58 protein-coding genes and 1 riboswitch (2 of these 59 running past the window's edge) are annotated in these 57,671 nt (G+C 41.9%); of the genes, 33 read left to right on the top strand and 25 right to left on the bottom strand.

Annotated elements, in window-relative coordinates; all coding sequences use genetic code 11:
- Window positions 1-686, top strand: the 3' portion of a protein-coding gene (locus B9N78_RS06215) for an amino acid kinase family protein (RefSeq protein ID WP_085099967.1). The gene continues 163 nt to the left of window position 1, outside the view; the window shows 686 of its 849 coding nt (coding positions 164-849); its start codon lies beyond the left edge, outside the window; its stop codon occupies window positions 684-686.
- Window positions 687-779: 93 nt separating this feature from the next.
- Here the strand turns inward: B9N78_RS06215 and B9N78_RS06220 are convergent, their stop codons facing one another.
- On the bottom strand, window positions 780-992 hold the full coding sequence (locus tag B9N78_RS06220; RefSeq protein ID WP_085099970.1) for a hypothetical protein: 213 nt from the start codon (window positions 990-992) through the stop codon (window positions 780-782).
- Window positions 993-1,089: 97 nt separating this feature from the next.
- Here B9N78_RS06220 and B9N78_RS06225 point away from each other — a divergent pair, with 97 nt between their 5' ends.
- Entirely contained in the window at window positions 1,090-1,434 is a 345-nt protein-coding gene (locus B9N78_RS06225) for a helix-turn-helix transcriptional regulator (RefSeq protein WP_085099973.1), read from the top strand.
- Here B9N78_RS06225 and B9N78_RS06230 read toward each other — a convergent pair.
- A complete protein-coding gene (locus tag B9N78_RS06230; RefSeq protein WP_085099976.1) occupies window positions 1,409-2,182 on the bottom strand; it encodes a hypothetical protein in 774 nt (257 codons plus the stop codon). The genes B9N78_RS06225 and B9N78_RS06230 overlap by 26 nt on opposite strands.
- Window positions 2,183-3,062: 880 nt before the next feature.
- On the opposite strand from B9N78_RS06230, the gene dgcN reads away from it, so the two are divergent.
- The 10 genes from dgcN to B9N78_RS06280 all read left to right on the top strand — a co-directional run bounded on the left by dgcN (window position 3,063) and on the right by B9N78_RS06280 (window position 13,895).
- On the top strand, window positions 3,063-4,058 hold the full coding sequence (gene dgcN, locus B9N78_RS06235) for an N-acetyltransferase DgcN (RefSeq protein ID WP_085099979.1): 996 nt from the start codon (window positions 3,063-3,065) through the stop codon (window positions 4,056-4,058).
- On the top strand, window positions 4,055-5,020 hold the full coding sequence (dgcA, locus tag B9N78_RS06240; RefSeq protein WP_085099982.1) for an N-acetyl-D-Glu racemase DgcA: 966 nt from the start codon (window positions 4,055-4,057) through the stop codon (window positions 5,018-5,020). Before dgcN ends, dgcA begins: the two co-directional genes overlap by 4 nt.
- A gap of 54 nt (window positions 5,021-5,074) precedes the next feature.
- Window positions 5,075-5,920, top strand: coding sequence for a D-amino-acid transaminase (locus B9N78_RS06245; protein WP_085099985.1), 846 nt, complete (start codon window positions 5,075-5,077; stop codon window positions 5,918-5,920).
- Window positions 5,921-6,270: 350 nt separating this feature from the next.
- Complete coding sequence (locus B9N78_RS06250; RefSeq protein WP_245805483.1) at window positions 6,271-6,840, top strand: TetR/AcrR family transcriptional regulator; 570 nt, start codon at window positions 6,271-6,273, stop codon at window positions 6,838-6,840.
- A 70-nt stretch (window positions 6,841-6,910) separates the two neighbouring features.
- Window positions 6,911-8,128 (top strand): HlyD family secretion protein, encoded by a 1,218-nt coding sequence (locus B9N78_RS06255; RefSeq protein WP_085099988.1) that lies wholly within the window; start codon window positions 6,911-6,913, stop codon window positions 8,126-8,128.
- 1 nt (window position 8,129) lies between these two features.
- Window positions 8,130-9,719 carry a DHA2 family efflux MFS transporter permease subunit gene (locus tag B9N78_RS06260; RefSeq protein WP_245805484.1) on the top strand — a complete coding sequence of 530 codons (1,590 nt, stop codon included), beginning with the start codon at window positions 8,130-8,132 and terminating at the stop codon, window positions 9,717-9,719.
- A 246-nt stretch (window positions 9,720-9,965) separates the two neighbouring features.
- Entirely contained in the window at window positions 9,966-11,024 is a 1,059-nt protein-coding gene (locus tag B9N78_RS06265; RefSeq protein ID WP_085099991.1) for an extracellular solute-binding protein, read from the top strand.
- Between the two features lie 81 nt (window positions 11,025-11,105).
- Complete coding sequence (locus tag B9N78_RS06270; RefSeq protein WP_085099994.1) at window positions 11,106-12,188, top strand: ABC transporter ATP-binding protein; 1,083 nt, start codon at window positions 11,106-11,108, stop codon at window positions 12,186-12,188.
- Window position 12,189: 1 nt separating this feature from the next.
- The gene (locus B9N78_RS06275) at window positions 12,190-13,044 is read left to right on the top strand and encodes an ABC transporter permease (RefSeq protein WP_085099997.1); all 855 of its coding nucleotides are present in this window, start codon (window positions 12,190-12,192) and stop codon (window positions 13,042-13,044) included.
- Window positions 13,041-13,895, top strand: coding sequence for an ABC transporter permease (locus B9N78_RS06280; protein ID WP_085100000.1), 855 nt, complete (start codon window positions 13,041-13,043; stop codon window positions 13,893-13,895). The genes B9N78_RS06275 and B9N78_RS06280 overlap by 4 nt, the downstream gene beginning before the upstream one ends.
- 85 nt (window positions 13,896-13,980) lie before the next feature.
- Here B9N78_RS06280 and B9N78_RS06285 read toward each other — a convergent pair whose 3' ends face one another.
- Both B9N78_RS06285 and B9N78_RS06290 read right to left on the bottom strand, forming a co-directional pair.
- Entirely contained in the window at window positions 13,981-14,976 is a 996-nt protein-coding gene (locus B9N78_RS06285) for a DUF6976 family protein (RefSeq protein ID WP_085100003.1), read from the bottom strand.
- 8 nt (window positions 14,977-14,984) lie between these two features.
- Complete coding sequence (locus B9N78_RS06290; RefSeq protein WP_085100006.1) at window positions 14,985-15,212, bottom strand: hypothetical protein; 228 nt, start codon at window positions 15,210-15,212, stop codon at window positions 14,985-14,987.
- Between the two features lie 359 nt (window positions 15,213-15,571).
- Between B9N78_RS06290 and B9N78_RS06295 the strand changes: the two genes are divergently transcribed.
- Window positions 15,572-15,763 carry a hypothetical protein gene (locus tag B9N78_RS06295; protein ID WP_085100009.1) on the top strand — a complete coding sequence of 64 codons (192 nt, stop codon included), beginning with the start codon at window positions 15,572-15,574 and terminating at the stop codon, window positions 15,761-15,763.
- Between the two features lie 119 nt (window positions 15,764-15,882).
- Here the strand turns inward: B9N78_RS06295 and B9N78_RS06300 are convergent, their stop codons facing one another.
- Complete coding sequence (locus B9N78_RS06300; protein ID WP_085100012.1) at window positions 15,883-16,383, bottom strand: DinB family protein; 501 nt, start codon at window positions 16,381-16,383, stop codon at window positions 15,883-15,885.
- Between the two features lie 190 nt (window positions 16,384-16,573).
- Between B9N78_RS06300 and B9N78_RS06305 the strand changes: the two genes are divergently transcribed.
- Window positions 16,574-17,230, top strand: coding sequence for a nitrite/sulfite reductase domain-containing protein (locus B9N78_RS06305; protein WP_085100015.1), 657 nt, complete (start codon window positions 16,574-16,576; stop codon window positions 17,228-17,230).
- Window positions 17,231-17,346: 116 nt separating this feature from the next.
- Here B9N78_RS06305 and B9N78_RS06310 read toward each other — a convergent pair whose 3' ends face one another.
- From B9N78_RS06310 to B9N78_RS06325, 4 genes are all read right to left on the bottom strand, one after another.
- On the bottom strand, window positions 17,347-18,729 hold the full coding sequence (locus B9N78_RS06310) for a diguanylate cyclase (protein WP_085100017.1): 1,383 nt from the start codon (window positions 18,727-18,729) through the stop codon (window positions 17,347-17,349).
- Window positions 18,730-18,740: 11 nt separating this feature from the next.
- Window positions 18,741-19,805 carry a magnesium/cobalt transporter CorA gene (gene corA / locus B9N78_RS06315; protein ID WP_085100020.1) on the bottom strand — a complete coding sequence of 355 codons (1,065 nt, stop codon included), beginning with the start codon at window positions 19,803-19,805 and terminating at the stop codon, window positions 18,741-18,743.
- A gap of 31 nt (window positions 19,806-19,836) precedes the next feature.
- Window positions 19,837-20,865 carry a TIGR00341 family protein gene (locus B9N78_RS06320; protein ID WP_085100023.1) on the bottom strand — a complete coding sequence of 343 codons (1,029 nt, stop codon included), beginning with the start codon at window positions 20,863-20,865 and terminating at the stop codon, window positions 19,837-19,839.
- A gap of 92 nt (window positions 20,866-20,957) precedes the next feature.
- A complete protein-coding gene (locus tag B9N78_RS06325) occupies window positions 20,958-23,288 on the bottom strand; it encodes a mechanosensitive ion channel domain-containing protein (RefSeq protein WP_085100026.1) in 2,331 nt (776 codons plus the stop codon).
- 302 nt (window positions 23,289-23,590) lie between these two features.
- Between B9N78_RS06325 and B9N78_RS06330 the strand changes: the two genes are divergently transcribed.
- The 8 genes from B9N78_RS06330 (at window position 23,591) to B9N78_RS06365 (ending at window position 30,029) form a co-directional block, all read left to right on the top strand.
- Window positions 23,591-25,015 (top strand): sigma-54 interaction domain-containing protein, encoded by a 1,425-nt coding sequence (locus tag B9N78_RS06330; protein ID WP_085100028.1) that lies wholly within the window; start codon window positions 23,591-23,593, stop codon window positions 25,013-25,015.
- 237 nt (window positions 25,016-25,252) lie between these two features.
- On the top strand, window positions 25,253-25,531 hold the full coding sequence (locus B9N78_RS06335; RefSeq protein WP_085100031.1) for a hypothetical protein: 279 nt from the start codon (window positions 25,253-25,255) through the stop codon (window positions 25,529-25,531).
- 19 nt (window positions 25,532-25,550) lie between these two features.
- The gene (locus B9N78_RS06340) at window positions 25,551-25,907 is read left to right on the top strand and encodes a hypothetical protein (protein WP_085100034.1); all 357 of its coding nucleotides are present in this window, start codon (window positions 25,551-25,553) and stop codon (window positions 25,905-25,907) included.
- 30 nt (window positions 25,908-25,937) lie between these two features.
- Window positions 25,938-27,179 (top strand): KamA family radical SAM protein, encoded by a 1,242-nt coding sequence (locus B9N78_RS06345; protein WP_085100037.1) that lies wholly within the window; start codon window positions 25,938-25,940, stop codon window positions 27,177-27,179.
- A 1-nt stretch (window position 27,180) separates the two neighbouring features.
- Window positions 27,181-28,182 (top strand): D-alanine--D-alanine ligase family protein, encoded by a 1,002-nt coding sequence (locus B9N78_RS06350; RefSeq protein ID WP_085100040.1) that lies wholly within the window; start codon window positions 27,181-27,183, stop codon window positions 28,180-28,182.
- The gene (locus B9N78_RS06355; protein ID WP_085100043.1) at window positions 28,182-29,180 is read left to right on the top strand and encodes a D-alanine--D-alanine ligase family protein; all 999 of its coding nucleotides are present in this window, start codon (window positions 28,182-28,184) and stop codon (window positions 29,178-29,180) included. The genes B9N78_RS06350 and B9N78_RS06355 overlap by 1 nt, the downstream gene beginning before the upstream one ends.
- Window positions 29,170-29,715 carry a GNAT family N-acetyltransferase gene (locus B9N78_RS06360; protein WP_085100045.1) on the top strand — a complete coding sequence of 182 codons (546 nt, stop codon included), beginning with the start codon at window positions 29,170-29,172 and terminating at the stop codon, window positions 29,713-29,715. The genes B9N78_RS06355 and B9N78_RS06360 overlap by 11 nt, the downstream gene beginning before the upstream one ends.
- Before the next feature lie 38 nt (window positions 29,716-29,753).
- Entirely contained in the window at window positions 29,754-30,029 is a 276-nt protein-coding gene (locus B9N78_RS06365) for a hypothetical protein (RefSeq protein ID WP_085100048.1), read from the top strand.
- A 90-nt stretch (window positions 30,030-30,119) separates the two neighbouring features.
- Here B9N78_RS06365 and B9N78_RS06370 read toward each other — a convergent pair whose 3' ends face one another.
- Window positions 30,120-30,503, bottom strand: coding sequence for a hypothetical protein (locus tag B9N78_RS06370; RefSeq protein WP_085100051.1), 384 nt, complete (start codon window positions 30,501-30,503; stop codon window positions 30,120-30,122).
- 295 nt (window positions 30,504-30,798) lie between these two features.
- Here B9N78_RS06370 and B9N78_RS06375 point away from each other — a divergent pair, with 295 nt between their 5' ends.
- On the top strand, window positions 30,799-31,164 hold the full coding sequence (locus tag B9N78_RS06375) for a cupin domain-containing protein (RefSeq protein ID WP_085100054.1): 366 nt from the start codon (window positions 30,799-30,801) through the stop codon (window positions 31,162-31,164).
- Here B9N78_RS06375 and B9N78_RS06380 read toward each other — a convergent pair.
- Both B9N78_RS06380 and B9N78_RS06385 read right to left on the bottom strand, forming a co-directional pair.
- Window positions 31,161-31,823 (bottom strand): Fic family protein, encoded by a 663-nt coding sequence (locus B9N78_RS06380; RefSeq protein ID WP_085100057.1) that lies wholly within the window; start codon window positions 31,821-31,823, stop codon window positions 31,161-31,163. The two genes, B9N78_RS06375 and B9N78_RS06380, sit on opposite strands and share 4 nt — an antisense overlap.
- A gap of 85 nt (window positions 31,824-31,908) precedes the next feature.
- Complete coding sequence (locus tag B9N78_RS06385; RefSeq protein WP_085100060.1) at window positions 31,909-32,409, bottom strand: hypothetical protein; 501 nt, start codon at window positions 32,407-32,409, stop codon at window positions 31,909-31,911.
- Between the two features lie 242 nt (window positions 32,410-32,651).
- On the opposite strand from B9N78_RS06385, the gene B9N78_RS06390 reads away from it, so the two are divergent.
- Complete coding sequence (locus B9N78_RS06390; RefSeq protein ID WP_085100063.1) at window positions 32,652-33,398, top strand: HEPN domain-containing protein; 747 nt, start codon at window positions 32,652-32,654, stop codon at window positions 33,396-33,398.
- A gap of 114 nt (window positions 33,399-33,512) precedes the next feature.
- On the opposite strand, the gene thiC is transcribed toward B9N78_RS06390, so the two are convergent.
- The 8 genes from thiC to B9N78_RS06430 all read right to left on the bottom strand — a co-directional run bounded on the left by thiC (window position 33,513) and on the right by B9N78_RS06430 (window position 41,141).
- Window positions 33,513-34,817 carry a phosphomethylpyrimidine synthase ThiC gene (thiC, locus tag B9N78_RS06395; RefSeq protein WP_085100066.1) on the bottom strand — a complete coding sequence of 435 codons (1,305 nt, stop codon included), beginning with the start codon at window positions 34,815-34,817 and terminating at the stop codon, window positions 33,513-33,515.
- A gap of 22 nt (window positions 34,818-34,839) precedes the next feature.
- Complete coding sequence (gene thiE, locus B9N78_RS06400) at window positions 34,840-35,502, bottom strand: thiamine phosphate synthase (protein ID WP_085100069.1); 663 nt, start codon at window positions 35,500-35,502, stop codon at window positions 34,840-34,842.
- Window positions 35,499-36,131 carry a sulfur carrier protein ThiS adenylyltransferase ThiF gene (thiF, locus tag B9N78_RS06405; protein WP_085100072.1) on the bottom strand — a complete coding sequence of 211 codons (633 nt, stop codon included), beginning with the start codon at window positions 36,129-36,131 and terminating at the stop codon, window positions 35,499-35,501. The genes thiE and thiF overlap by 4 nt, the downstream gene beginning before the upstream one ends.
- Window positions 36,128-37,255 carry a 2-iminoacetate synthase ThiH gene (gene thiH / locus B9N78_RS06410; protein ID WP_085100075.1) on the bottom strand — a complete coding sequence of 376 codons (1,128 nt, stop codon included), beginning with the start codon at window positions 37,253-37,255 and terminating at the stop codon, window positions 36,128-36,130. The genes thiF and thiH overlap by 4 nt, the downstream gene beginning before the upstream one ends.
- A gap of 3 nt (window positions 37,256-37,258) precedes the next feature.
- Entirely contained in the window at window positions 37,259-38,035 is a 777-nt protein-coding gene (locus tag B9N78_RS06415; RefSeq protein ID WP_085100078.1) for a thiazole synthase, read from the bottom strand.
- A gap of 4 nt (window positions 38,036-38,039) precedes the next feature.
- Entirely contained in the window at window positions 38,040-38,240 is a 201-nt protein-coding gene (thiS, locus tag B9N78_RS06420; RefSeq protein ID WP_085100081.1) for a sulfur carrier protein ThiS, read from the bottom strand.
- A 63-nt stretch (window positions 38,241-38,303) separates the two neighbouring features.
- Window positions 38,304-38,406: riboswitch (TPP riboswitch) on the bottom strand.
- A gap of 250 nt (window positions 38,407-38,656) precedes the next feature.
- Complete coding sequence (locus B9N78_RS06425) at window positions 38,657-39,979, bottom strand: M48 family metalloprotease (RefSeq protein WP_085100084.1); 1,323 nt, start codon at window positions 39,977-39,979, stop codon at window positions 38,657-38,659.
- Window positions 39,980-40,079: 100 nt separating this feature from the next.
- Entirely contained in the window at window positions 40,080-41,141 is a 1,062-nt protein-coding gene (locus B9N78_RS06430) for an HDOD domain-containing protein (RefSeq protein ID WP_085100087.1), read from the bottom strand.
- 250 nt (window positions 41,142-41,391) lie between these two features.
- Between B9N78_RS06430 and B9N78_RS06435 the strand changes: the two genes are divergently transcribed.
- From B9N78_RS06435 to B9N78_RS06455, 5 genes are all read left to right on the top strand, one after another.
- A complete protein-coding gene (locus B9N78_RS06435) occupies window positions 41,392-42,111 on the top strand; it encodes a class I SAM-dependent methyltransferase (protein WP_085100090.1) in 720 nt (239 codons plus the stop codon).
- A 34-nt stretch (window positions 42,112-42,145) separates the two neighbouring features.
- The gene (locus tag B9N78_RS06440) at window positions 42,146-43,201 is read left to right on the top strand and encodes a succinylglutamate desuccinylase/aspartoacylase family protein (protein ID WP_085100093.1); all 1,056 of its coding nucleotides are present in this window, start codon (window positions 42,146-42,148) and stop codon (window positions 43,199-43,201) included.
- A gap of 60 nt (window positions 43,202-43,261) precedes the next feature.
- Window positions 43,262-45,328 (top strand): AsmA family protein, encoded by a 2,067-nt coding sequence (locus B9N78_RS06445; RefSeq protein WP_085100096.1) that lies wholly within the window; start codon window positions 43,262-43,264, stop codon window positions 45,326-45,328.
- Window positions 45,329-45,416: 88 nt separating this feature from the next.
- Window positions 45,417-46,049: an ABC transporter ATP-binding protein gene (locus tag B9N78_RS06450; protein ID WP_245805485.1), complete on the top strand. Its 633-nt coding sequence runs from the start codon at window positions 45,417-45,419 to the stop codon at window positions 46,047-46,049.
- Window positions 46,046-46,858 carry an ABC transporter permease gene (locus tag B9N78_RS06455; RefSeq protein WP_085100101.1) on the top strand — a complete coding sequence of 271 codons (813 nt, stop codon included), beginning with the start codon at window positions 46,046-46,048 and terminating at the stop codon, window positions 46,856-46,858. Before B9N78_RS06450 ends, B9N78_RS06455 begins: the two co-directional genes overlap by 4 nt.
- Before the next feature lie 87 nt (window positions 46,859-46,945).
- On the opposite strand, the gene B9N78_RS06460 is transcribed toward B9N78_RS06455, so the two are convergent.
- Complete coding sequence (locus B9N78_RS06460) at window positions 46,946-48,628, bottom strand: hypothetical protein (RefSeq protein WP_085100104.1); 1,683 nt, start codon at window positions 48,626-48,628, stop codon at window positions 46,946-46,948.
- 333 nt (window positions 48,629-48,961) lie between these two features.
- Between B9N78_RS06460 and B9N78_RS06465 the strand changes: the two genes are divergently transcribed.
- On the top strand, window positions 48,962-49,633 hold the full coding sequence (locus B9N78_RS06465; RefSeq protein ID WP_085100107.1) for a carbonic anhydrase: 672 nt from the start codon (window positions 48,962-48,964) through the stop codon (window positions 49,631-49,633).
- Window positions 49,634-49,660: 27 nt separating this feature from the next.
- Here B9N78_RS06465 and B9N78_RS06470 read toward each other — a convergent pair whose 3' ends face one another.
- On the bottom strand, window positions 49,661-50,134 hold the full coding sequence (locus B9N78_RS06470; protein WP_085100110.1) for a transporter suffix domain-containing protein: 474 nt from the start codon (window positions 50,132-50,134) through the stop codon (window positions 49,661-49,663).
- 189 nt (window positions 50,135-50,323) lie between these two features.
- Here B9N78_RS06470 and B9N78_RS06475 point away from each other — a divergent pair, with 189 nt between their 5' ends.
- Window positions 50,324-53,368: a PAS domain S-box protein gene (locus tag B9N78_RS06475; protein WP_170921382.1), complete on the top strand. Its 3,045-nt coding sequence runs from the start codon at window positions 50,324-50,326 to the stop codon at window positions 53,366-53,368.
- Window positions 53,369-53,396: 28 nt separating this feature from the next.
- On the opposite strand, the gene B9N78_RS06480 is transcribed toward B9N78_RS06475, so the two are convergent.
- The 3 genes from B9N78_RS06480 to B9N78_RS06490 form a co-directional block, all read right to left on the bottom strand.
- Window positions 53,397-53,870: a NanQ anomerase/TabA/YiaL family protein gene (locus B9N78_RS06480; RefSeq protein ID WP_085100116.1), complete on the bottom strand. Its 474-nt coding sequence runs from the start codon at window positions 53,868-53,870 to the stop codon at window positions 53,397-53,399.
- 93 nt (window positions 53,871-53,963) lie between these two features.
- On the bottom strand, window positions 53,964-54,566 hold the full coding sequence (locus B9N78_RS06485; RefSeq protein ID WP_085100119.1) for a peroxiredoxin: 603 nt from the start codon (window positions 54,564-54,566) through the stop codon (window positions 53,964-53,966).
- Window positions 54,567-54,595: 29 nt separating this feature from the next.
- Entirely contained in the window at window positions 54,596-55,150 is a 555-nt protein-coding gene (locus tag B9N78_RS06490; RefSeq protein ID WP_085100122.1) for a peroxiredoxin family protein, read from the bottom strand.
- Window positions 55,151-55,635: 485 nt separating this feature from the next.
- On the opposite strand from B9N78_RS06490, the gene B9N78_RS06495 reads away from it, so the two are divergent.
- Both B9N78_RS06495 and B9N78_RS06500 read left to right on the top strand, forming a co-directional pair.
- Entirely contained in the window at window positions 55,636-57,231 is a 1,596-nt protein-coding gene (locus tag B9N78_RS06495; protein ID WP_085100125.1) for a SulP family inorganic anion transporter, read from the top strand.
- Between the two features lie 184 nt (window positions 57,232-57,415).
- Window positions 57,416-57,671: the 5' end (the start) of a diguanylate cyclase gene (locus B9N78_RS06500; RefSeq protein WP_085100128.1), read on the top strand. The gene runs 1,907 nt beyond the window's last position; 256 of the gene's 2,163 nt are visible here — the first part of the coding sequence; it begins with the start codon at window positions 57,416-57,418; its stop codon lies beyond the right edge, outside the window.

A 57,671-nucleotide genomic window follows, 5' to 3' on the forward strand; every position in this document is an offset into this window, starting at 1 on the left:
CCATTATGGACCGCGGTGCAAAAGCTTTGCTGCCTATTCTTGATGAATTAGTTAAGGCAAAGGAAGAGCATAAGATTTTGCTTATGACCGGAGGCGGAACCAGGGCCAGACATGTATATAATATAGGTATTGATTTGGGGATGCCTACAGGTGTGCTCTCAAAACTCGGTGATAAAGTCTCTTGGCAGAATGCAGAGATGCTTTCTGTTTTGCTTGCTAAACATGGCGGGGTTAAAATCGGTCACGGCGATCACCTTGAGCAGCTGAACATGTTTTGCCAGCTTGGATATTTACCGATTACCACAGGTATTCCTCCATATGGTTTCTTTGAACATCCTGCAGAAGTAGGGTCTATTCCGCCGCATCGGACTGATTCCGGAGCCTTTTTGCTCGGTGAAAATATCGGTGCTAAGTCTGTAATTTATCTGAAAGATGAAAAGGGGTTATATGAGGATGATCCTAAGAAGGCGAAAGACCGCGAAACCCTCAAGTTTTATGATAGAATTCATGTAGATGAATTGATCGCAATGGATCTTGATGATTTGATTGTCGAGAGGGCGGTTCTGACGTTTCTTAAAAATGCTAAAACTTTGAAACAATTTCAGGTCATTGATGTGCTCCGTCATCCAGAAGATATTCACGCAGCTCTTCGCGGTGAGCATGTGGGAACAATTGTTTACAAATAAACAGTTATAAAGATATTTTTCCCAATAAAAAAGTGCCGGAAGATGAAACTTCCGGCACTTCTATGGTCTTTTAGTAGATCGATTCAGAATCTGTTATGCAGCTTCGCGCTTGCCTTCGTTTCCCTCACCATCGCGGGTCAGGTAAACAATTTCTGCGCCGGTGTGTTCAGCCAGTTGTTTTAGTTCACACTTACGAATCCTCTTAACCTTTATGGTAAGTTCTCCGCCTGTGACTCCTACAACACGAAATCTCGGACTCTTGTCGCCGTCGGTTGCCTTTACGCGTTCTCTTACGAAAATTTTCATGAAGCCCTCCTTTTGATGTGGTTGTATCTTTATGTGTCTTGGTCTATAATAGATATATATCCTTTAAGGACATATAGTCAAGGAGGACATTGTAAAAATGTCAAAAAAAGTTGGCGGGGAAAAACCCCAGCGTTATGTGCAGCCGTCGTTACTTATGGCTCTAAAGTCAGGATCTTCGTACGGATATCAGTTAATTCAGACTATTGGCGAGTACGGGTTTATGCGTGAAGACGTGCCGCCCGGAATGATTTATCGGCATTTGCGGCAAATGGATGAGGAAGGCGTTGTTGAATCTAAATGGGATTCACAAGGTGATGGCCCGGCCAAAAGAATTTATTCCATAACCGCAGAAGGTCTGGAGATACTAGAAGCCTGGATTCTTCATATGGAACGTCAGCGCAATGCGCTGGACAGTTTTATCCAGCGCTATAAGGGGCAGTAGTTGAAGGGGATACCGGCTGTGGCTTGTAATTATGTGTTTTTTTACGTTTGCCGTGTGCTGGTTCCCATATTCCCTGATCGATGTGTGTTACTTGCAGTACCGGTTTACCCGCCCATAGCGAAGGGCGGATCCAGATTGCATTTTGAATTAAATCATGTGGAAGTGGTACAAGCGGGTCTCGGTCGGTAGACACAACCTCAATTCCTACATTGTTCAGGTCCTGTACGTGGAGAGGGGTAGAAAGATCGCGCAGTTTTCCATATTCAATGAAACGTCCACACCAGCCGAATTTGGTAAGACCTATTGCGGCTGTTGCTCCGATTATTCCGTCATTTGTTCCGCCAAGTCCGAACAGTTCTACTGAATGAGCCGCTTTCATGGCATCTTTTTGGGAGACCTGTTTACCTGTAACAAGCTTGGCGAATTCAACTATCTCATCTCCGACTTCGCTTTCACGTGCAATGCACAGCCCCGGGTCACTGCCGGGAGCGCTGTAATTTTCTATATGTTTAATAGCTAGCTTTTGGATATGCTCAAGCGACATGTCAGGATTGACATCGATAATAGCGCATGCTGAACTGTTGTTTGATGTAAATGGAATTTCGCTCAGTTTAGGCAATTGATGGCGAATAACTCCGATAAGTTGATAGTCGCTGTCCAGTCCGTAGACAAAATCACGAACCAGTCGTCCTGTGCCTATCGGGGCATCTTTGTCGTCTGTATCATCAAATCCAAGGTAAATGCGCATTAGGAGTCTCCTTGTATGAGTCAGCGATGACATTTCATCCTAATTCGTTTCAAGTCAACTCTAAAGATTGTGCTGCCAAGTTAAGCGTATTTTACTTATTCTTGTTAATATCATTTGTAGTAGGTTTGTTTAAAATATTTTTCTTTATATCTAAATTTTTACAGGTGTATCTTTAAAAATAACAAAATTGTTTATTCTGTTTAAATTAATATCAACCATGGAAACTGTACTGTTTCTGGATGAATTAATAAAAAATTGATCGAGCGGACCTTAATTGACTGGTAATGAAGTTTGATACCGTGAATCAAATGTTCTGAGTATCGTGGGTTTGTTAATGATAATATGTTGATAAACAGGTAGATGCAGCAAAATTTTTTCGGGATACATGAAATCATATTTTGCTTTTAGATAATTGGCCTTTTACATTTTGCTAAATGTCTTACACCGCTTTAGGCTTTTTGATTTTTTGATCGTATTCTTGTTATTTGTAATCTATCTTCAAAATCGACCTGAATTATACTTTCCGTATTCACATTAATGTAGATTAATATTTCGGAAAATATGTATTTTTGAAAATTTTATACAAAAAATGTGGATAAAAAGAATAGTTTTTTCGGCTACTAAATTTGCGCATACGTGTAACTATTTGAAATCAAAGTTTTTTACTCCCTTAATAGAATGGCAAACCACGTTGGCGGGGGGCTGGACAATAGTGGCATGTAAATGGATAAATCACATCCTACCTACAGGTTATCAGAAATCTCCATACAAGCTGAAAGTTGTTAGGGATAACATGACCCGGGAGATACTCTGAAATTTTTGTAGAATTAAGTGAGAATATTTCACAGCCACAACATAATTATCATGGGAGTAATTAACAATGTTTGAAGCACCTTATTTACTTTTTCTCGGAGAGGCTCCTGACGGACTGACTGCAAAAATGGCGCAGGGGATTTATGACTGGAGACCTGAATCTGTTGCCGGACAGTTTCGCATGGAAGGCTGCAAAGCAGATCTTGGAATTAAAGATTTAACAATTAAAGATGCTGTTGCCGCCGGAGTAAAAACTCTTGTTGTCGGAGTTGTAAATCGCGGCGGAATTATTTCCGAAAGCTGGAAATCTGTTCTCATAGAAGCTCTTGAAGCGGGAATGGATATTGCCTGTGGTTTGCACAATCTGCTTCGTGATGAACCTGATCTTGCCAAGGCCGCTGCCGATAACGGCAGAACATTATATGATGTACGTATTCCTACAGTTAAATACCCTGTAGCAAACGGAAAAAAACGTACCGGTAAAAGATGCCTTGCTGTCGGAACTGACTGTTCTGTCGGTAAAATGTACACAGCTCTTGCTATGGACCGCGAAATGAAAAAACGCGGCCTTAGGTCAACTTTTCGCGCTACAGGCCAGACCGGTATTCTTATTGAAGGCAGCGGCGTTCCTCTTGATGCAGTTGTTGCCGACTTTATGGCAGGCGCAGTTGAATGGCTCACTCCTGACAACGATGCCGACCACTGGGATATGATTGAAGGACAGGGCAGCTTGTTCCACGCTTCTTATTCCGGAGTAACCATGGCTCTTGTTCATGGCGGACAGCCTGATGCTTTGATTCTTTGTCATGAACCTACCCGTAAACATATGCGCGGCCTGCCTGATTATCAGCAGCCTTCACTTGAAGATCTTCGCGATGTTGCACTTAGACTTGCTCAGGTTGTTAACCCAGCATGTAAAGTTGCTGCTATTTCAATAAATACTCAGCATATGGATGAAGCTTCCGCTCTCAAATATTTGGAAGAAGTCGAAAAGAGAATGGGAATCCCTACTGTTGATCCTTTCCGTCAGGGTGCAGCTCGTCTTGTCGAGGCTCTTGTATGATAATCTCGGCTAAGAGAGAAGTCTTTCCACTGGCGAAGGTGTTTACCATTTCCCGTGGTTCGCGCACTGAGGCTGTGGTCGTCCGTGTTGAGATTGAGCAGGACGGCTATAAAGGGCAGGGGGAATGCGTTCCTTATGCCCGTTATGACGAAACTGTTGAAAGTGTGATCGGACAGATTGAAAGTCTGGAACTGCCTGTCACCCGTGAAGCTCTGCAACATGCTCTGCCTGCCGGTGCTGCACGCAATGCGGTTGACTGTGCCCTTTGGGATCTCGAAGCCAAGATGAAAAATACAGCTGTCTGGCAACTTGCCGGACTTGATGTTCCCGGTCCCGAAATCACAGCTTACACTTTGTCTCTTGATACACCGGATAATATGCAGGATCAGGCCGCTGAGAACGCACATCGCCCGCTTTTGAAAGTGAAGCTCGGCGGTAAAGGCGATATCGCACGCATTGAAGCCGTGCGTAGAGGTGCTCCTGATTCCCGTATCATTATTGATGCAAATGAAGGCTGGACTCCTGAAATCTACGCTGAAATGGCCCCTGTTCTTGTCCGTCTCGGGGTCGAGATGGTCGAGCAGCCTTTGCCTGCCGGTGATGATGATGCTTTGCTTCATATGGACCGTGTACTCCCGGTCTGCGCTGACGAATCGTGCCATGAACGCAGTTCTTTGTCCGGCCTTAAGGGCAAGTATGACATGATCAATATTAAGCTGGACAAAACCGGCGGACTTACCGAAGCTCTCGCCCTGAGAAAACAGGCCGCAGACGAAGGGTATCAAGTTATGGTCGGTTGCATGGTCGGATCATCGCTTGCGATGGCTCCTGCAATGCTGGTCGCTCAAGGTGCGGCTGTAGTTGATCTTGACGGTCCATTGCTGCTTGCTGAAGATCGTGAGTATGGATTGCTTTATGATGAAAAAGGTGCACATCCCCCAGTCAGTGATTTGTGGGGATAGTCCTGAAAGAATTTTATTACCTCCCTATCTAAGGGACTTATATAAGGTGTTGATATGAGTCGTATTGTTTATGTTAATGGTGCTTATGTTCCTGAAGAAGAAGCAACCGTTTCTATTTTTGACCGTGGATTTCTTTTTGCAGATGCTGTTTACGAAGTGTGTGCAATTCTTGATGGTAAAATTTGTGAATTTGAAGGTCATGTTGAAAGATTGATTCGCTCTCTCGGGGAATTAGATATGGGAATGCCTGTAAGCAAAGAAGAATTGCTTGAGATTCACCGTGAACTTATCAAGAGAAACAACGTTGAACAGGGCGCGATCTATCTTCAGATTACTCGCGGTACTGCCGACCGTGATTTTGTCTACAAGAAAGATATGAAGCAGACTTTGGTAATGTTTACTCAGGCAAAAGGCCTGACTGAAGAGAAAGCCGGAATCCGTGTAGTTTCCGCTCCTGATATCCGCTGGGGTAGAAGGGACATTAAAACTGTACAGCTTCTAGCTTCATCCATGTGTAAAACCATGGCAAAGGCTGCCGGCAAAGATGACGCTTGGTTGGTTCAGGACGGTTTCGTTACTGAAGGATCTTCAAGTAATGCTTACATTGTCACCAAAGACGGTAAAATCGTTACTCGTAATCTCTCCACCTCTATTCTGCACGGAATTACCCGCAAGGCCATTCTCAGACTTGCGGCTGAACTTGATATGGAAATTGAAGAACGTCCGTTCACTATTGCTGAAGCTCAGGACGCAGCAGAAGCTTTCTTCACTGCGGCAACAGCTTTTGTTTACCCCGTCATCGAAATTGACGGTGTTGAACTTAACGGTGGTAAACCTGGTCCTGTCGCAAAACGTTTAAATGAAGTTTATATCGAAGAAAGCAGAAAATCTTATATCTAATAGTTTGAATGAGTATTGACCGCGTTTAGCGGAAAACTGCAGATTCAATCTGACGAATAAATGAAAGGCCGGTTAATAATTAACCGGCCTTTTTGCTTTTTTGCTTTTTTGTTTTTATTATTTTTTATTACGAAAGGCTCAGTTCTCTACTTTAAAACAGCGTTGTTGGTATTATTTAGAATAGATACAGTTATTTTTGGTAGCAAAATAAAATTCTCAGAACTCAGAGTCAATGTTTGACATATGCTTTTGAGAGTATTATTTATTCACTCTCAGTACTGACCAGTCAGTTCTGAGCTGTGCAAAAATTAGTAAAAAATAAAATTTCATTTTTATACATGGAGCGGATCGTGAAGGAATATTCCGAAAAAGAAACGCGAATTCTTAATGCAGCAGCAGAAATGTTTACGTCCCACCCTTTTCACAAAGTGTTGTTAAGTGATGTTGCCGGAGCTGCGTCAGTAGGCAAAGGAACTCTATATTTATATTTCAAAAATAAGGAAGAGCTTTATTTTGCTGTTATATTCAGAGAATTTTCAATTCTTGTTGAAAAACTTACTAAAAAAATTAAACAGGGAAATTTAAGTCCTGTTGAACAGTTAACTACGATTATTAAATGCTTGACGAAACGCTTGTTTGCCAAGGCCACCAATGTTGAACTTTTGGGGACTTTTGTTTCATGTCCTAAGAACGAGGAGTGGCAGGAAAAGAGAGTTGAACTTTGGACACTAATTGAATCGGTTATTGTACAGGGAGTTGAGCAGGGCGAGTTCGAAGATTCAAATCCAAGACTTACGGCTCAATATATTCCGGGTTTCATTCGTTCAGTAAGTCTTTTCCGTCCTGAAAATATAGATTGCGAAACAATTCAAAAACATGCGTGTGAGTTTGTTCTTAAAGGTATCAAAAAAGGAAAGTAACATCAGTATTATTAATACTTTTCTGCTCTTTTTGGACCGACAGTTTAAATTAAAATAGGCGTAAGTAAAAATGAATAAAGATATAATAGAATCACCAGATGAAAAAAAGACCCGTAAAAAAGGGTTTAAAGGAAATATTCGCAAAACCGCTCTGATCAGTATCGTGATGCTCATTCTTTCAGGGGTAGTAATCTATCCGTTTTATAAGCATGCAATGACTCATGAATCCACTGATGATGCGTTTGTTGAAACTCATGTTGTCGCTATCAGTCCTAGAGTTTCAGGACATGTTGCCAAGGTACTTGTTTCTGACAATCAGCAGATAAAAAAAGGTGCTGTTATCGCGGAGATTGATCCCAGAGATTATCAGGTCGCATTGGATATTGCCACTGCCCGTTTGGAATCAGCCAAAGCTTCACTGAATGAGTCCGATGCTCTTGTTATTTCGGCTCAGCAGGAACTGGCACAGAAAAAAGCTGAGTTGATTTCACAGACCGCAGGGCTTTCAAAAACTAAATCCGAAGTTGCCGAGGCTAAAGCCGGATATTCCCGTGATGAGAGTGATTTAGGAAGGATGCAGACAATAGCTAAAGCCGGAGCTGTCAGTCTTCAGGAATTCGATCATGCAAAAGCTCAGGAAAGAATGTCCCGCGCAAATCTTAACTCGGCCAAGTTCAGTATCGCTACTCAGTCGGCTAAAGTTTTACAGGCCAAAGCTGTTATAGAAGCCGCTCAGGGAAAATTGCAGCAGGCTTACGCACAGATAGATATGCGCAAAGCTAAACTTCGCGAGGCTCAGGCCGCTGTTGAGCAGGCTAAACTTAATTTGTCATATACAAACGTAGTCGCTCCTTGTTCCGGTTACATAACCAAGAAAGCTATTGAGGCAGGAAACTATGTTATGGCAGGTCAAAATATACTCAGCATAGTCAGTCCTGAAGTTTGGATCATAGCAAACTTTAAAGAAACACAAATTATGAATATGCGCGCGGGGCAGGATGTTGATATTGAAGTTGATTCATACCCCGGGATTGAATTTAAAGGCCATGTTGATTCAATTCAGCGCGGAACAGGATCTCGCTTCACGCTTCTGCCGGCTGAGAATGCAGTAGGTAACTTTATTAAAGTTGTTCAGCGTGTCCCTGTAAAAATCACACTTGATTCTTCCGCTTTTGAAGCAGGGTATAACCTCGCGCCGGGTATGTCTGTAGTTCCAAGTGTTAATGTTTCTTCTGACGGTTCTGATAAAAAAGTATCTGTTGCCTTATCAGATAAGCTGGAGCAGTAAATTGGCCGCTTTTAAAGAACCTGAGGATATGTCTCCGGCAGAACGGTGGACGATTGCTGTTACGGTAATGTTCGGTGCTTTTATCGCTGTAATGGATACAAGCGTTGTTAACGTGTCTTTATCCCATATGATGGGTAGTTTCGGTACAAGTCTTTCGTCAATTACATGGGTGGCAACAAGTTACAGTATTGCCGAGATCATAATGGTTACCATGTCCGGATGGTGGAGTGCTGTTCTCGGTCGCAAAACTCTTTATCTCGGTTCATTTGTTCTGTTCACTGTAGGATCTATTCTTTGCGGTACAGCTACAAGTTTTACTCAGATTATTATTTATCGTGTCATACAGGGAATCGGCGGCGGAGCCTTGATTCCTGTCTCTCAGGCGATACTTCGTGAAACTTTTCCGCCTTCCCAGCAGGGAATGGCTATGGCCGTTTACGGCATGGGTGTTGTGCTTGCCCCTGCTCTAGGGCCTATCTGCGGAGGGTGGCTGACGGATATGTGGGGCTGGCCGTGGATTTTTTACGTGAATATCCCAATTTGTATTATCGGTATATTCATGACCTTTAAATTTGTTCATGATCCGCCGTATCTGCGCCGTGGAGTCAAATCGGTTGACTGGCTAGGAATCGGACTGCTCACCGTCTTTTTAACAGGAATGCAGGTAGTGCTTGAGCGCGGACAGGAAGATCAATGGTTCGATTCAGATTTTATTACTATATTGACCATACTGACTCTAGTTTCACTTTTGGTAATGATTTTCTGGGAACTTCGCACTAAAGAGCCGATTATAAACTTCCGTGTGCTGAAAGATCTGAATTTAACTCTTGGCTCAATTATGGGGCTTATTTTCGGCATAGCACTTTTCGGAACAACGTTTGTCCTTCCTCAGTTCACGCAGCAGTTACTGGGTTATCCAGCGTTCGAAGCCGGTCTGGCTCTTGCTCCGAGGGCAGTCACCTTGCTGTTGTTTATGCCCGTGGCAGGCTGGTTGTATCAAAAAATAGGACCGCGAGCCTTAATGCTGATGGGGGTCGCAGTTATTGTCTGGTCTTACTATGATCTTATGCAACTTAATACTCAGGCCGGGATGGCTGATATGATAATGCCTTTGCTTGTTATGGGAATAGGTATGCCGTTTATGTTTATCCCGCAAAGCGCAGTTGCATTATGCACTACAGCCAAAGCTGATATGACTGACGCTTCGAGTATTTTTACGCTTGCACGCAGAATCGGCGGTAACCTAGGGTATGCTGTTGTCGCTGTTCTGCTGGACAGAGGGACCAGAATTCATCTTGCGTACCTTTCCGAAAACGTAAGTGAACTCAGGCCGTTTTCCCATAATTATCTTCTTCAGATAGGGCAGAAACTTCATGAACTCGGAGTCAGTTCTGTTGCTTCCTCCAAGATTGCAATCGGGATGCTTGAGCAGACTCTTGTCCGGCAGGCAAAAATGCTTGCATACAATGAAATATCGTTTATTTTCGGCTGTCTTTTCTTTTTACTTATTCCATTGATATTTTTATGCCCCAGCAAGGCCAAAATACTTTCGCTGAATAAAGTCCCTAAGAAAAAGGCTGCTCAGGAATAATTTGTTTTATACAATAAAGACCATCTTTTCGTTAGAAGAGGTGGTCTTTTTTTTGGTTTGCTCCTCTGAGTGAAGTAATTCAGTGGATATACGGTTGCAGTATCTTTTTACAATTAACGCAATGATGCTGAACAATAATGTGATGTAGCATAGTTGTAACAATTCTCTATTGCGCTAAATTGTATCTGACTGTAATAATTTGGAAGCTTATCCACATTCATCGATGTTTTTAAATGGAGTTTGATTATGAAGAAAATTTTAGTACTCGTTTTAATGGCTATGTTTGCCTTTGCCGGAGCAGCGCATGCGGAAACTTTGAAGCTGCTGACTTGGAAAGGGTATGCTCCTCAAAAACTGATTGATACCTTTGAAAAGGAAACCGGAATCAAGGTTGAAGTAACTTTTTCTAACAATGAAGAAATGATCGCTAAATTGCGTGCTACCCGCGGAGCAGGATTCGACCTGGCTCAGCCTTCTCAGGACCGTATTTCTTCTGTTCAGGAAAAATATAAAATTTATAAGGCTCTGGACTATTCAAAGATCAAATCCGATCTCTTCATTCCTTCCATGCTTGCAGCTGTGAAAAAGAATACCTTGGTCAAAGGAAAATCCTTTGCAGTGCCCTTTTGCTGGGGAACATCCGGCCTTATTGTAAACAGTGACAAGGCTCCTGAAGCTGATTCATGGAAAGCTCTGCTGGACTCTAAGTACGCAGGACGTGTTAGCTACCGTCTTAAAAGACCTATCTTGATTGCAACCGCGTTTGCCCTCGGTTATGACCCCTTTGCGCTTTACAGTGATATTCCTGCTTACAAAGCAATGCTCGACAAAGTCGCCGATGCTTTAATCAAAGCTAAGCCTGTCGTTAAAAATTACTGGGCTAACGGCGACTCTTTGCTTGAGTCCATGCGTTCGGAAGAAGTCTTTGTTGCAATGGCTTGGGATGCAGGCGGATGGAAACTGCACGGCGACAACAAAGCAATCGATTTTAAAGCACCTAAAGAAGGAGCGCTCGGCTGGATTGATACTTTTGCAATCCCTGCCAAAGCGGAAAATATTGATGCCGCATACAAATGGATCAATTTCGTAATGAAACCTGAGAATGCAGGTTATTTCTCTTCACAGGAAAAATACGCTACTGCATCCAAAGATGCTCTCAAGTTCACCGATGCTGCTGTAGCAGCTAATTTTGCACGTTCTTTCCCTCAGGAAACCATTGATAACATTAAATGGTATCCTCCGGTTCCTGCTAAACTTGAAAGTCTTGAAGGCAAGATTCTTGATAAAGTTAAAGCCGCAAACTAGTGTTAATTAGCACATTATAAACAAAATGGCGGGGGTCTTAACCGGATTTCCCGCCATATTCATTAAAATAAGAAGATATATATGCCTAATGACCTTTCAGTTCATAATATATTAAAGAAGTTCGACAAGTTTACAGCTGTCGATAATGTCAGTTTCGACGTTCCCGAGGGATCATTTTTTTCTATTCTGGGTCCGTCCGGTTGTGGCAAGACCACGCTTCTGCGCATGATTGCAGGGTTTGAAGAGCCCACTTCCGGTATACTTGAGATCCGCGGTAAAAATATGCTCGGCGTTCCTCCAAACCGTCGTCCTGTTAATCTGGTTTTTCAGCACCTAGCTTTGTTTCCTATGATGGATGTTGCTGAGAACATTGCATTCGGTCTTAAACGCCGCGGAGTCAGTGGATCTGAAATTAAAAAGAAAACAGAGGCCATGCTAGAAAGGGTAGGACTTCCGGGATACGGCATAAAACAAGTCAATCAACTTTCCGGTGGGCAGAAACAGCGCGTAGCAATTGCCCGTTGTCTTGTACTGGAGCCTTCTGTTCTTTTGCTTGATGAACCGCTCGGCGCACTTGATCTCAAGTTACGCGAACAGATGAAGGTTGAGCTTAAAAAGCTTCAGGCCAAGGTCGGGACCACCTTCATATATATCACTCACGATCAGTCCGAAGCTCTTGTTATGTCCGATAAGGTTGCTGTAATGAACCGCGGGCGGTTTGAGCAGGTTGATACTCCCCAAAATCTTTACGGTAATCCGGCAACTCCTTTTGTAGCTCAGTTTGTGGGTGATAATAATAAATGGAGAGGAAAAGTAACTCAAAGCAATTCAGATGAAGTGCTGCTTGAAACGGATGAAGGATATTCATTCCGTACAAAAGCTAACTCCTCATGCCCGGCCGGAAGTACTGTAGATCTGTTTCTGCGTCCTGAAGCGATGCGTATTGAGCCGCAGCAGACTGAAGGTCTTAACGTGTTTGATGTGACAGTTAAGGCTATTCTTTTTGACGGGGCCAACAGTCGCCTTCTGACCGTGACTAAAGAAGATCATGAACTTGTTGTGACTCTTCCTCAAAACCGTAAATTTGATCATATCGTGGCAGGGGATGCCATTTCAGTCGGCTGGCATCCTGATTCCGGAATCTGTTTCGAGGCGGAGGGATAACATGAAACGTTCCCGTCTTGCCTTTTGGATTTTTTTTGCCCCGGTTTTCATGTGGTTGTTCCTTTTGATTGTATTGCCGCATCTTGATCTTTTGACCATGAGTTTCATGGGTGAAAATGATTATGGCGATACCGTCTGGACCATTAAGAACTATATGAATTTCTTCAATGAACCGGTGTACTGGTATACTTTCGTGCGCACGGCCATGTTTGCAATTCTTACAACGTTCATCACTTTTCTGCTTGCCATGCCGGTCTCTTTTTATATTGCCAAGCTGGCCCGGACCAAAGTGCAGGGTGCGCTTATGATTATGTTGCTGCTACCTTTCTGGGTCAGCGAACTGGTTCGTATTTACGGCTGGATGATACTTTTGCGTGAGTCAGGTGTTCTTAACTATTTTATGCTTAAGCTCGGCATTATCGATAAACCGATTGAGATGCTTTACAATGATGCCAGCATGATCATGGGACTGGTTTACACTTCCATGTTGTTCATGATTGTTCCGCTCGTTTCGGTCATGGAAAGTTTGGATGACAGCCTTATCGAAGCTGCTCACGATCTCGGTGCAGGGTCGTTTGCAATCTGGCGCACAATAATCCTTCCGCATTGCAAACCGGGCATCACGTCCGGATCAATAGTCGTATTCATGCTTGCGCTTGGTAACTATCTTACTCCTAATCTTATGGGTGGTAAAAATTCGCTTTGGTTTACCGAGCAGATTTATAACCAGTTTATCGCAAGCTTTAACTGGAATCAGGGAGCAGCGTTCGGGTTCTTACTTCTGCTTCTAAGTTCTCTTATTATTTGGGTCGGCCTAAAGCTTACCGGTCAAAAACTCGGGGAGGTGGCATCATGATCCGTTCTCTGCCGAGAAGTAAAAAATATGATTGGTCTTTTAATATCTTCATTTTACTTTATTTCACATTCCTGTTTGCTCCTTTGCTGGTCACCTGTGTACTGGCTTTTAATAATTCCAATTATCCATCGCTGCCGTGGCAGGGATTCAGTCTTGACTGGTTTTTTGCCGATGGTCCAGACAGGATAGGTTTGTTTCACGACAGCCAGAATTTACGTTCTATTGTGACCAGTTTTCAAACAGCGTTTTTCGTTTCTATCTTAAGCGTTGTCGTTGGAACCTGTGCGAGTTTTCTTTTTGAGAAAGAAAATTTTCGTTTCAAGGGTGCTCTATATTTATTGATGCTCGCTCCGCTGGTTATTCCGGGAGTTATTTTAGGTATTTCCCTGCTTTTGGCAGCGAATTATGCGGGCACTTTCTTTGATAATACAATGGGAATAGATTTGGATGTATTCAGACCGAGCTTCTGGCTTGTTGTGCTGGGGCAGTTCTCTTTTATTACAACATTTGTCACCTTGGTTGTTTCGGCGCGACTGCGTAAGTTTGATATTTCTCTTGAGGAAGCCGCGTTGAACCTCGGCGCTACACCGCTTGGAGTTATATGGCATGTCACGCTGAAATTTTTGCGTCCGTCTCTGATAGGAGCCGGAGCCGTTGCCTTTTTGATGAGCTTTGAGAACTTTAATACGACTTTGTTTTTAGTCGGTTCCGAGCCGACCTTACCTATTAATCTTTATCTTCAGGTACGAGACGGCAGTACTCCGGTTATCAATGCTGTTTCTCTTATGCTGATTGTCGGTACATCTCTGCTTGCTTTGGCTAATCTCTATTTTACCAAGAAAGAAGTTTAAGTTTATTTGCATGATAAATATAAAAAATCCTGCTTTGTAATAAAGCAGGATTTTTTATATTCACACTTTTATAAACCGGTATTTTTTAAGTATCGTGAAGCACCAAATAGACCAATGTCTGATTTAGAAGCTGGTAAGCAATTTCCCCGAAAGTAATCGGTCCCACAAAAGGATCTGTTTTTTTACCGTCCAGTTCAGAATACAGATAGTTCAAAATGCAGTTACATGAAAATGATATCGTTTGCCCTGCAACTTTGTTTTCTTTCAGCTGTTTGGTGAATTCTGTTGCATAATTTTCAATTGATTTTGCATGCCTATAGCGTATTCCGGTGAAAACAGGCGCGTAAAAATGAACTTCTCCGCCGGGATCCACACTCTGGAAACTGGTATTAACTAAGGCTCCATAGTAATCGGCTACCAGAGGAAGTTTGGTATCCAGATCATTTTTAATGATATAGTCAGCAAAGTTTTCTTTAACTCCGTTGACCATAACATCTGTACATGAAAATCCGTCTGATGCGAAAGTTAAATTGTCTCCGTCCCCTTGCTCGAAGCTGTTGATAATGCCTACATCAACAACTTTGCCTGCGATCAGTTCAATATGCATAACCATGGCTTTGTCTTCATATACTTCTCCGGTTTTCCCGTTGAAAACTTTTGGAGTAATTTTGCCAAGGTCGTCTAAATGAACACCGGAAATCCATCCGATAAGAGGCTGGCTGCCGAAATCTTTGTAGTTTGGAGCATTAAGGGCAAAGGCTACATGAGCCTCACTTAAGGCTGGAATGATGATAAAACTGAAACCGCCGTCTCCTGCATCAGTATATACAGTCCCAAGAGTATTCGGTTCATATGCTTTGAGTGAAATAGATTTTGTTACATCAGATATGTCGGTAACAAAAATTTTGTCGTGTGAAACAACGCCTCCATTCTCTGGAGACATAAAATATGGGATGGTTCCGCCTATCCACTGCCCTTTTGGTAACTGTTTAAGGAGATTTTCATCTCCGGCAATGAGTAGGGTCTTTCCTGCAGCTATCTGTTTTTCAACTTCGTTGAGACTAATCAACTCCTGTTGCATACTTCCTCCTAGCTAAAAATAGTTTCCAGATCTTGCTTAACGGACGGGTTGTCTGCATTCTTAGTAAACATAGCATGCAGTTCATCAATTGCCGCAGGAATACTTCCGGGGTCGGCAGTTGCACCTCTTATCAGACGGGCAAGCAGTATTTTACCTGCCAGAAACTTTAGAGTGCATGTTTTTTTACCTGTAACAATCTCTTTCCATCTAGCATTGTTTTTTGGGGGGATGCCCATATTTACGTTCCTCCTTTTACAGTTAACAGACTAAGAATTTGATATTTCCTATGTCTGCACGGTTTAAGATCTTTTTATCTGGCTACGGAAAATTTCAAAACATTGTGCATCCTCTCAAGTGGTTTAAATAATTGAATTTTATTCTTATGAGTAGCATAACAAAAAATTCATTATATGTCCGCAATTAGTTCTAAAAAATACGGATATAGAAGTGATTTTTCTAAATTGATCATTTGTTTTAGGTAGATAGGTGATTATTTTTATAATGTTGTAGTCTTGACGTAACAAGATATATGACTATTAAAATAGTTCATAAATAAATTACATCATTCTTTTTGAATGTTATTGGAGATATTGTAATGAAAGTAGATATTGAAATTGAAAAATTGCTTAAAGATAAAAATGCAGATTTATATGAATTCTGCGCTAAGCGTTACGATGGTACATATACTGACGGGGTAACCCTCTCTAGAGAGTTCGACGGTAATATTGAAAATTATGTTCAAGGTGAAGGATGGGTTGCAGACTACAACATTCTGCCGGATCTCTAGGCAAAATGCTTTTTTATATAAGCAGATAAAGCCAGTCTCTGTTTAAAGGGGCTGGCTTTTTTATTAAAATTTACGCAAAAAGTTTAGAACGGATCGGTGACTGACAGCAGATCGATCTGCTATTTTTTAAGATATGCGTCCCGTGTCAGCCATAGTTCTTCCATCCGGTACATATGCCAGTAATCGTGCATGAAAATGTGCCGGGCAAATATATGTAAGCCGTATTGTCTGTATTCGGGGTGCACTGCAAGCCGCTTCCAGTCCTCAGGTATCGCTTCGGTGAGTCTTTCAACGATGGCCGTACGACCCTTTTTAAAGTCTGCTAAGGACTGCGTAATCGTCGGGAGTTTTTTTTGCCCTTGCTCTTCGTCTTCGGTTGGGAAGAAGGGTACGAATTCAGGGGTATCCTCATCAAGAATTCTGGTTATCCTTTCCAGCCCCATTGGCTGCACATCCGCAAGATGAGCCAGGTGTTCAGCAATGGACCAGAAGTTTTCACCGCGTTTGATGTATAAATCTTTTTCAGGGATTGCTGCCACGAATGCTGAAAGAATAGTGTGGCTGTCGCTAAGTCCTCGCAGTATGGCTTCAATATCTGGACGGTGCTGAGACTCTATCATGTTCGCCTCCGTAATGATGTGATTGTACAATGCGGCAATTTAATATCTTTCTTCTTTATTAGATATGCTGAAATTCTAGTCAATTAATTTGTTATTTGTCTATTAAATAAATTGTCGTTTTGCGCATGGTTGCGAACCTTGTGTGTCTAGAGTACTTCAAAATTTATTAATTAAATATATAGGAGTTTTCATGAATAATATTGTTTCCGAATCATTAATAGTTAAGCCTATTAAGCGTAAAGACGGCACATATGTTTTGCGTCTGTGCGTTAATCAAGGTCAGCTCACTGTAGGTATGCTTAAAACTGTCATGGAAACCATGACCAAGTTTAATTTAACTTCACTTAGAGCCACAACCGGCCAGCGCATGAATCTTGAGGGTATTCCGGATGATAAACTGGATGAAGTTATTGCAAGTATTGGCGTAGCTGTTGAAAAGCCGCTTCCTGAAATAACTGTTTGCCCCGGAGCTGGAATCTGTGTGTACGGCGTTCAGGAAACACGCTCTATGGGTGACAAAATATTATCCCTGATACAAGAAAACGGTCCTTATCCTTATAAAATAAAAACCGGAGTTTCCGGTTGTAAAATGTCATGCGGTTTAAGTTATGTGCGTGATATCGGATTAATCGGCGGCCCCAAAGGATGGGATGTCTCCTTCGGCGGAGCTGCGACAAGAAACGCCGGAGTCGGAATTCCGCTTGGTAAGGCTGTAAGTTCAGAAGATGCTTTAAATTTGATTGCTAAGGCTCTCGTGTTTTATCGTGAAAATGGTAAGAAACGTGAACGTACATCCGGCATGATTAACCGCTTAGGGGCAGAAGAAGTGCTTGCCGCCCTGAAATAACATTCTTAATCAGTTTAATCGGTATAAATTAAAAAGCTTAGAAGAGAAATTCTTCTAAGCTTTTTTTTTAAAGTCTGATCTGTTTATAGTTGTTTAACTTGTCTACACCCATATCATTAATATTTGACTGTGTTTCGCCCTGCGTCTTTGGCCTCATACAACTTCATATCAACACGGCGCAGTAGCGATTCCATTGATTCTTCAGTTATGTATTCAGCAATACCTATAGACAGGCTGAGGTTGATATTTGCTGCATCTAATTTGCAGGTATGGTTTTTAATATATTGATTCATATTTTGAATAACTAATGCGCAATCATTAAGATTCGTCTGAGGGAAAATAATTAAAAATTCATCTCCGCCAAGCCTGAAAATGGAGTTACTTTTTCTAAGTGAAGTCTTGAGGCTTGATGATAGATGCCTTAGCACGGAGTCCCCGGCGGCGTGACCATGCTCATCGTTCACCCGCTTAAAGTAGTCGATATCTATCATAGCAATGGAGAGCTTTTGTTTATATCTTTTAGATTGTTTAATTTGATAATCAAGAAGCTGCATTCCTGCTCTTCTGTTTCCTGAGTCGGTAAGCTCATCTTTCATCGACAGCTCAGTCAGTTTCTCATTAAGTAGAAGTATTTCTTTTTGCTTCTTTTGTAATAAAAATTGCTGAATAAAAATATAAATAGAAATGGTCAGGGCAACAAAAAAAACAGTCTTTCTAAAAGGATCATAATACTTATTGTGAACCGGGGCGTGTTCAAGCTTTAAAGTCCATTGCCCGTTTGGAACGTCTACAGGCATGCTGATACCGTTTTTATTTTTCCAGTTGTCGGAAATATACAGCAATGGTTTTTTTGTACTATCCGGGTCATCCCCTTCAAGTTTTATTAAATATCCCTGTTTCTCAATATTGTGTATTTCCGGTGGTAGTATGTCTTCTACAAGCATAAGGGCTATTGTGAATCCCCAAAATTTTTCTTCACCGTTAATAACTCTGAAGACAGGCTTCCGCGCGATTACTGCATACTTACCGTTTTGGATAAGTTTTATCGGACCGACAAAAGTGATTTCTCTGGTTTGAACGGCTTTGAGTGCTCCATCGTCGCGTCTTTTATCTTTGAGCAGGTTGTGGCCCATGGCCCCTTCATTTCCTTTGAGCGGGAAAATATATGATACGATTCCATTCGGGGCAAGCTGTACAGCACTTGCAGCGGAATCGTTTACGACAATCTGGCGGCCCCAATCGTTAAAATTATCTGTCTGATAGTTGCTGGATTTTAAAAGTGCTTCAAGAGTTTCTGTTACGAATATCCCATGTGTTATATCTTTCAGTATGTTTTGAGATATCATGGCGCCACTGTTTAACAATATGTCATGTTGAATGGATTCTTCATGTTCAGTATCCAGCCGGATAACTAATTCACCGAGGCCGGTTAAAATAATTGTAAGAAATAAGCAAAATGCTAATGTTCCTAATAAATAAAGTTTTGCATTTTTTTGCATGTATTACCTGTCTAAATCCATTTTCTCTTCTTGAAGTAGAGTAGCATTCCTACTGCCACAGCACTCATTGCTCCAAGTAAAATATAATAACCGTATTTATAGTGAAGTTCAGGCATCGATTCAAAATTCATACCGTATATTCCGGCAAGAAAAGTCAGCGGAATAAAAATTGTGGCAAAAATAGTCAGAAATTTCATGATGTCATTAAGTTTGCTGCCTATTGCCATATTATATGTACTAAACAGGTCTGCGAGCATTTCTTTGTAAATTTCGGTAGAATCAACAGCTTGTTCTTCCAGACTTACAAGATCGCGCAAGTATGGCATAGTTTCATGGACTATCACCTCTGAATCCAGATTTTTAAGTTTAGATAAAATTTCTCTTACAGGTCGGACCGCTTTGCGTACATATGCAATCTCCCGTCTGTATAAGTTTATTTCTTCTAAAAGATCCGGTTCAGGGTTTTCCAGAACTTCGTCTTCAATTTCTTCAATGCGTTCGCCCATTTTTTCAATAACTTTCAAGTAATTTTCTACAACGCAGTCTAAGAGAGTATATAATAAATAGTCACATCCCCGTACTCTCATTTTGCCGTTTGGATTATCAATTCTGTTTCTGACCGGTTCAAAAACATCGCCCGGACGCTCTTGAAAAGTAATCAGATAATTTTCAGTAAGAACTGCGCTCAGTTGTTCAGACCATACTTCGCTTTGATCTTCATTTAAAAAAAGCATTTTCATGGTAATGAAGACATGGTCAGGATATTCTTCAACCTTGGGACGTTGTCCGGTGTCTTGAATGTCTTCAAGCATTAATGCGGGAAGGTCAAATTCTTCACCGATCCGTTTAATTAAATCTGAATCATGCAAACCGTCTATATTGAGCCAACTTGTTGTCGCAGTGGTTTTAATAGGGCCGGCTGCCTCAAGTGACGGGATGAATTCTTTCCGTAGTGTTTGCGGATTAAAGTCAATAATCCGTAAACGGGGCTCATCCATTCGCTGTTGTCCGATAAAGATCAGTGATCCCGGCGGTAGTCCTGCTTTTTTGTCTATATTTTTAAGAAATCTTGCCATGGTGTTTCGCCCTTATTTTATCGTGTTATAACTAACTGATAATTCCAAAATATAAGAATAGGATAAGAATCGCGAGCATTATCCCCCAGAGGAAAGCCATGCGAATTGCTGTGACTTTGGCTCGCTCACGGTCCCACCATGTTAACGGCTGTATCCCTTGGAGTAAAAAAGTCACCACTCCGGCTAAGTTCAAACATATAATATTGGTGAGAAAAAGTAGACCTGCTCCGGCGGCATGTCCGGTTTCTCCTGCCCCCAGAAAAATTCCGCAGGCACTGAGAGGCGGTAAAATGGATAATGCAACCATCACTCCGACAAGTGAAGTCGGCACTCCGAGTGTGAATGAGATTATGCCTGCAGCGCCGGAAACAATGGCTAAAATAATATCTGAAAAGCTGGTAGTGCTTCTTAGTAAAAGTTCTGAGGAAATCTTCGGCAACCCCAGTAATAAGCCCGCTCCGAGTGATACTAAAAAGGCCAGCGCAACTCCGACAGCAAGCGTTTTGGATGATTCTAAAGCAAGTTTTTTGTCACCGAGTGTTGTGGCAAGTGAAAAACCTACGTTCGGTCCTAAAAGGGGAGCAAGAACCATGGCTCCGATTATGATAGCGACGTTGCCGCGCATAAGTCCTATTACCGCAACCAGAGCAGAAAAAATAACAAGCATCACATAGCTTTTTGACATAACGGACGTGTCTAGAACATCGGAATACAGTTCTTCACGGCTTATTCTGTTTTTTATTGTTACTTCTGCGTTTTTATCGTTTTGTGTAACTTCAGGTTCTTCTTTTTCTGGAATTTTTAAGCGTGGAATTGTTGCTTCTGCTGCGAACACAATAATTCGATATTTTTCATTCCATGAAAAAAGGTTTTCAAGCTTATCAAGTACATTCTCAGATTCCTGAACATCAAGTATTACTCTGAAGGACAGAGCGGAGTCATCGTCCAGCGGAGATGCCCAGAACACGTAGCCTTCATCAGGTCTATGTTCTTCAAGAGATTTAATAACCTCCTCTTTGTCTTCACGCGGTGTAACTATTTCTATTACTCGCAAAGGCATTGTATTACTCCCCGAATGATTTTTCTAAACATTATAGCATGCCGGATCTGCTAAAGTATAGAGTAAAGCTTTTTTACAACTTATATAGAGAATTAGGAAAGATTGCCTCCGGCATCTTTGTTTTGGCCGAGCATATCCACTGTGAGAGGGCTGTCTTTGAAGTGAATATCCATTTGCGGGAAAGCAATTTCAATATTGTCGCGCCGGAAATATTTGTCGATTGCAAAGCGGAGCTCTGAGAGCGTTTTGATAGTGTTATCAATATCATCTATCCACACGCGCAGTATAAAGTCGAGACTGCTTGCACCGAAATCATTAAAATGAACATACGGTTCCGGTTTATCAAGAATATGAACATGTTCCTTTGCAACTTCCAGCAATGTTTTACGTACTAATTCTGTGTCAGAACCGTATGCTACTCCGACTAATATATCACGGCGGAGTATAGAATTATTCTTTGTCCAGTTCGTAACCTGATTAGTCACGAGATCTGAGTTAGGGATCATTATTACGGCATTTTCAAAAGTTTCAACGAGAGTGGTGCGGATGTGAATGTTTTTTACTGTGCACCAAAGAGAGTTTAATTCAATGACATCGCCCTGCTGAATTGATCTTCCGAAGAGCAGAATAAGGCCGCTGATGAAGTTGTTAACAATATTCTGAAGGCCGAAACCGATACCGACACTAAGTCCACCTGCGATAACAGCTATGCTTGTGAGGTTCAGGCCCAGAATACGCATAGCTAAAAGTGCGAAAAGTGACCAGACTGCATATGAAAACAGTGTCTGCATTGAAGGGACAGCTCCCCGCTTACCGCGAGGCCATTTTCGCCCTAAAAGTTCTATGGAAACCTTGAATGCTGAAACGCTGTTTTGGGTTATGAAGAAAAGAACAAGTACAGAGACAACACTACCGACAGAGATTGAATATCCCTCCCAGCCTGTGTTCATAGCCAGAACATTCCATACAGTGCTCTGCCCGAAAAATCCGACCAGCCAGAAATAAGCAACACTGAATGCAATTGTCCATCCCAGCGGAACTGCCAAGTTGCGAATCAGCCCGTTAAGCAGTTTTACATTTTTTTCAGTACTTAAAAACAGTACTTGCCCCCAGAGCATTCCGAATGAGCGGATAAATATGCTAAGGGACCAGAGAATAGCCAGAAAGCATGCCAGCCTGCCAAATCCAAAAAAAGATATAATGACGAGCGGACTGAGAAAACTGCTTTTTCTGGTAGAATCAAGCACTCCTTTGAATCTTGTTTTTTTCCATGCCGGGATAGAACTTAAAAGCCAAGAGGTTATAAGAAAACCTAGGAAAATCAGTGTAACCCATTTGCCCGGAACATGCAGAGCAAGTAAAAAAGAACTGAGTGTAAACAGGACCGCTGTTCGCGTGCGTCCTCTGGCCACCTTATGATCATCAGTGCAAACATATTTAGCAATTTTTAACACCGAAATCAGGAAAAGACCGAAGGAGAGTATTTCAAGAGGTTCCATGGTAGATGGAAATGTTATTCTGGTTGCTGCATAGAGGGCAAAGCCAACCAGAGAGATACTGAAAAGAGATTTAATTTTAAGATGGTTCTCGCCAAGTAAGTCCTTCCAGTCTACCTGCCGCTCCAGAAAACTCTTTAGAGCTACGCCTGCCAATATGATTATTGCAAAGATAGATAGGTGCATTAGAGCGTTTTCATCATAGCTTTCGAAAGCACTTTTAAGTTCAGAACTTTTAATCGACCACCAGTTGTTGTTTTGAAAAGAGGTCGTCCAGAAATTGATGCTGAAAACAGGATTTTTCCCAGCTAATAAATAGGAGCTCCATAACTGCAGAAGGTTGTGTTTTTCACCCTGTTCCAGTTTTTCCAGACGTGCTAGAACTCGCTCCCCTTCTTTCAATTGTAATTCAATTTTTGCAAGCTGACTTTTAGATTTGTACCGTAAGTTAGCTATGGAGGTAAGATTGCTTCGATATAGAATTTTAAGCGGTTCCGGTATATCCGAAGGTATGGAAATGTTTTCGAATGAGTTGATAACATCAATTCTGGAAACGCATTCTTCCTGTGCATCTTCGAGTTTGTTTAGTGAATTCTTAATTTTTTCCCGCAGTTGATTTAGATCGTTTTTAACCTGCTTGCGGTCAATAGGAGAACCCGTTGAGGCCCGCTCGGAAATAAGGATGTACTGAAATTGTTGCAGTGCCTGAGCGTAATTCTTCCGCATAGCCAAAAGCAAAGCATCAATTTGCGCATAGGTCGCCATTTCTTCCACTTCAAAGGCTTGAAAGCTGTGCACTCTGCTTCTAAGCATATCAAGATTTTGATCTGATTCAGCAAACGAACCGGAGGCAGATACAACTGACAGGGTAAAAGCTATAATTGTGCAAAACAAAAATGATTTAATTCTAGTTGCGGTCCAAAGCATATATTTCTCCAGCTAAGATCAAGTCTATGCGGCTATTTTTTTAAAATTCAGTAGTTCAAATAATACGATCTGGTTGCGCGAATGTATAGGAGTAATTATGTTGTATAAATATTTAGAAATTTATTGTTGTATGATATGCTGTTTTATCATAGTTCGTTAAATTAGCAGCTTATATTTTATGTCCTGTTTTAAATGATATTTTAGGGATATTTTGAGTAGTCTTTTAATGTTTGGAAGCATATTAGTCCTTATGATTTGCTGCTTAAACTGATTAGGATTTAATTGTAACTGAGGAAATTTTAATGCGTAATTATATGATTGTAACACCTGATGCTCAGGCACAAGCGACATTGGATGCTATTTTGTCTTCTTCCGGCGAAGGTGTTTCTCTGTACGATATTGCGGCTGTCAGATCTGCCCTTGTTGCGCATCCTGCTGATGTTATATTTGTAGATTATAATCTTCTCATGGAAAATTGTTCAGTATATAGCGATGGTATGAGTGCTATCTGGCAAGGGCATACCGAAGTTGAGGTTGTTGTTCTCGTACAGCCGGAAGGTGTGCGGCGTGCTGTGGATGCGATGAAGTCCGGAGCTGCTGACTATTTAACCTATCCTGTAAGTCCTGGCGAAGTTCAGGTTGTTCTTGAAAGTCTGGATAAGACTTTGATGCTCCATAGTAAATTGGACTATTTACGCGACCAGTTCTGGAATGAAGATGCCTTACACGTTGTCAGAACTGACAGTGTTGCAATGCATGACGTGTTCGATAAAGTTCGCCAGATGGCCGGAACCAGAACAACCGTCCTTTTGACAGGGGAGACCGGGACCGGAAAAAGTCTTATTGCGAAACTTATACATACGCATAGCTCAAGAAAGGAGCATCCTTTTGTCAGTGTTCATTGCGGAGCTGTTCCTGATACTCTTATTGAAAGTGAGCTTTTCGGTCACGAGAAAGGAGCCTTTACCGGAGCCATTAAGCGTAAAATCGGTAAATTCGGTCTTGCCGAGGGCGGAACCCTTTTTCTTGATGAAATCGGTACAATTTCTAAATCTATGCAGATTAAGCTGCTGAATTTTCTTCAGGAACGGACCATCCAGCGGGTCGGAAGCGATGAATCTATTTCAGTTGATGTGCGAATAGTCGCTGCAACTAATGAAGATCTTCTGGATATGTGTGAAAAAGGTCTTTTCAGAAAAGATCTTTATTATCGACTCAATGTTTTTCCGATTGAAATACCACCGCTTCGCGATCGCAAAAGTGATATTTTGTCATTCGCTGAAGTATTTGTAAGTCATTTCAGTAAGCAGCTCGGTAAGAATATAAAAGGGGTTCATCCCAAAGTAATAGATGCTTTTCAGCGGCATCACTGGTCCGGAAATGTGCGTGAGCTTGAAAATCTGATCGAGCGGGCTTGTATTCTTGAGGAAGGAGATCTCATCAGTCCAGCAAGTATACCGCATGAGATGCTGGGCCTTCGGCAAGGTGATGAAGGCGGGCGGCCCGATATTTCTATGGCAATAGGCAGAGCCAGACAAATTGTTGTTGATAAATTTGAGAAGGAATATCTTTCAGAGCTTCTTGAAGCGTCACACGGCAAGATAAAAGATGCAGCAAAATGGGCCGGTATAACTCCGCGTCAGCTGCATAAATTAATGAATCGTCACGGATTACAGCGTAGACAGTTCAGGCTGCCGGTGAAAAAGGGAACTGTCGATTCACAATGATGTTTTTAGGAATTTTGAATTCACATTTTAAAATTTCTTTTTAATAGCCGCTTTTAGTCAAAGAAAAGTTAATTCCCGCCATAAGTAAGCATCATTTTTGTTTTATAAAAAAGGTACTAAGAACTTAAAGTTCTTAGTACCTTTTTTTATATATTAAAATCTAATAAAATTAGTATGTTATAGTTTGGTATCAATTATGCTTTAAGCGGGTAACCATGGTTTCATGGAGGAGCGTGCATGGAAGAAAGAATATTAAAACCCGCAACCGAAACTGAACGACTGACCGGAGTGCTTATTCCAAGCGGCTGGAACGCACGATTCGATGTTACAAGCCTTTCTCTTGCATGCGATGGCGAACGAGAGGTGGGAATAGAAAATTTAAGCGAATATCCCGAACTTTTAAGTTTGCTTCGGAGACAAGTTGAAGTTGCCGGAATAGTGGAAAAAGATGGTGATTTTGAAACATTAAGAATCTCATCTTTTAAAGTGGTAAGTGATATCAATGCAAACAAATAACGAGTGGAAGGGATTGTTTATGAAAAGACTTTGTAATCTGTTTCTAGTTATATTTGTTTTAATGTTATATTCAGGAACGGCATTTTCGGCTGAAGCTCCTTCTGAAAATGGAGACGAAACGATTGTCGGCGTAATTATTTCTATGGATGACGGAATTTTTCTTGATGACGGATATCAGATTTATCTTTTGGTGGGTCTGGATGACCAGCAATATATGGGGTTGACGGTTGAAGTGATTGGTGAATCCATTATCGTCGATGGTGCACCTGCAATTAAAGTTAAAGAAATTAATGTGCTTGACCCTCAGCCTCAGGAAGAAATGGCTCCGGACGATGAGCCCGGAAACACCGCAAACGATGCAAATATAAATAACTGACGAAGTAGAATAATAAAAGAAGGATAAAAAATGATTGAAATCGCTGAAAGCTCAGAATTGGAGCCTCCCCTTTCGTTGAATAATTTTGCGAAGGTGTGGTCAGATGCAGGGAATGAGAATAAATTTGCAGACTCATCTTTAAAAGAATTCCGGAAACGCGTTTATCCTACAATTTCCGATAGAGAGTGGGACGATTGGCGTTGGCAGATAGCAAACCGGGTCAAAGACGTAGATACCATTGAGAAAGTTCTCGGTGATTCAATGGCAGGAGCCATGCCTCTGAGTAAAGGGCTTCCTGCGGCAGTAACCCCGTATTATTTGGGTGTTGTTGCTTCTTCCGGTTCAACAGGTCTTCGTCGTTGTATAGAGCCGACGGTACATGAATTTATGGATGACGCTAATGAAAGCGCTGATCCGCTCGGTGAAGAAGGGCATATGGTTGCCCCGGGATTGGTACACAGATATCCTGACCGTGTACTTTTTCTGGTGACAGATTATTGCTCTACATATTGCCGTTATTGCACCCGCTCAAGGCTTGTCGGTAAAACCGGCCGTCCTCATTCCATGAAAAATTGGAAGAGTGCAATTGAGTACATAAAGAAAACTCCGACCGTTCGTGATGTTTTGCTGTCAGGCGGAGATCCGTTAACCCTTCCTGATGAAAAGCTGGATTGGTTGCTTACGGAACTACGGGCTATTCCTCATGTGGAAATTGTACGAATCGGATCGAAGGTTCCGGCTGTTCTGCCTCAGCGTATCACTCCGGAGCTTGTGAAGATGCTTAGAAAGCATCATCCGCTTTTTATGAGTTTGCATTTTACTCACCCGGATGAGCTTACTGCTGAAACAGCAAAGGCATGCGCCATGCTGGCGGATGCAGGTATCCCTCTGGGCAGTCAGACAGTCCTTTTGAAAGATGTGAATGATGAAGTTGAGACCATGACAAAGTTGATGCAGGGACTGCTTAAAATCAGGGTTCGTCCTTACTATCTGTACCAGTGCGATCCAATTCCCGGTTCTGCTCATTTCAGAACACGGGTCGAAAAAGGTTTGGAAATGATACAGGGATTACGCGGCCATACTTCCGGCTATGCAGTTCCAAGTTATGTCATTGATGCTCCCGGAGGGGGAGGTAAGATTCCGCTTCTGCCTGAATATTATATGGGTAGAAATGAAAAAGGTGTTATCCTTAGGAACTACGAAGGCAAAATTTACAGTTACCCTGATCCGGAACCATGTGCTGAAACATGTACCGGATTTGCGAAGGCATAAAATGAAAATAGGCATGACATACGACCTTAAGGACGATTACCTGAAACGTGGATTTTCGTTCGAAGAGGCAGCAGAATTCGATTCCGAGGTAACTATTGCGGGAATTGAGAACGTCTTAAAGAAACACGGCCATACTGTAGACAGAATAGGTAATATTAATGACTTAGTCTCCCGCCTTGCGTCAGGCGGAACATGGGATATGGTTTTTAATATTGCTGAAGGTCTGAAAGGTCTCGGCCGTGAAGCTCAGGTTCCGGCTTTGCTTGATGCGTGGGGTATTCCTTATACATTCTCAGGGCCTGAACTTATGTCATTAACCTTGCACAAAGCCATGACAAACGCTGTGGTGCGCTCTTTGGGAGTTGCCACTGCGGATAACTTTCTGGTCAGAAGCGTTGAAGATATCTCCAGCGTAAATCTCCAGTTCCCACTGTTTGCCAAGCCCGTAGCGGAAGGCACCAGTAAAGGTATCAGTGCGCGTTCTCTGGTTCATAATAAAGCTGAACTTCGCAGTATCTGTGAAGAATTGCTTGAGACCTTCAGGCAGCCTGTCCTTGTTGAAACATTTCTGCCCGGACGTGAGTTCACCGTGGGAATACTTGGAAGCGGAAGTGACAGCCGGATTGCCGGAGTCATTGAAGTTGCGGCTGTAGGCAAAGGCGATTCCTCCGCCTATACTTATGAAAATAAGCAGGAATGGAGAGAACGAGTTTCCTATGAGCTTGTAGACGACGAAGCAGCCATGAGTGCAGCATCGCTTGCTCTTAAAGCATGGCGCGGTCTTGGATGTCTTGACGGTGGTCGCATTGACGTTCGCCTTGGACGTGACGGCGGACCAAGGTTCATTGAGGTAAATCCGCTTCCGGGGCTTAATCCTGAAAGTTCCGACCTTCCCATTTTGTGGGCACTTGGCGGTGGCAAGTATGATGTTTTAATTAAAGAAATTTTACACTCAGCGCTTCTTAGACTGGGCCGGATAGATGCTTACAGAGGCGCAGCATAATGAAAAAAATTGCCGCAATTGTGAGAAATCATGTTCCATCCAACGCTTCTAAGGATGTTCAGGATGTCATAAATCAAAGTAGATTTGTGGGAAAAGTACTTCGTGGACAGGGCTGGAGTGTTGTTGAAGTGGAACTTGGTTCCGATATCGGCGAAGTTGTATCTGCACTGCGCGGCATAAGGCCGCATGTAGTTTTTAATCTTGTTGAAAGCTTTATGGGATCGGATGAATTAGCCAGTATGGCTCCCGTGATATTCCGAAATCTGGGTTATTCGTTCACCGGAGCGGACAGCCCTGTACTGTTTATGACAAACGATAAACTGGCCGCTAAACGGCATCTGATGTCTGTAGATTTACCGACACCCCGCGGGCTTGATGAAATAGGTTTAAAGCGCGGGCGTTTCAGTCATAAGGGGCGTTATATAATTAAAAGCAGATATGAGCATGCATCTCTTGGACTTGATGAGACTTCAGTGATTCAGGCTGATAAAGCAGAGGATCTTCTTGCGGCAATGGAAGATCAAAGGCAGAAGCTCGGCGGTTCCTGCATTGCGGAAGAGTTTATAGATGGTCGTGAATTCAGCGTATCTCTAATTGAATCACCCAGTGGGGAATGCATGATTCTCGGTTCCGCCGAGATTGCTTTCCGGGCCGACATGGATGTAAAAATTGTCGGCTATCAGGCAAAATGGGATGAAGGATCTGATGCTGATAAATCCACAGTCAGAGGGTTTGAGTTCCGTAAAGCTGAGCCTGAGCTGTCCAGACTTTTGGAAAAAACTGCGCTTGATTGCTGGGAAGAAATGGGTCTTAGAGGATATGCCCGTGTTGATTTCAGAGTGGATGCCAATGGAAAAGCCTTCATCATTGATGTGAATGCCAATCCTTGTCTTTCTGAAGATGCCGGATTCATTGCTACAGCGATGGAAGCCGGATGGAAACCGGAGGAAGTCATTTCTTCAATCGTTAAGAGTGCGTTGGGGAAATATGCAAACTAAATTAGATTGCGCGGGAACTGTCACCACTGAATCGTTTCAATGTGATGTTATTTTCTTAACTGAGCTTGTTCCTGATGATGTTAAAACACTTTGCAAAATTACAGCTCAGACAGGTTTCTTCTCAAAAGAAGAAGTGCTGATTGTTGACGAATTGGCGCGGGCTTCCATTTCCGAGGGCGAGAAGAGCGGTTATCACTTTCTGTTGGTTCTGCCGGAAAATAGAGACCGCATGCATCCTTTGGGATTTGCCTGTTACGGTCCTATTCCGGGATCAGTCGGAAGCTGGGACCTGTATTGGATTGTAGTTAACAGGGAAGATCAGGGGCATGGATACGGTAAAAAAATTGCCACGGAAGTTGAGAGTCGCATAAGAAATACCGGCGGAAGGAAAATCTTTGTAGAAACATCTTCAAGGGCGCAATACTCCTCAACCAGATGTTTCTATGAAGCCAGCGGGTACAAACCGGAAACTCGTCTTTTGGATTATTATGATCTAGGCGAAGACTGCGTTATATTCACAAAAGAACTGAATTAAACTGAACTGGCAGAGTTAAATTTGTCGGAGATTTTTTTATGAAAAGAACACATGGACTTACAAAAGTCAGCGGAAGAGTTTTACCATGGGAGATGAGCCCTGAAGATTCTTATCTGCTTATGATTGCAACAGACGAAAATGAACATTTAGTGGTGGACCAGACTAATGCCGGAGTGGATTTGGAAGATTATGTCGGTGACTGGATTGAAGCCACCGGTATAATAAGGCAGTGTGAAAACTGCACGCGGATTTGTGTGAAATCTTTTCAAATTTCCGAGGACGAAGAGTGGGATGAGGAAGATGATGGGTGGTAGAAAATTTTTGTAGAATTTTTTAGCCCGGCAATTCACTGTGTGAATCGCCGGGTTTTTTTATGCTATAATTATTGCAGAAGATTTTGCAGGCTATTCATTTTGAAAGCCGGGAGTAGGGTTGATCCTTGCTTCAGGTTTACCCTGATGCCTTCTGTCCAAGTGGGCATATTTCTTTACAGCTCTATCCGTAAAACGTTCCAGAATGTTTTCAATGTCTGAATTATCTACAATTTCTTGAAATTCGGAGCTCTCAATGAGAACCGGAGAAAGCCTGTATCCCTGCTCGGAGTCTGGAGCAAATGTGATAGATTCAGACTTAATATCGAGCCTGTCTCCGATAGTTTCTTGCAAAAAAGCTAAGGCGGTTCGCTCGAAGAAGTGGCGGATGTCCACAGTAGATTCAGCCTTATCAATCATATCCCGATATGCCGGTTCCACTTCACGTTCATAAGCATTGAAAGAAACTTTATCCATATTCTCCTCCATATTTTGAAAGACTGCCAGCGACTGTACTTAGACGCCAACCTTACAGAAAGTATAACATACATGCGCTGGATGAACAAAGGAAAGCGAGAGAATTATGTTTAATTAATCGTGCATGCTCTACAGCTGGAATCGATTTTATAATGATGACCCCGGAATTCCCAAAAAAACACTTTTATCAAATTGTAGGATGATAATGCGGCAGTAATTGCTTGTTGTTAGTGCAGACTTTTATCGATAAGTTAGAGTCTAACGGTATTAAGCAAAATAAACATCAGGAGATATCATGCAGGACAAGGTTATAAATATAAAAGAAAAGTTGTCAAAATTTTCCGAACACTGGTCACCGCGTGTAGTAGCGCAAATGAACGATTATCAGTTCAAGGTTGTGAAAATAAAGGGTGATTTTACGTGGCATGATCATAAAGATACGGATGAGGTCTTTATGGTGATTGATGGTAAAATGCGTATTGATTTTCGTGACGGAAGCGTCGAACTTTCTAACGGAGAAATGTTCGTTATCCCTAAAGGTTTAGAGCATAAGCCCTTTGCAGAAGATGAGTGCCAAGTTTTACTGGTAGAGCCTTGCGGGGTGATTAATACCGGCGAAAGCGGCGGGGAACTTACTGCTGATAATGATGTTTGGGTTTAGGAAAACCGCCCATACATCTTTTCATGGCATTTTTTTAGAAAATCCATCATCTCGGCATGGTCACCGGTTTCATAAAATTTGATCATGCCACCGTTATATTCCGTGAGCCATTTGGCGGGAACCGAAAGCGGCGCATAGCCATTACTAAGCAAATGACCATTTGCCATAAGTAAGCCTGTACGTTTGTTGCCATCGTAAAAGAATTGGCTGCGCGCAAAATCTAAGTGGATTCGATACGCTTGCTCGCAACTGTCTGATAACTTGAGTATTTCATTGATTACAACAGGAAAGAGATCCTCTAATTCATCAGCTTTAGGGGGCTCATATTCCGTTCCGGCAATACCAACCTGCCCCGATCTGAACTGCCCGACTTCCAGAGCTTCATCTTTTGCAATAATCTTTTGTACGGAACAGGCAATTTCTTTGCTAATGGCAAAGGTATCGGTCTTTGCGAGTTCAATAACTTTTTCCCAGCCGAGAATCTGCTGTTTCAGCTTGTCTTCGTCTGCGATTTTATGACCGCCCACAGTGATGCCTTGGAGGTATGTCTGCACCTCTGGAAAAGTGAAGGGCATCCCTTCGAGGGCTTGAACATCGAAGACTAGTTCTGCAAATATCTTTTTAGCTATGAATAAGGCTTTTTTCTTATCCTGTTTCACTGGTGATCCTTTTTGTGTGTGGAGTGGTCGGGTGAAATAGTTTTATAGTTCTTTTGTTTGGGATTTGGAAGGGGCTCTCTTGCTATCAGAAAGGCCATATAAAACAAAATTCAGGAGCTTTTCCCAAAATACTGCTTAAACTAAAATAGCCACCAATAATTAGAAATGTAAAAGATAGTAACCAGATGATCATAGCTAAGTATTCAAAAAAAGTTCCCCATTTGTGTTTTTTACTTTTTGGAGGGCAGTTGTCATACATATCTAACGTGTAAAAAACGTATATAAGATATGCAATTCCAGAATTTAGCAAAGCAAGGATAGCACTTGTTCCAAGACATGTTAGTGCCTTGGATATATCAGGTCCTAATATTTTGTTTTGGACTAGGATTTGTCCAATGAACGCTAGCATTGCAACAAATGACCCTCCAGACACTATAAGGATAGCTTTTGTCGCGTTAAAACCTGCTTGCATGAGAGCATTATGCATAATTCTATGTTGTGCAAGTTGGTCTGCTTTTCCTTGTCTCCATAATGTTAGTTCATGTTCATATTTTATTAATCTAGTTTTTTCGTCTAAGCCTTTCATTTTGATTTCTCATATTTTTAGTTGTATATAAATACTCTTATAAGTTGTGTAATCTTAAAATATGTATCTGCCAATAAATAAAAGCCCAACAAACTAAAGTACGTAGATGCCCACTAACCTCAGTTTTTCATAAGAATGTTGCTTAAACAACTAATTTTTGATTTGAATAAGTTTTTTATAATCTTGTTTCACTGTGAAAAGTATATAATATTTTGACCAATCTAAAATACTGGGGGTTCTCAATGAGTGATGCCATAAATCCTAGGGCAAAGGATTCAATTTGTGATTTGGCTCGTCGATCTTTTCGTGATGTCGCTGATCAGGACTATATTGCTGCAAGAGTTTGTTATCGCTTAGGATTAACTGGTCAATTTGTTTGGATGGCAGAACAAGCTGTTGAAAAATACTTAAAAGCAATTTTATTATTTAACTTTAAATCAGCAAAAACTAAGCACAATTTGGAAGAGGCTTTAAAAGAAGTACATTGTATTAAAGAGATAGAGTTTAATATAAAAAATGAATCTGAAACTTTCATAAAGTATTTAAATCAACAAGGTGTGAATAGATATTTTGATAAGTTTCACTATACGGAAGGAAATGAATTAGAACAGTTAGATATTACTGTATGGGATATTAGAAGGTATTGCCAAATTTTAAATTATGGCCGTATAATAGATGGGAAAAATGTAAGTTATCTTAAACATAACATTGCACAAATACATGAATGGGGAGGCCGTAATGATCCGCATAAGTTTAAAATTGATAATGGATATTTAGAAAAGGTTTTGCTTGATGGAAATATCTCTCAACGAAAAGGATTAATTTGGAATAATTCGTTTTATGGAAGTCGTAGGAAGAGCAAAATTAAGATTCCATTTAAAGCCTTCTTTGCTTGGCCAACGCATGTGATCACTCCTGAGTTCTTTTCTGAATATGAAAAGTTGGTTTACTTTCCTTCTAAGGTTAAGGAAAAGTATAATAAAGGTTAACTATTTGATTTGATGGATTTATAATTGTCATGCTAGCAATAAATCCCCGACAGACATAACATCCGCCGGGGCAATCTAATCCAAAATATTCCAGATATTTATAATTCAACAAAACTAATCATCAAGCTGAATATCCTTACCGGCCAATACGCGATTCATATTTCTAACCGCACACATCTTACCGCACATGGAGCAGGAATCTTCGTGCTCAGGTTTGGATGATTCACGGTACTCACGCGGTTTAACCGGGTCCATAGCGAGATCGAACATACCGTTCCAGTCAAGGGCGGCGCGGGCTTTGCTCATGTTGTCATCCCAGTCTCTTGCACCGGGGTGTCCTTTGGCTACATCGGCGGCGTGGGCTGCTATTCTGGTTGCTATGATACCTTCTTTCATATCTTCAAGAGTAGGCAGGCGCAGATGTTCCGCAGGGGTTACGTAGCAGAGGAAATCTGCTCCGTTCATTGCTGCGATAGCACCACCGATGGCGGCTGTGATGTGGTCGTAACCGGGGGCAACGTCTGTTACCAGCGGTCCTAATACGTAGAACGGTGCGCCGTGGCAGAGACGTTTTTCCATCATCATGTTTCCGGCAATTTCGTTCATAGCCATGTGGCCCGGGCCTTCTATCATGACCTGTACGTTGCGTTCCCATGCGCGTTTTGTGAGTTCGCCAAGAGTGATGAGTTCTTCAACCTGACAGGCATCAGTAGCGTCATTTAGACAACCTGGACGGCAACCGTCACCTAGGCTTAAAGTAACGTCATACTCTTCGCAGATATCTAAAAGGCGGTCGAAATGTTCGTAGAACGGATTTTCAGCCTTGTTGATTTCCATCCATGTGAACAGCAGTGAACCGCCGCGGGAAACTATGTTGGTCAGTCTTCCGCCAAGTTTAACTTTTTCAGCAGTGTGTTTGTTAAGGCCGCAGTGGATGGTCAGGAAGTCAACGCCGTCTTCAACGTGCTTTTTAACAACGTCAAAAAATTCGTCTACAGTAATATCTTGAAGGTTCTTATCGTAGAAACCGACTGCATCGTAGATTGGAACTGTTCCGATCATGGCAGGGGACATTGCTATCAAGCGCTTGCGGAATTCCTGAGTTTTTCCGTAACAGCTGAGGTCCATGATGGCTTCCGCTTTCATGTCGAGCGCCATTTGAACTTTTACCAGTTCAGGCTCAATGTCGCAGCAGTCTTTAGAAATACCGAGGTTTACGTTGATTTTGGTGCTGATCCCTTCACCCACTGCTTCTGGGTCCAGATTGGTGTGCTTTTTGTTTGCAGGGATAATCACAGTCCCTTTAGCCATGCGCTCCATAAGAACTTCAATGCGCATGTTTTCTTTGCGAGCAACGATTTCCATCTGAGGGGTGACAATGCCTTTGCGGGCTGCGTCCATTTGTGTGGTGTATGTCATGAGAACTCCTATTCTGGTCAGTTTAGCTTTCTGCCGAGGACTGCATAGCGTCCCGGAGGGCGTTGATTTTGGTTCCGATATTTTCGGCTTCTACTATTTCAGTAACCAGTGCCACACAGCGCGCGCCGTGTTTGACCACTTCAGCTACGTTGTTTTCTTTGATGCCTCCGATGGCGACAAAGGGGATATCTATATTTTTTACAACATATTCCAGATATTCAAATCCGACGGGATCGCAAACATCGTCCTTGGTGAAAGTGCGGAAGATCGGGCCTACACCGATGTAATCCGCGCCTCGATTCACAGCGTCGCGAGCCTGCTCGGGACTATGGGTGGAAAGGCCGATAGCCATGTTTTCCCCGACCAGCTTGCGGACGGCTTCTATGGGAAGATCTTCCTGTCCGATATGCACACCGTCAGCTTCAACCAGTATGGCTAACTCAATGTCGTCATTGATAATGAAGGCGGCCCCGGCTTCACGGGTCATCTTGCGTATTTCAAGACATTCCTGATATTTGGCACCCATCTTCTTTTCTTTTTCGCGGTACTGAATAAGCTTGATTCCGCTGTCCAGCATAGCCTTGATTATTTCCAGATTGGAACGGCCCTGCGAGAATTTTTCTGCGGTCAGACAGTAAATGTCCGTGTCCAGAATGTTCTGTCTGGTTATTTTGCCAGCGCTCACTTTAAGCCTCCTTCTATCTCGAATTTAGTAATATAGTAGTTTAGAACAACATCAGCCTGTTTGGCTGCGGCAATGGCGACTTTGGGTGAAAAGGGCGGATGATCTTTGGAACATTCTGTTTCCATGTCTCCGACCATGTAAAAATTATCACGGACCTTGCGGGTGATAATCGCATCAGCATTGCCTGCGCCGCCTATGCCCGAGGCTGCAACAATCAACTTCTCGGTCGGCAGAAAGGTTTCAACAACAGTGCGCTTAAGCCTCGCATCATCGAAAGCTTCCACCACCGTGTCGCAATCCTCGAACATGGCTTGTATGTTGTCAGGAGTAATTCTTGTTACCCGCACATCAAGATCAAGATCAGGGTTTACTGCGAGCAGATTTTCGGAAAGAGCGTTGACTTTATACTTATCCAGTTGCTGCAATGTGTAGCACTGGCGGTTGAGATTGGATTCTTCAACCTTGTCAAAATCAACCAGCACAAAACATTTGAATCCGCTGCGAACCAGATGCATGGCGCAGTTGGAGCCAAGTCCGCCTGCACCGGCAATTCCGATTTTTACGCTTTGAATATACTTCAAACGCTTTTCGCCAAGATAGGCGGCTATGCCTCGCTCAGTCCGGTTCAAACTGATTCTCCGTAATGTTCATCCAAGCACTGCCAGTCTTTGAAAACAGGTTGGTAACCGTGTTTTTTAAGAGCCGCACACATTTCTTCTGCGCTGCGTCCGTCGGAAATCTCAAACTGTCCGACTTTTTCACCTTTTTGAGTGTGACCGCCGACTTCGGTGGAAACTCCGGCAGACATTTTAGTGACGCCGAGCGGGAGAATCTGTTCACGGAATTCAGGGTTTTCCCTTGTGGAAACAGTGATGCCTAAGCGCGGCAGGAATATACGCAGTGCTAACATGTTCTGAACCATGTCGCGGTCGCTGGCTATTGAAGCCGGCTGGAATGATCCGGCATGAGGGCGCATTCTTGGCAGTGAGACCGCTATATCTACATTGGGGTATTTTCTCTGCAAATACGCGGCGTGTAATCCGGTCAGCAGGGAATCTTTTCTCCAATCATCAAGTCCCAAAAGGGCTCCGATGTTGACTACCCGCATTCCGGCTTTACAACTGCGTTCAGGAGCATCAAGGCGATAGCGGAAATCCTTTTTAGGTCCGGCGGGATGCAATGTGGGGTAAAGTTCCTCATTGTAAGTCTCTTGGAACATTGTCATTCCGTCCACGCCTACTTTTATGAGATCAGCGTATTCTTCCACGTCCATAGCGTAGATTTCAATGGATACGGATGGGAAGTATTTGCTGAGTATTTTTACGCAGGATTGCAGATATTCAGGGGAAGCTTTTGCGCGGGCATCTCCGGTAAGAATCAGCAGTTGTTTCATGCCTGTTGCGGCAATGGCTTTCGCTTCTTCTTCAACCTGATGCGGCTCCAGATGGTCGCGTTTAATATTATTTTTGGTGTTGAAGCCGCAGTAAATGCAGCGGTTGGTGCAGTAGTTTGAAAGGTATAACGGGGTGAACATTTGAATTGTTTTACCGAAATACTGTACAGTCAGCTTGCTGGCTTTCTGCGCCATTTCTTCTATAAAAGGAACAGCCGCAGGGCTGATCATGGCCAAAAAATCATCAGCGTCAGGTGATTCTGCGTTTATTGCGCGCTTTACGTCTTCTGCTGTTACTGCTGCAAATTTTTCTGCAAGCGGCATAGCTCCGTATTCAGCGCAGATGGGATAAAAACTCATAGTCTAATCCTCGCTCAAAAATCCGGTCAGGGGCGATGATGCACTTGCGTGCCGATGTTTTGCTCCGGGTCCGGAAAGATATGCTTCTCGTCCGGCTTTTACTGCCTGACCGAAGGCTTTTGCCATCAGAATTGGGTTGCTTGCAGTGGCGATTGCAGTATTTACCAGACATGCATCAGCACCCATTTCCATAGCTTCGCATGCTTCAGAAGGGCGGCCTATACCGGCATCAACAATAATAGGCAGGTCGATTTCATCAATCAGGATGCGTACCATCTCTTTGGTCTGAAGTCCGCGGTTGGAACCGATAGGAGCTCCCAGCGGCATAACTGCTGCAGCTCCGGCGTCAACAAGCGAGCGTGCTACGTAAAGGTCTGCGTTTACATACGGCAGAACAATGAATCCTTCTTTTGCAAGAATTTCAGTAGCCTTAGCTGTTTCATATCCGTCAGGCAGCAGGTATTTGTTGTCTGAAATTACTTCGATTTTAATCCAGTCTCCACAGCCCATGGCTCGTGCTAAACGGGCGATGCGTACAGCTTCTTCAGCTGTTCTCGCACCGGAAGTATTGGGCAGGAACTGCATATGTTTAGGAATAAAATCCATAACATTGCCGGTTGTGGATTCCAGATCAACACGGCGCAATGCGACAGTGATTATTTGAGAACCGGAAACTTCACATACTTCAGGAATAACTGAATCATCGGCATATTTGCCTGTGCCGATAAGCAGCCTGCTGTTAAATTTGTGACCGCCTAATTCAAAAATATCTTCGCTCATTTTTTCATCCTCCGCCAACGAATCGGAGTACTTCAAGGTGGTCTCCGTCGTTTAGCATAATATTGTCGAAAGTATCGGAGGGGATGATTTCCTTGTTGAGTTCAACCACTACTGTTTCTGAAGCGATCTGCTTTAAATCCAGCAGTGCAAGAACAGTCATCTCATCGTTTATTTCGGTTTCTTTTCCATTAACTATGACAATCATAATTTGCTCCGGCAAAAAAAAATGCGCTTACCCAAAAAAGGGTAAGCGCAGATAGAAAAAACTTAATATCTATAGCAGCTTCCCTCCGGCAGAATTACCCGCATCAGGTTCGAAGGGACCGACGTTAATGTCATCTCAGTCTAAAAAGACGCCCCTAGCTGCCGAAAAGCTATGACAATAGATTTGCGATGTAAAGCGAAAGGTTATTTTTTTGTAGAATAGTGTTTGTTCAACATTTAGGAACGGAGTCCAGTATTTTGGAAAATAATAAAAAGTCTACATTAGAAAGACCATGGTGATCTTGGAATACCTTGCCGACCATGGCTTCCGCTTCAGGGGAAAGGACTTCTGCCAACGTGACCACTACGCGTTATCAGAAAGGCCGGGGAGCTTTTTTCGTTGGTCCATGTTTTTTATTACTGCGCATATCCCCAAGAATTCAGCCTGCTGTTAGCAAACTGCGCATATTTTCCTTCACGATTGTTCTGGAGGAATTTGTAGTATTCACTGGCTGCCATACGGCGGTTCCCTAAAGCTTCGTAGGAAACTCCTTTGAAGAACGTTATGATAGAGTTTCCGGGCAATATTTTGTTATATTCATTAAAATCGTTTAGAGCCTGATTATATTGTTTTGTGTTGATATTCAGCACACCTGCAATCTGGAGAGCCTGAGCCTGTGCAGGGTAAACACTTTTCGCCCGATTTGCGAATTGCAAAGCTTCAGTATTTTTGTCCTGAGCCATTTTGCATTTGGACATGAGCAGAAGGCCGACATAATCATCCGGCGCAATGGTGAGTGCTTTGGAAAAATGTTTTTCCGCATCGGTAAAAGCTTTATTGTTCATGGATTCTTCACCTTTTTGCATTTCCTCAATAGCCGGAGCTATTTTGCGAATGGATGCGGTGTTGTCCATATAACGTTCTCGCAGAATTTTACCGTGTTTCTTTGCGTATACGGTGTTTCTTTTTTTAACTGCGTCTGCGTAACGTTCTTCGCTCATAGGATGGGAGGCAAACATCTGCTGTATGAATGACGGATCGGTTTTATGCAGTTTGTTGAGCATGGCCATAAGATCGACCATACCATCCGTATCATATCCTGCTTTATCCATATAACTCATTCCGAGGCTGTCCGCCTGACGTTCGTCCGCGCGGGAATAATTGGCGAGCAGTAAGCTCGCGCCTACTGTGCCCACTTGTGAGGCCAGAGGGGCGAGGTCGCTGCCCTGTGATGAAAGAACTCCTACTCCGACGGCCAGAACTCCCTGGGTTGCCATGCTGGTGCTCATGCGCGCGGCCGTATGCCTTGCATTTACGTGACCTATTTCGTGACCAAGCAGGGCGGCGAGTTCCGCCTCGTTTTCAAGCTTGAGCATAATGCCGCGGGTGCAGGCAATACTGCCGCCCGGGAATGCATAAGCGTTGACATAGTTGGCGTTAACGCAGCGGAAAGTATAGGGCATGTCAGGTCTGTGACTGATGGCCGCGATAGATTGTCCCACCTGATTAACGTACGTATTGACTTCGCTGTCCTGCACAGGGCCGTAGTCGGCGGAGAATTGATGAGGGGCGTTTTGCTTATCGAGCTGAATCTCTTCCTGCTGTGAAACCAGCATGAGCTGTTGCTCTCCGGTCACAGGATTTACTGCGCATCCGGCAAGAACTCCTAGAGTTCCTCCTGCAATAAATTTTAATGCTTGTCTTCTGGATATATCTACTGGGCTTTTAGTCGTAGTCATGTTTCCTCCGTGTTACGAATTATGTCCTAGATATATCGGCTCATTAAGTTTGGCAACCGCATACCAATTTATGAAAAGTCGGTGCAAATATATTAACAGTCTAATCTTGGTTAAGTGTTTTAAAAGTCTCATCTATTAAAACTCTCAATTTGGGTATCAGCTCAGTAAATTGAGATGGAGTTATCCCGATAGTTTTTAATGCATTCTTATCCAAACTTCCTATAACTAAAGATAATCCAAGTTCATAACCAAGAGCACTGGCAAAATAATCGGCTACATGAATAACTGCCGCTTCAATGTCAATTTTGATTGTTTCCGGATCATGATGCCCTGCAGCAGCTTTTACAAGGTTTGGCGGAAGTTCCCAATCTTGGCTGAGAATACCTCCAAGTACAGCATGATTAAATCCCAGCACTTCCACTTCTGCATCATAAAAACTTATTTGTTTTTCGTTAGCAATGCGAATAAGTTCAACTGCAAGGCTTCTTTCACTTTCAAAAATTACATGAACTCCAATGTCGTGGAGGAGGCCCGATACAAAAAAAGGTTCAGGATCTCCTAGATTTGCCGTGCGGGCAATTTCCTGCGCAATAATCCCGCAGGCAATGGAATGTTTCCAGAATTTTTCAAGTTCAAGAACCGCTATTTTAGATTTTTTAAACATGCTGAATGAGACTGTTCCAAGAGCCAGCAGTCCCGCTTTTTGTACGCCCAAAAGCGCAACAGCTTTGCTTGGTGTATCAATTGTCGCACTTAAGTTGAAAGCCTCACTGTTTGCAAGGCGCAGAACAGACGCAACAAGTTTAGGGTCTTTGTTGATTATGGCTACAAGGTCATCGGCAGTACTTTTAGGATCGTTAATTACCCGTTTAATTTGAATTAAAATCTGTGGCAGAGATGGAAGGACAACAGTCTTTTTACTTAAAAAATCTCGAGGGCCTGAAGGCTTTTTACCATCCCATGGTTCAACATGTAAAAGCTTAGGTTTATCTTTGAACTCATCCGGATAATTAACCATGTCATGGTAAACCCGTTTTTGAGCATCTGCTTTCAGCATGCTCACAATCTCGCATTTGTCATCAGATTGGCAGAAGATTCTTTCAGCATATTGGTCTGCTGCTTTTTTAATATCATAGTCGATAGAATGAGTGCTGGTAGTCATTTTTCAATCACCTCAAAAGATTTTGAATTACAGTTGCATAAGTCTAAAGATTGTAATTTATAAGTAGCATAACATCAGAACAGTTTGTATTAAAATATTGAATAATGGGGACTTAAGATTGCTTAAGAGAATTCTTTTTAATATAGAGGACAAAGCTCAAAATATATCTTGAAAATAATTTATGTATGAGTGCATTCATGAATCTATTCCCGTTAAGAGTCTCACTGCCTGATTTAAAGGAGATTATACGTTGCCGGATTTGAAACAGACTTCAAGAAAATATGCGACATCATTTTATCATATGGTTGCGAAAAGCTGGAAAAAAAAACGGTTTATGCAATTTATTGAGCTGGTAAAACCTCTTGCAGGCGAAAAGGTAATTGATCTCGGCGGAGCGCAGGGTACTTTTTTTTATGAAAATATTGATCTTGTTAAAGAATACGATTTGCAGGTGGTAATTGCCGATATTAATCCGGATTCATTAAAAGTTGCTGGAAGTAGAGGATTCTCAACATACCTGATGCGTGAGAATGAGCTGCCGGAGATGGAAGCCGGAGTATTTGATATTGTTTTTTGTAACAGCGTAATTGAACATGTGACTTTTCCTAAAGAATGTGTGTGGGATTATACGCAGGATGATTTTTATATAAAGGCTCTTGCTATACAAAAGGATTTTGCAAGTAATATTGAAAGGATTTCAAAGAAATATTATGTGCAAACACCATGTATTGATTTCCCTGTTGAATCTCATACATGGCTGCCAGCATTTTATTCTTATCCCATGAATAGAAAACTTCATGTTGAGCGTTTAAAAAAGATATCAAAATATTGGATCAAAACAACAACTCCTGATTATAATTTGCTTAATGAAGAGCAGTTTAAATCATTTTTCCCCGGCGCAACAGACGTGTTCTGTAACCGCGTAATCGGTTTTGCAAAAGAACTCATAGCGTACAGAGCTGATTCATGAAATTAAACTTTGATGTCCAAGGACGCGGTGAAATATGATAAGAAAACGGGCTCCGTTCAGCATTGCCGGAATTGATATTATGCCCGGAGAAAGACGGACTGTAGAAATAGCGGCGGCCAAACTGTATAATCGGGCAGATCTGTTTATGAATGTTCAGGTTATCCATGGCAAAAAAGACGGGCCGGTCTTATTTATTTCCGGGGCTGTGCATGGTGATGAAATTAACGGTGTGGAAATCATCCGCCGGTTGCTCGGACTGAAGCTGGTTAATTCTCTTAAAGGAACTCTCATAGCCGTTCCAGTTGTTAATACGTTCGGTTTTATCAATAAATCACGGTATCTTCCTGATGGAAGAGATTTGAACAGATATTTCCCCGGTTCAGCCAAAGGATCTCTGACCAGCCAGATAGCATCAATTTTCATGGAAGAGATTGTGTCGCGCTCCACTCATGGAATTGATTTTCATACAGGTGCAAATTTTAGAAATAACCTTCCGCAGATACGTGCCTGCTTAAGTGATACGCAGGTCAGCCAAATGGCTATGGCCTTCAACGCGCCTGTTGTTATTGATTCTCCCTTGCGTGAAGGTTCGCTCCGTCAGGCCGCTCTCGACCTTGGAATTCCAATGCTTATGTATGAAGGCGGCCAGCCTATGCGATATGATCAACTGCCTATCCAAATAGGAACTCGCGGAATCATCTCGGTTATGCGTTATTTAGGAATGCTTCCGGCATTAAAACGTACGCCAAGACGTTCAAAATCTATTTTAGTGAAAGATTCTATATGGGCGCGTGCCGATTCGAGCGGGATTTTCCTGCCGCGCGTTAATCTTGGGGATATTGTCGCTAAAAAAGAAGTGCTTGGTATTGTTACAGATGTTTTCGGTGAAAATGGTTCACAGGTACTTTCACCTGCAAAAGGAATTGTAATAGGCCAGCTTGAGAATCCGCTTGTTCATAAGGGTGATGCCACAAGTCATGTTGCAGTTATAAAAGATATAGGTGACGCTGAAATCGCTTTGGACTCCTTTCAAAAAGAATATGATATTGAATCAAATTATCAACCGTTTGAGGATGATCTTTTAAAATAAAGTATACAAAGAGAAGTCCGCTCTTTAGAATAATCGCGAGATAAACCTTCAGGAGGGGATATGTACTTTATGAAAGCTGTCCGTACCTTTTTAATTGCCTGCTTAAGCCTGATTCTTCTGGCTGTTCTTTCCATTGGCGCAATTCTGGTTTTTAAAATTCCAGTTGATGCCACGCCGCTTAGACCCTCTCTTGAAAAGATTTCTTCTTATGCTTTGGGGCGCAAGGTCACATTCGGCGGCGATCTCAGGTTCATTACTTCCCTTGACCCTGCCATTGAAGTTTCAGATATTATTATCGCCAATCCTCCCGGTTATTCTGATAAAGAATTTGCAACCCTTAAATATGCCAGACTTCATCTAAATGCTTTCAAGTTACTGTATGCAAAAATTGAGATTCATGAGCTGACAGTGGAAGGCATTCGTCTTAATCTTGAAAGCAAGGAAGACGGCTCCGTCAATTGGGATATGGAAATAAAGGGGACAGGCGCAAAGACTGATCCAGCTCCAGCTTCTCGCACGGATCATCTCCAATTAACCTCGGACTCTTTCAGCATTCAGAAAATTTTATTTAAAGATATTCAGGTCACTGAAATAAACCCCGGTCAGCGTTTAGAATACCGCATTGATGAATGCAGCGGATCAGGTAAGATTGGCGAGCCTTTCCATCTTAATTTTAAGGGTAAAATAAATACACACCCGTACACGATAGGCGTGAAGGTCGGCTCGCTTTCAGAGTTCTTGGCAACGCAGAAAAGCTGGGCGGAAATAAAGGGCGAGATTGCCGATACTGAGTTTACGCTGGTAGGTGATTTGCAACTTCCGGTTTCAACGGGATATGCCAATTTGAGTGTTTCCGTTAATGGAAATAATCTTAACAGTTTAAATTCATTGCTTAACGTTGATCTGCCTCCGTTTAAAAAATACGGAGTCCTCTGCGAATTTAACGCGCGAAAAGGGCAGGCCAGTCTGAAAAAACTTGATGTGCATGTGGGTGCAAGTAGACTAGTCGGTAGCGGTAGTTTGTCGCGTTATTATCCTGAAGGTCCTTCTAAAAAAGCGAAGCCGGATATTAAAACTCAGCTCACAGCAGAATTAATTCAGCTTGATGATTTTAAGTTATACGGCTGGTCACCTGCCGGTGGAAGTAAACAGGAAACGAGCAGCAACAGCACCTCAAAAACGGATGTTAAGATAAAATCTGACCCTGACGTCAGGACTTTGCTCAGCCCTGAGCTGATGAACAGTCTGAATGCCCAGTTTAAGTTTGAAGCTAAGGACGTCAAAAAAGGAAAGAATAATTTAGGCCACGGAGTTCTAACCGTAACTCTTAAAAACGGAGTTCTTTCTATTGATCCGCTGGATTTGAATATCCCCGGCGGGGATGTTCACTTTGACGGCACTTTTGCGATAACAAAGCAGGGAATAAAAGCCGGAATCAATACTCTGATCGATAAATTTGATTACGGTATAATCGCCCGCGGAGCAAAGCCGGATACAAATATGGGCGGGCTTATCAGCTTAGATGTTTCGCTAAAATCAGATGCGCCGAATTTTGATGCCATTATGGAACATGCAAACGGTCATTTTCGCATCGGTGCTTATCCCAAGAATTTTAAATCGGGAATTATTGATCTCTGGGCTGTAAATCTGTTTACGGCAGTTATGTCCAGTGTTGAAAAAGACCAGTCAAAGATCAATTGCGCCATACTTGAGCTGAATATTAAAAACGGCATGATGAATTCCGAATCAATTGTAATTGATACTTCAAAGATGCGGATTTATGGAAAAGCCGCAATCGATTTTAAGAAGCAGACTCTTGATGTAGAGGCCGCGCCGAAACCCAAACATCCAGAATTTTTTAATTTAGCAACTCCGGTAACAGTTCACGGGACTTTTAAAGATTTCGGTGTAGGTGTAAGCCCGTTTAATCTTGCTGGCACAGTAATCTCATTCGTAACCAGTCCGGTAGTTGTGCCTTTTGAACGACTCTTTATTAAAACGCTCCCGGAAAGCGGGTCCGATGTATGCTTCATGGATTTTACGAAACAGGAAAGCTTTCCTGACAGTACTAAGAATGCAACGGCCTTGCCGCGTGGGCATGGTACGAAGAAGGGGAAGAAGAAATGAAATTTGACCTCTACAACCAAAACAAAAAATGAATATTCCGCAACCACAAGAAGTTAACCAGAGCACACCAGTTCTGGAATTTAAAAACGTGAATTTCAGCTGGCCAGATGGCAATGGGCTTAAAGATGTTTCATTTGCCGTACCTGCTGGGCAATTTGTTCTGATTTCAGGACCGTCCGGCGCAGGTAAGTCCACATTGCTTCGTCTGGCCGTGCGGCTGGAAGAAGCTGCGCAGGGCACAATCCTTTTGCGCGGTACTTCAATTGATACCTTTTATCCGCCGGAACTCCGTTCTAAAATCGGTTTTGTCCAACAGACTCCTATTATTTTACCCGGAAGTGTGCGCGAGAACCTTTTGATGCCGTTCACTTTGCAAGTTAGAAAAAATTTCACTTTGCCGGATGATAAAGTACTTATGGAATGGATGGAAAAGCTTGCTCTTGACCGTGTCTCTCTTGATGCGGATGCCGGATCTCTTTCAGTCGGGCAGCGGCAACGGATCTGCCTGATCAGGACTGTTTTAACTAAGCCGGATGTGATTTGTTTCGATGAGCCGACAAGCTCTCTTGATCATGAAAGCAGGGTGCGGGTTGAGAACGTTGCCGAGGATTTGGCGGGGCAGGGTATTGTAATACTTATGGTTAACCACACCAGTTATCATCCCAAGTGTCCGCATATGCATATTACCGTGGCAGATGGCAAAGTTGAGGTGATGTTATGACATCAGGTTTCATTTCTATTTCATGGGTGCAGTTATTGGTAGCACTCAGCCTTGTGACCATTTCCGGCGCAGTTTCCGTGTATTATCAGCTCAAACTGGAAAAAGACCTTGCCATCGGAGCCGCCCGTACTTTTCTGCAACTGCTGGCAATGGGGTACGTGCTGAATGTTCTTTTCGGCCTTAATAACGCACTGCTTGTGATGGGATTGTATTCGATAATGGCGTTTTTTTCCGTGCGCATTGTCCATGGGCGGGTAAAAGAGAAAAGTGTTTCGTATCTGCTTCCGACAACTATTGCGGTTTTTTTCAGCTGCACTCTTATTACCGCGCTGGTTACAAAGGTTGTTATCGGGGCTGATCCGTGGTGGACACCGCAATATTTTATTCCGATAGGCGGAATGGTGGCGGGGAATTCTATGAATGCGCTTGCCATATCGCTGGAGCGTTTTTTTTCAGAACTCAGAACTCGCCGGGATGAAGTCGAGATGATGCTTTGCTACGGAGCAGATTATAAAGAAGCCACGGTTGATATTTTCCGCAAAGCTCTGCGTGCGGGGATGATCCCGTCAATTAACGCAATGATGGGCGTGGGGCTGGTTTCAATTCCCGGTATGATGACGGGACAGATTCTGGCAGGAGCTAATCCTGAAGAAGCCGTGCGGTATCAGATAGTTGTTATGTTCATGCTGGTTGCATCAACAGCTCTATCATCTATTATAGTGCTTCTGCTGGTGCGCAAACGCTGTTTTTCATCTGCAATGACATTGCTTCTTAAAAAACTTGGCGGACAGGTTGATAATGGTAAATAATACTTAAAATTTATTGATACACATAGCCTTCTGTCTGTTATGAAGTTATGCCGGAACAAAACTTACTTTGTATTTATTATTTGATCATTACTTTGAATAATCTAATGAATTTAATAAAGTACGGCTGTCGTCAAGTGTCAGACCAATTTCTTTACTCATACCCTTAGATGCTGTGTTTGCCTGCGAATCGAATTCTTCCAGCTTGCCTTCACGCCGTTGATTAATATACTGCTTGCCGTTGCCAAGGTCTTGTGTAGCCTCAATTTGGGTATAAAGTATGTCATCACCATTTTTCACTTCTTTAATGCTTTCACGGGATTCAATACTTGCTTGTTTTTTTAAGACTTCATTTTTATCATAACTTTCATCAAGATGACTTGTCTTATGTAATGTTGGTGCACTGTAATCCTCTACAAGAGAACTTTCACGGTTACTGATGTATTTTTTGCGGATATTATTTTCTTTAGCTGATTCTGTGTCTACTTGCCGCGCTGCGAGTTTACCGTCTTTATAGATTTCATTTTCCCATGATACTTCGTACGGGCGAACATCTTCGCCATATTTGGCAATGTTCTCTACACTGTCAAAGGAACCTTTGTTGATTTTCTCTTCAATTATATCACTGTAGAAACCCGCGTTGGATGAACTTTCCATCAAAGGCTTGCCAAGCAGCTCAGTAGCAGTTTTAGCGCGTCCTGTGGCGTAGTCTTTTTCGTCCATGTTAAGAGTTTCCAACAATGTTGCACTTGGTGGCAGTTTCTTTGATTCTGCCTCTTTCATAGTCATTGATCCTGAACTCTTTTTAACTAGCTTGCCCTGATTATACCATGAAACAGACATTGTTTGTTTAAGTTTGCCACCTTTCGGACGTGGATCGTCAACGTGCTTTGAATCGAAATATGATTCACGCAGTATTTCTCCTTTAGAATCGTAGTTTTGAATAGTAATTTTAAGATTATTTGAATTTTTTATTTCATTGGTTTTTCCTGACTTACTGTCACCTTCAATCCTGCTCGGCCGGTTGGTTTGATTTATAAAATCAGCTGAATTATCGATATTAATATTTTTTGAAATATGCCCGTTTAAAAATTCTTGAACAGATGCAATATACTTAGTTGAGTGTTTGTCAGTAGTTGAGCGTGCAATCAGGTCGTTAATGTCAGTAGACTGAGCATCAGTGAAGTTTGCGAACATGTTGGATAGCTTGTTATCTATCTGTCCTTCAGCTTTGTCTTTATATGCACTCTCAAGGCTCATTCGATCATTCATCCGTCTGCTTACTTGACCGTTTTGATACCAAGTAATTTCGCGCTCCACTCTTGCTGCGGATTTGCTTCCGTCATTTTTAAGCATTTGCAAATTTGTCTTAATGGATTGGTTAAGTTTACCTGCTTTGTCATAAATTTCAGTCTCCAATACAGCACTATCGGCAGAAAGTTCTCCGTGTACAGACTTAACGAGTTTGTCATCATGATATTCATAAATTTCAAGCTTTGAACCTTCAATTTTAACAATTTGCTTGTTCCCGTTAGCTAGAGTTGTGCTCCCTGATTTCAAATCGAAAAGTTTTTCCCATGAGTTAGCAGGAACTGCTTCCTCTTCCGTAGATTTATTATACATATTCAAAGCTTCAGCTGAGATTCTGATAGTATCTTTTTTTTTGGATTGGTTCTGATCAGGTAGCGACTCTATTTGCTCATCCTGTTTTTTTGAATATTCTGCAGAGTAGGGCTGAGTTCCATATGAAATTGAATTAATTGAATCTGTCATGATAAAATTATCCTTATGCTGAAAAAAAGTGGCGACCGTATTTTATTAATACCTCAGACTTAAATAAAGTATCGGACGCTCTTAATATAACTTAATAGTTTCGGTATATATAAAATAATATATGTGTTGATAAAATTGGGGAGGCTGTTTCTAATTTTAAAGTATTAAATTTTCTTGTTGTCTGACTACCGTATCCATGAGAACTTAATAGAAGTTTTAAGAAAAATAAGTAAAATGATTAATTAGAAGCGTGGCAGGATGATAGCTTCGTTCGCAGGCAGTGCTTTTTTGCAATTAATTTAACAATTACTATAAGATGGATTTTAAAAAAATATGAAAGAGATTCGTAAGTTTATTAACGGTTTCAAGGAATTCAGAAAAGAATATTACTGTCGGGATGATTCTCCGTTCCTAGAGTTGCAGGATCATCAGGCTCCCTCGACGATGGTGATCGCGTGCAGTGATTCGCGTACGGATCCATCCCTTATTTTACAATGTGAACCCGGTGAAATCTTTGTTGTGCGAAATATTGCGAACATTGTTCCTCCGTATGAACCGGATACTAAACTTCATGGGGTTTCATCTGCGCTTGAATACGCGGTGAAGTTTCTTAAAGTTCAAAATATTATTATTCTCGGGCATAGCTCCTGCGGCGGGATTAAGTCGTTGATGGCGGATGAAATTTCGGAAGAGGATGAATTTATCAGCAGATGGCTTTCTGTTTTGAGTTCTGTAAGGGAGAAAGTCCGGGCGCATTATCAGAGTGTAAGCGTTGAAGCCTGCACTGCCTGTGAAATGGCAAGTATACTTCATTCGCTGAATAACCTTTTAACTTTTCCGTGGATTGCAGAGCAAGTTGAGAATGGAACTTTGGAGATACATGGCTGGTATTTTGACCTTAAAGATGGGCATCTGTTAAGTTATAATGACGAAAGCAGGCTGTTTGAACCATTAACTTTACCAATTTTGCCTTTATGCGGTTCAGTAGTTAATCAAACAGAATAATCCGGTTGGTATGGAGTTCTCCATAATTTATTCTGGGCCGGGCCAATCGAACAGATGTGTAAGCCTGTCCCAGAACTGACTGCCCAGAGTCAGCATTGAGGTTATGAAGAGAAGTTCACTTATTATCAGTGACCATGTAAGAATTCCGTGGTCCGGCGGCAGGAAGAATATTTCGCTCAGCAGGACATAGTAATATGGTAGCAGGCTTGCTATCATCAGCACTACTCCTATGCGATGCCTGGTCCTGCTGATGTGTTTTGAACTTGGCTTTTTTTTGAAAAAACTCATAAAGCGGGTTTTCATAACCAACATGAATTCTTTCCCTAAAAGAGCCGCCGCACCGATAAAGGCAAGTTCTCCAGTCGCCAGAAATGTTACGGCGAAAGTTCCCGATTTGGCTATGTCTACATCAATAAAAGGGAGTGCCGCAAAGACCAAGAACGGCAGAAAGCTATAACCGATAAGGATTATTCCAAGATAATATTTCCAATCTTTATTCATTGTGCATATCCTGATGGTAAAATTATTGAGTCATATCTTTATAACCTGTCGCGGTTAATTTGAGAATAGTTTTAAACAATTTTCTATAAATTGTGATGAAAGGTATTTAAATTGCAGATAAATGTTGAATTGTTGTAAGTTCGTTTTCAGGCAATGGGTATAGTAATTAAGAGCCCAAGAGGATACAGAGTGGAATTATCATCTGCTGATTTTCAAGATCTTCTTAATAAGAATGATCTCTGCAAGGGGTTATTTGATTCTTCACCGGAAGCTATCGTAATAACTGCTCCAGACGGTTATGTTGTTGCTTCCAATCTTAAGGCTAGAGAACTGTTAGGGTATCTCGATGGAGCATCACTTCCGCAGAATATTTTAGAAACATATTGCAATCCTGCTGAGCGTTGCCAGTTATTGTCTAAGCTTTCTGAACATGGAAGCGTGGCAGGTCTTGAGTTAGATTTACGGCATAAAAATGGTAGTACTATCAATTCACGCATCAATGTCTCAGTTGTTTCTATAAATGAACAATCTCTTTTCATTACAACGCTCACTGATATTACAAAGCTTAGAGCCTCCGAAGTGGCTTTAAGAAAAAGTGAAGAGAAGTTCAGCAATATTTTTGAGGCTTCACCTGATGCGATTTTACTTTTAGATAAAGATAGCCGGATATTTGATTGCAACAAGAAAGCTATTCAGGTGTTTGGATCTTCAAAAGAAGAACTTCTTGAAAATACATTCTTAAATTTTTCTCCACAGTGCCAACCTGACGGACAGAATTCAAGAGAGCTGGTGCTCTCAAATATCTCGTTAGTCCTTTCCGGAACACAATTATATTTTCCATGGAAACAGCAACTAAAAGACGGAACTTTACTCGATTGCGAAGTTTCATTCAGGCCGATTAAAATCGGAAATGAAATTTTGGTTTTATGTATAATATGTGACTATACAGAGCGTTTCCGTGCTCAGAAAAAAATCGAATTGGATGAAATTCGGTTTGAAGCTCTGTATAATTTGTCAAAAATGCGTGACAAAACCTCATCAGAGATTCTTGAATTTGTGCTTGAAGCGGCTGTGCTTATTACTGAAAGTGATATCGGTTATATTTATTTTGTAAATGAGGATGAAACAGAGCTGACCCTCCATGCATGGTCCCGTAATGTGATGCCTCAATGCGCAGTTGTAGAGTATCCTGTTGTATATAAAGTTGAGAATACCGGACTCTGGGGTGAAGCGGTAAGACTTCGCAGGCCTACAATCACAAACGACTACGCAAACTGTTCTGAAAAACGTGGGATGCCTGAAGGACACGTGCCTGTTATTCGGCATATGAATATTCCGCTGTTTGATAATGACCGGATAGTAATTTTAGCCGGAGTAGGTAATAAATCATCGGATTACACTCAAGAGGATGTGAATCAGTTGACTTTGCTGATGGAAGGCATGTGGCAGATTTTAAGAAGAAAAAAGGCTGATGAGGCCCTTTTGCATTCATATGAAGAGCTTGAAAGTAAGGTTCTTAAACGCACAGAAGAACTGACAGCAGCTTATGAAAATTTAAAACTCAACAATGAACAGATTCAGCGTGAAGTTAAGCAGCGCATGGTGGTGGAAAAAAAGTTGCAGGAAAATGCTAATCGTTTTGACCTTGCCACACGTGCGGGAGGCATTGGGGTGTGGGAGAGGCATCTTGTCAGCAAAAAATCAATCTGGGATGCCAGAATGAGGGAAATATATAATATTGGGTTAGATGAAGGGGAGTTGTCAGATGATTTATGGCAAAGTCGTGTGCATCCAGATGATCTTTTTGAAGCTGAACGGGAGATTCAATCGGCTATAGAAAGGTCCGGTCATTTTGACAGTGAGTTCCGTATTGTGTGGCCAAATGGAGAAATTCGCTACATTAAAGCCAGTGCACTTGTCAGCTACGATGAGTCCGGAAAACCGCAGTCCATGTCAGGAATCAATATAGATATTACTGAAAGTAAACGCATGGAAGAAGGATTACGCCGTTATGAACAGATAATCTCCACCACGCCTGATTTATTCTCGCTTGTGAATTCTGAGTGTAAATACGTTATGGTTAATGACGCGTATCTAAACGGTTTCGGTAGGGCCAGAGAGTCATTTATCGGAAGCCATATAGGAGATGTTATTGGTTGGGAAAATTTTAAGAAACGATCAGAACCTATGATTAAAGCCGCGTTTAAAGGAGAAACTGTCGGGTACAAGGTTTGGATGGAAATACCTATCATGGGGCGTAGATTCATGAGTGTGACCTATCAGCCAATTGATTCTTTGGCTGGGGAGGAAAGATTCGTAGCTATTAACGGTCATGATCTTACTGCCTTAAAGATTGCTGAAAAAGACCGCCAGCATATATTTGAGGTGTCCATTGATATGCTTTGTGTTGCTGATTTTAACGACAGTTTTATAGAGCTTAATCCAGCTTGGTCAACGACTTTAGGGTGGAGCACAGAGGAACTCAAACAGCACAAGCTATCAGGTCTTGTTCATCCTGAAGATAAAGGAAGGACTCTTGAAATAAAGAAGCGTCTATTTTCGGGTGAGTCGGTTCATCATTTTGAAAATCGTTATCAATATAAGGATGGTTCCTGGAAATGGCTTTCGTGGAATTGCATTGCCGATTTGGTCCGTAAGCAGGTTGTTGCTGTTGTCCGCGATGTGACAATGCAAAAAAAAATGATGGAAGAACTTAAGACTCTCGCTAATACGGATTCGCTTACAGGCGCAAATAACCGTAGATTTTTTATTGAAAAAGCAAAATTAGAGTTTGAGCGTTTCAAAAGATATGGCGGCACAATCTGCATGATCATGATGGATATCGATGACTTTAAAAATATTAATGATACCTACGGGCATGATGCCGGCGATGTTGTGCTTAAAGAATTAGTTCGCTGCTGTCGCGAAACATTGCGCACAACAGATATTTTCGGACGGGTCGGCGGTGAGGAGTTTGCTGCGGTGCTGGTACATGGTGATATCAACACCGCAAAATTGATTGCAGAACGGTTACGCCGGAAATTAAAAAAAATGGAAGTAGAAATAAATGGAAAAGTGATTCGGTTTACCGTCAGTATCGGATTAGCCTGCCTCTCAGAAAAGGATAACCCTTCGGATAATGATTATTCGTTGGAAGGTATTCTGAAGCAAGCTGACCGTTGTCTATACAAGGCAAAGCAAGAAGGTAAAGACCGTGTAGTCTGGAAATTATAAACTTGTAGTTGTTTAGAAAAAATTAATCTCATGGTTTGCAAAGCGCAGCTACAGTAATTTTAACCACAACTTTTTTTACAGGTTCTGGATTATTTGCATAAGCAAGCCCGGGCATATGCCCGTCTTCGGGGAAAAATGCCATAAACAGACCCGGTTTGAACGTTGAAAGACTCGGAACTTCAGGTAGAAGTTTTAAAAATTCTACATCTCGAGTCTGATCGTATAAGACTTCAGGCTCCAGATTTTTTAACGCGGCCCAGCCAAGTATCTCCCGTCCGGAAAGCAGAAATTGAATATCCACATATTTGCGGTGAGCCTCAAAGCGTCCTTCGGCATGAACCTTAGTTTCATATTCGCTGACAAGGGCAAAAACATCTTCTCCATCGATAACATGTTTTCCCAGTTCGAGAGATAAATCTATATCGCTTAGAAATTTAAATGCTTTTTCCCAAGCCGGTCCGAAGTTGTAGAAATAAGCCTGTTCCAGACTGTCTATAATCATAATGGCTTCCTCACTTTTTGACGTTCTGTATCAGCAGAGTTCTAAAGTCAATATGATACATAGATAGGTCTGATTTCTATATGGATATTTTAGCTATTTATTAATCTCTTTAAGTGAATGGATAATCTTTCCCAGTTCAGGATGAGTGTTGATATCGTGAATATCAATATATCGTATGATTCCCTTCTTATCTATAATGAAAATTGCCCGTTCAGTCACTCCGTCTGTTCTAAGAATTCCATATAATTTAGCAACCTTGCCATGCGGCCAGAAGTCTGAGAGAACAGGAAACCAGACTCCTTTTTCGTCCATCTGATGTGTCCATGCAAATTGGCACGGTGTGTTGTCTGCGCTGATTCCTATGATTACTGCATCGTTTTGTTCAAAAAGCTCCTTCGCAATATTATATCCGGGCCATTGATCTGAACACACTGGAGTGAAGGCCGCAGGAATAAAAGAAAGTACTACATTCTTTTTGCCGCGAAAGGAGGAAAGCTGTACTTTTTTGCCTGTAATAGATGGTAGCGAAAAATCCGGCGCGGTTTCACCTACGGCAACTTTCAAACTGCTGTCTGTCGGTTTCAGCTGGCCGGGCTGATAAATGAGTTTTTCAGGTATCTCCGCCCATGAAGGTACGGCAAATACGCACATCAGAAGTATGGCAACTGAACTGTAAAAAATTAAATGCTTAGGCATACGCTTTTCTCCATATTAAAATTTATTCTTTATTGATTGGCTGTCTTTTGCAAGGTTTTCAAAAAAAGTTGTGGATCTTCCATTCTTCCTGCAAAAGAGGTTACTGTTTTAAGCTCTTTTTTATCAATGAGTTTGACCATAAAAAAGTGGGGTGTTCCCGGTTCTCCGACTTCTTCATGTATTTTATATTCAAGATCATCAAAAAGCGGGAATTCAACTTGGTATTTTTTTCTAAAGAAATTTACTTCAAAATCAGAATTACCAACACCTATCCCGATAAGTTTTATACGCCTATTTGATTTTGAATTTTTAAGTGATTCAAACAAGCCGTTAACGTGTGCCGCTTCCGCCTGACAATGTGGACAATACATACTGAAGATTTCAATGATCACAAAGTCGGCACTAATATCTTTAAGCTGCCACGGGCCGCTGCCGGATAGCCCGAGATACGATAACTGTGCAGCAGTCTGATTTCCGGTAAGAGTTATGTCGGGGAAGTTTTTTCCTTCTTGAACAGGCTTGGCAAAGGCTGTTCCGGCAAAAAGAAAAACAGCTAAAACTATGGCTGAAAAATATCGAAACATATGTGCTCCTTTTAATTTTTAATATTAAATACTGATCGTAATAGTATGGAATAGTCCAGTATTAAAATATTATATTTGGTCTGGCACAAGCTTATTGAAATAGAATTAAAACTAAGCTTCATATTATGTTGTGCCGGCCGAAGGAGCTGATGATGACCATTACAAGAGTGCACATAAAGCCGCGGTTGACTGGTTAGGTTAAACCATATAGTTATCCTTGCCTTGCGGATAAGTCTTATATTTATGCACACCATTTCGATGTACCCCTTTTTCAGTACTTCTTTCTGTTTCATAAGTAATCGCAATAATTACAAATAATTGGTCTGTCAGGACCTTCGTCAGTATAAGGGCAATTAAGACATGATAGCGTTCAATTCCTGATCGCCGAAACGATTCTCTATTGCTTTGTATTCACCGTATTGGGCAGCCCCTGTTAGGTTCGCCCTTTTTTGTTTAATAACTAAAAAGGATTTAAGGATTTTTTGATGGTAGCAAGTAATACTATAGTATCGAATTCAAAGGGCAGTGTTCAAAGTGATATTTTTTCAGGCCTTACCGTTGCTCTGGCTTTAGTGCCGGAAGCCGTCGCATTTTCTTTTGTCGCAGGTGTTTCGCCTATTATCGGTTTGTACGGTGCTTTTATGATGTGCATCATCACTTCCATTCTCGGCGGTCGTCCGGGGATGATTTCAGGAGCTACAGGTGCAATGGCCGTTGTTATGGTCAATCTGGTTTTAGAAGGAAATGCGCTCGGCGGGGCTGGTTCACATGCCGGAATTCAGTACTTGTTTTTTACTTTGCTTCTAGTCGGTGTTTTTCAAAGTCTGGCGGGAATTTTCCGCTTAGGAAAGTTCATAAGAATGGTTCCAAGGTCCGTTATGATGGGATTTGTCAACGGGCTTGCGATAGTAATTTTTATGTCACAGTTAAAGATGTTTCAGGCTGACGGTAGATGGATTCAGGGAGAACCTCTCTGGATGATGCTGGGGCTTGTCTGTTTAACAATGGGGATTTTGCTTATTGTCCCTAAAATATATAATAAAGCACCGGGCGCACTCATTGCTATCATTGCGGTTTCTCTTTTAGTTATTTTTGCAAATATTGATACAGCGACGGTTCTTTCCTTTATTAAAGTCAGCGGCGGTACGGGGATTAAAGCAGGGCTTCCGACATTTGCGATTCCCCAAATTCCCTTAACCTGGGAAACAGTAACCTTTGTTACTCCTTACGCTCTGATTCTTGCCGCCATCGGGCTGATTGAGTCTTTGATGACGTTAACCCTGATTGACGAATTGACTGATACTCACGGAAGCGGAAACCGTGAATGTATTGCTCAAGGAATTGCAAATTTCACAAACGGTTTGTTCGGTGGAATGGGCGGCTGTGCAATGATCGGGCAGAGCATCATCAACATTACATCCGGCGGTCGCGGTCGCTTGTCAGGTATTACTGCCGCTGTTGCTTTGCTGTTCTTTATTTTATTTACCTCAGCCTATATTGAAATGGTTCCAATTGCTGCTTTGGTAGGCGTTATGTTTATCGTCGTCATCAAGACTTTTGCATGGAGTTCATTCAATATTATCAATAAGATTCCAAAATGGGATGTAGCCGTTATCATTTTAGTCACTTTCCTTACTGTTAAATATGATTTGGCCATTGCTGTTATTTGCGGTGTTATTATTTCAGCCATGATTTTTGCTTGGGAAAATGCATTGAGAATTCGTGCCCGTAAAATTGTTGATGAGCATGGAATTAAGCATTATCAGATTTATGGACCGCTATTTTTCGGTTCCACAACACTTTTCCTGAGTAAATTTGATGTTAAGAACGATCCTGATGTTGTTATTATCGACTTTCAGGAATCGCGAATCATGGATCAATCTGCCATTGAAACGGTTAATAAGATAACTGAAATGTATCAACGTGCAGGAAAAACCATTCATTTATGGCATCTCAGTAAAGATTGTGTGCGTTTGATTAAAAAGGCTGAGAAAATATGTGTTGTTAACGTGCTTTCAGATCCTAATTATTTTGTAAGTATCGATAACTATGATGAATTTATGAATGAGCTTAAGGCTTAATCTTAACTGATAATTCGTTATAAAATATAAATATATAAACGGCTTAGGAGATTAATCTTCTAAGCCGTTTTCATGTTTATGAAAGTAAAAAACTCGCATTTCGTATGATAAATTGCTATCTGTATTGAATTAACGTTTAAAAATATCTCTAAGTATAATGTTTTATTATTAAAATTGGAAATTCATGAAAAACATTGTCGTTATTATACTGCTTTTTTTTGCCGCATTTTCTTTCATAGAAAGCACGCCTGTTTTTGCTGCGAAGCCTCCTTCCAGAGTTGAGCTTACAGAAAGAGAGAAAGCTTTTATAAGAGCTCACCCTGTGATTACTTTGGGAACTGAGAAAGACTGGGAACCGTATGTTATTGTGAATGCTGAGGGTTCTATTTCAGGAATTGATTCGGAAGTCCTAGGTAAAATCAATAAGCTGACTGGAGCTG

The sequence above is a fragment of the Desulfovibrio gilichinskyi genome (genome assembly GCF_900177375.1).
In the GTDB taxonomy this organism is placed as follows: domain Bacteria; phylum Desulfobacterota; class Desulfovibrionia; order Desulfovibrionales; family Desulfovibrionaceae; genus Maridesulfovibrio; species Maridesulfovibrio gilichinskyi.

Coding starts and splice junctions, on each gene's coding strand:
- B9N78_RS06220 (WP_085099970.1), bottom strand. CDS start 992: ATGAAAATTTTCGTAAGAGAACGCGTAAAGGCAACCGACGGCGACAAG.
- B9N78_RS06225 (WP_085099973.1), top strand. CDS start 1,090: ATGTCAAAAAAAGTTGGCGGGGAAAAACCCCAGCGTTATGTGCAGCCG.
- B9N78_RS06230 (WP_085099976.1), bottom strand. CDS start 2,182: ATGCGCATTTACCTTGGATTTGATGATACAGACGACAAAGATGCCCCG.
- dgcN (WP_085099979.1), top strand. CDS start 3,063: ATGTTTGAAGCACCTTATTTACTTTTTCTCGGAGAGGCTCCTGACGGA.
- dgcA (WP_085099982.1), top strand. CDS start 4,055: ATGATAATCTCGGCTAAGAGAGAAGTCTTTCCACTGGCGAAGGTGTTT.
- B9N78_RS06245 (WP_085099985.1), top strand. CDS start 5,075: ATGAGTCGTATTGTTTATGTTAATGGTGCTTATGTTCCTGAAGAAGAA.
- B9N78_RS06255 (WP_085099988.1), top strand. CDS start 6,911: ATGAATAAAGATATAATAGAATCACCAGATGAAAAAAAGACCCGTAAA.
- B9N78_RS06265 (WP_085099991.1), top strand. CDS start 9,966: ATGAAGAAAATTTTAGTACTCGTTTTAATGGCTATGTTTGCCTTTGCC.
- B9N78_RS06270 (WP_085099994.1), top strand. CDS start 11,106: ATGCCTAATGACCTTTCAGTTCATAATATATTAAAGAAGTTCGACAAG.
- B9N78_RS06275 (WP_085099997.1), top strand. CDS start 12,190: ATGAAACGTTCCCGTCTTGCCTTTTGGATTTTTTTTGCCCCGGTTTTC.
- B9N78_RS06280 (WP_085100000.1), top strand. CDS start 13,041: ATGATCCGTTCTCTGCCGAGAAGTAAAAAATATGATTGGTCTTTTAAT.
- B9N78_RS06285 (WP_085100003.1), bottom strand. CDS start 14,976: ATGCAACAGGAGTTGATTAGTCTCAACGAAGTTGAAAAACAGATAGCT.
- B9N78_RS06290 (WP_085100006.1), bottom strand. CDS start 15,212: ATGGGCATCCCCCCAAAAAACAATGCTAGATGGAAAGAGATTGTTACA.
- B9N78_RS06295 (WP_085100009.1), top strand. CDS start 15,572: ATGAAAGTAGATATTGAAATTGAAAAATTGCTTAAAGATAAAAATGCA.
- B9N78_RS06300 (WP_085100012.1), bottom strand. CDS start 16,383: ATGATAGAGTCTCAGCACCGTCCAGATATTGAAGCCATACTGCGAGGA.
- B9N78_RS06305 (WP_085100015.1), top strand. CDS start 16,574: ATGAATAATATTGTTTCCGAATCATTAATAGTTAAGCCTATTAAGCGT.
- B9N78_RS06310 (WP_085100017.1), bottom strand. CDS start 18,729: ATGCAAAAAAATGCAAAACTTTATTTATTAGGAACATTAGCATTTTGC.
- corA (WP_085100020.1), bottom strand. CDS start 19,805: ATGGCAAGATTTCTTAAAAATATAGACAAAAAAGCAGGACTACCGCCG.
- B9N78_RS06320 (WP_085100023.1), bottom strand. CDS start 20,865: ATGCCTTTGCGAGTAATAGAAATAGTTACACCGCGTGAAGACAAAGAG.
- B9N78_RS06325 (WP_085100026.1), bottom strand. CDS start 23,288: ATGCTTTGGACCGCAACTAGAATTAAATCATTTTTGTTTTGCACAATT.
- B9N78_RS06330 (WP_085100028.1), top strand. CDS start 23,591: ATGCGTAATTATATGATTGTAACACCTGATGCTCAGGCACAAGCGACA.
- B9N78_RS06335 (WP_085100031.1), top strand. CDS start 25,253: ATGGAAGAAAGAATATTAAAACCCGCAACCGAAACTGAACGACTGACC.
- B9N78_RS06340 (WP_085100034.1), top strand. CDS start 25,551: ATGAAAAGACTTTGTAATCTGTTTCTAGTTATATTTGTTTTAATGTTA.
- B9N78_RS06345 (WP_085100037.1), top strand. CDS start 25,938: ATGATTGAAATCGCTGAAAGCTCAGAATTGGAGCCTCCCCTTTCGTTG.
- B9N78_RS06350 (WP_085100040.1), top strand. CDS start 27,181: ATGAAAATAGGCATGACATACGACCTTAAGGACGATTACCTGAAACGT.
- B9N78_RS06355 (WP_085100043.1), top strand. CDS start 28,182: ATGAAAAAAATTGCCGCAATTGTGAGAAATCATGTTCCATCCAACGCT.
- B9N78_RS06360 (WP_085100045.1), top strand. CDS start 29,170: ATGCAAACTAAATTAGATTGCGCGGGAACTGTCACCACTGAATCGTTT.
- B9N78_RS06365 (WP_085100048.1), top strand. CDS start 29,754: ATGAAAAGAACACATGGACTTACAAAAGTCAGCGGAAGAGTTTTACCA.
- B9N78_RS06370 (WP_085100051.1), bottom strand. CDS start 30,503: ATGGATAAAGTTTCTTTCAATGCTTATGAACGTGAAGTGGAACCGGCA.
- B9N78_RS06375 (WP_085100054.1), top strand. CDS start 30,799: ATGCAGGACAAGGTTATAAATATAAAAGAAAAGTTGTCAAAATTTTCC.
- B9N78_RS06385 (WP_085100060.1), bottom strand. CDS start 32,409: ATGAAAGGCTTAGACGAAAAAACTAGATTAATAAAATATGAACATGAA.
- B9N78_RS06390 (WP_085100063.1), top strand. CDS start 32,652: ATGAGTGATGCCATAAATCCTAGGGCAAAGGATTCAATTTGTGATTTG.
- thiC (WP_085100066.1), bottom strand. CDS start 34,817: ATGACATACACCACACAAATGGACGCAGCCCGCAAAGGCATTGTCACC.
- thiH (WP_085100075.1), bottom strand. CDS start 37,255: ATGAGTTTTTATCCCATCTGCGCTGAATACGGAGCTATGCCGCTTGCA.
- B9N78_RS06415 (WP_085100078.1), bottom strand. CDS start 38,035: ATGAGCGAAGATATTTTTGAATTAGGCGGTCACAAATTTAACAGCAGG.
- thiS (WP_085100081.1), bottom strand. CDS start 38,240: ATGATTGTCATAGTTAATGGAAAAGAAACCGAAATAAACGATGAGATG.
- B9N78_RS06425 (WP_085100084.1), bottom strand. CDS start 39,979: ATGACTACGACTAAAAGCCCAGTAGATATATCCAGAAGACAAGCATTA.
- B9N78_RS06430 (WP_085100087.1), bottom strand. CDS start 41,141: ATGACTACCAGCACTCATTCTATCGACTATGATATTAAAAAAGCAGCA.
- B9N78_RS06440 (WP_085100093.1), top strand. CDS start 42,146: ATGATAAGAAAACGGGCTCCGTTCAGCATTGCCGGAATTGATATTATG.
- B9N78_RS06445 (WP_085100096.1), top strand. CDS start 43,262: ATGTACTTTATGAAAGCTGTCCGTACCTTTTTAATTGCCTGCTTAAGC.
- B9N78_RS06455 (WP_085100101.1), top strand. CDS start 46,046: ATGACATCAGGTTTCATTTCTATTTCATGGGTGCAGTTATTGGTAGCA.
- B9N78_RS06460 (WP_085100104.1), bottom strand. CDS start 48,628: ATGACAGATTCAATTAATTCAATTTCATATGGAACTCAGCCCTACTCT.
- B9N78_RS06465 (WP_085100107.1), top strand. CDS start 48,962: ATGAAAGAGATTCGTAAGTTTATTAACGGTTTCAAGGAATTCAGAAAA.
- B9N78_RS06470 (WP_085100110.1), bottom strand. CDS start 50,134: ATGAATAAAGATTGGAAATATTATCTTGGAATAATCCTTATCGGTTAT.
- B9N78_RS06480 (WP_085100116.1), bottom strand. CDS start 53,870: ATGATTATAGACAGTCTGGAACAGGCTTATTTCTACAACTTCGGACCG.
- B9N78_RS06485 (WP_085100119.1), bottom strand. CDS start 54,566: ATGCCTAAGCATTTAATTTTTTACAGTTCAGTTGCCATACTTCTGATG.
- B9N78_RS06490 (WP_085100122.1), bottom strand. CDS start 55,150: ATGTTTCGATATTTTTCAGCCATAGTTTTAGCTGTTTTTCTTTTTGCC.
- B9N78_RS06495 (WP_085100125.1), top strand. CDS start 55,636: ATGGTAGCAAGTAATACTATAGTATCGAATTCAAAGGGCAGTGTTCAA.